Source organism: Brucella sp. LJL56, from assembly GCF_054871705.1.
Map to the genome: position 1 here is coordinate 55531 of NZ_JBTXLQ010000001.1, position 57671 is coordinate 113201.

Here is a 57671-nt window from a genome sequence, read left to right on the forward strand (position 1 = left end):
TGATCATCACAGGATAGCCGATGCTGCCAGCAATTTTGACGGCCTCGTCTGCATCCTCGATTAGCCCCATATGACCGGGAACCGTTGAAACACCGGCTTCGGCGGCAAGCTTCTTCGACGTGATCTTGTCGCCCATGGCCTCAATGGCATTCACTGGCGGGCCGATGAATGTGACATTCGCCGCCTTCAGAGCTTCAGCGAAGCGCGGATTTTCCGACAGAAAGCCATAGCCGGGATGCACGGCATCCGCTCCGGTTTCCTTGATCGCTGCGAGGATCTTGTCGATGACGATATAGGACTGATTGGAGGGCGCTGGTCCGATGTGGACTGCTTCGTCGGCCATTTTGACATGCAGGGCGTTGCGGTCGGCGTCGGAATAGACCGCCACGGTTGCGATGCCCATTTTCTTCGCCGTCTTGATGACCCGGCATGCGATTTCGCCGCGATTGGCAATGAGAATTTTCTTGATCATGTGCGTTTACTCAAATGAACCGGATCATTGCCACGGCATGATCCCGAAAAGTGGGAACCGGTTTTCGGATAAGATCATGCGAAACTAAAGCGGAATGGTGTCGTGCTTCTTCCACGGCGTGCTTTGGCTCTTGTTGCGCAGGCTGGCAAAAGCGCGGGCAATGCGGCGACGTGAGGAATGCGGCATGATGACTTCATCGATAAATCCGCGTTCAGCGGCCACGAACGGATTGGCGAAACGCTCCTCATACTCCTTCGTGCGCGCGGCGATTTTCTCAACGTCGCTCAGTTCGGAACGATAGAGAATTTCCGTTGCACCCTTGGCGCCCATGACGGCGATTTCCGCCGTCGGCCACGCATAATTGATGTCAGCACCGATATGTTTCGAAGCCATCACGTCATAGGCCCCGCCATAGGCCTTGCGCGTGATGAGCGTGACCATGGGAACAGTTGCCTGGCTGTAAGCGAAGAGCAGCTTTGCGCCGTGCTTGATGACGCCGCCATATTCCTGTGCCGTGCCTGGCAGGAAGCCCGGTACATCCACCAGGGTCAGAAGAGGAATATTGAAGGCATCGCAAAAGCGAACGAAGCGGGCAGCCTTGCGCGATGAATCGATATCGAGGCAACCGGCAAGCACCATGGGCTGATTTGCAACCACACCGATGGTCTGTCCGTCCATACGGATGAAACCAGTGATGATGTTTTTCGCAAAAGCTTCCTGAATCTCAAAGAAATCACTTTCATCGGCCAGTGCATGGATAAGCTCCTTCATGTCGTAGGGCTTGGTGGCACTATCCGGGATCAGCGTGTCGAGCCGCATTTCAAGCCGGGCCGGATCATCAAATACAGGGCGAACGGGTGGCTTTTCGCGATTGTTGAGCGGCAGGAAGTCGAACAGAATGCGGACCTGTTCCAGTGCTTCAATATCGTTCTCATAAGCGCCGTCGGCGACCGATGATTTTCTGGTGTGAGTCGATGCACCGCCCAGTTCTTCAGCGGTGACAATCTCGTTGGTGACGGTTTTCACCACATCCGGGCCGGTCACGAACATATAGGAGCTGTCTCGCACCATGAAGATGAAGTCGGTCATGGCAGGCGAGTAGACCGCGCCGCCCGCGCAGGGGCCCAGGATGACCGAGATCTGCGGCACTACACCGGATGCGTCGGCGTTGCGCTTGAACACATCGGCATAGCCCGCAAGCGAAGCGACGCCTTCCTGAATGCGGGCGCCACCGGAATCATTGAGGCCAATGACCGGCGCGCCGTTTTTCATGGCCATATCCATGATCTTGCAGATTTTCTGCGCGTGCGTTTCGGACAGTGAGCCGCCCAGGACAGTAAAATCCTGGCTGAACACATAGACCTGGCGGCCATTGATCGTGCCCCAGCCTGTTACTACACCATCACCGGCGACTTTTTGCTTTTCCATGCCGAAATCGGTGCAGCGATGAGTGACGTACATGTCGAACTCCTCGAACGATCCTTCGTCGAGAAGCACTTCGATCCTTTCGCGGGCAGTAAGCTTACCCTTCGCATGTTGGGCATCGATACGGCGCTGACCACCGCCAATGCGGGCTTCCGCACGGCGGGCTTCGAGCTGTTCAAGAAGTTCCTGCATAAAGTCCCCATTTTTTGGGCGGCCTTTGGAAGGCGAGTTATGAAACTGAAAAGATAGTCTTTTTCTCCTTCCTGCTTAAAATCGGAAGGCGTTCTGGAAAAGCTTGAAAAGGTGCGATTGTGTAAGATATAAATTTGCAAATAGCGAAATGCGAATTTGCAAAAATGGCACCCAGAAAACTTTATATCGGCAGAAAAATCCGCGAAATACGCGAGCAGCATAAGGCAACCCAGTCAGGTTTCGCTGAACGCCTTGGTATTTCAACGAGTTATCTCAATCAAATTGAGAATAATCAGCGACCTGTTTCTGCTGCGGTCTTGCTGGCGCTGGCTGAAAACTATCAGATCGATATAGGTGCCATTTCGCTCGGCGATGACGACCGGTTGCTTTCAGCGGTTTCAGAGGCGTTGGCCGATCCTGTTTTCGACAACTACAAGCCGAACTTGCAGGAACTGAAGCTCATTACGCAAAATGCGCCGGGTCTGGCTCATGCACTGATTGCCTGTCATCAAGCCTATCGTCGTAACAGTGAGCAGCTTGCCAGTCTGGACAACCAATTGGGCCGCGCTCCATCCACTGCCGAGCCTGCGCCTTACGAGGAAGTTCGCGACTTTTTTCATTTTATCGACAATTACGTACATGAGATTGATATTGCGGCAGAAAAGCTCGCTAGCAAACTGGATATTCCGGGGAGAGACATCGGCGTGGCCTTGCCGCAATATATGGAGGAGCGTCACCGGGTGCGTGTTGCACGCGCTGGACCCGAGGAGGCAATTCTGCGCCGGTTTGATCCTGTTGCGCGAGTACTATATCTCAATCCTTATTCACCAGCTTCAACCCGTAATTTCCAGATCGCGTTCCAGATCGCTGAATTGGAAATGGAAGAACTCGTGAGCACGATTGCCAGGCGGGCAGATTTTCGGTCTGCTGAAGCCGTCGAAATCTGTAAAATTGGTCTGCGCAACTATTTTGCCGGGGCGCTGGTGCTGCCCTATCAAACATTTCTCTCTGCTGCGAAGGAACTGCGCCACGACCTGGAACTATTGGCATCACGTTTCGGCGCGAGTCTGGAGCAGATCGCGCATCGCCTCAGCACGTTGCAGCGTTCCGGCCAGCGAGGTGTGCCGGTGTTCTTTGCGCGCATAGACCGGGCTGGAAATATCACGAAGCGGCACAGCGCCGCCAAGCTGCAATTTGCCCGCTTTGGGGCTGCGTGCCCCCTGTGGAATGTGCATCAGGCATTCGAAACACCGGGGCGGATCATTCGACAGCTTGCTGAAACACCGGATGGAGCACGTTACCTTTGCATTGCGACAGAACTGACCAAGAGCGAAGGGGGGTTCAACGCGCCCCAGCGTCGCTATGCCATCGCTCTTGGTTGTGAAGTGGCCTATGCGAAGGATTTTGTCTATGCGGATGGGCTCGACATCGCTGTGCGCTCTGCCTTCGACCCGATCGGTGTTTCCTGTCGTATTTGCGAGCGTGCTGAATGCGTGCAACGGGCCGTTCCGCCGCTTAAAAGCAGATTGGCGGTCGATCACGACCGCCGCGGAATTTTGCCATATAGGTTGCTCTAAAGATCAGAAGCCAGCATGTTCCTTGAGGAACTCCGCTTCCTCATGGGTCGTATTACGCCCCAGCACGTTGTTGCGATGGGGGAAGCGCCCAAAGCGTTCGATGATATCGTGATGCTGACGGGCGAAGCCGAGCGAGAACTCGTCACCGAGTTTTTCATAGAGGTCGACACAGCGCTTCTGATCGCCCAGATGTTCGCTATGCATGAACGGCAGATAGAAGAACTGGCGCTGTTCTGGCGACAGCTTCCGGTCGAAATCATGATCGAGTGCCTGCGCCGCCACATCACGGGCTAATCCGTCGCTTTCGAAAGAGCGGGGCGAGCCACGGAACATATTGCGCGGAAACTGGTCGAACAGAATGGTGAGCGCAAGCGCGCTTTCTGGTTGCTGTTTCCAGTATTCCAGCTTGTCAGCGCGAGCATCTTCATAAACCGCCAGAAACTTCTCACGGATTTCAGCGTCGATCTCGTCGCTTTTGGTGAACCAATTGTCCCGCATCTTGGGCGAAAACCAGAAATCGAGAACGTTCTTGGATTCGATAGCCATGTCAGGCCTCCTCTGGTTTTATTGTGCTGGCTGGTTTGTACCTTCCGGCTGCGGGCAGGGCGGTTCGCCCTTGAAATTGCGCGACATACAGGCGAATCGATCAAAGCTCTTGCCTGTGTCCATAGCGGCCTTGCCAGCTCCCCCGCACCCGGCAAGAACGGCCAGAGAAATCAGAATAGCGAAATTTTTCATGGGGGTCCTTTCAGGCGCCATGTTATCTACTTCTATAATAAGGATCGCAATCTCCAGCCGCAACCGCCCGGCAGCGATCAACTAACCTCTGCCGCGATAGTTAGGCACACCCTGTTCCGGTATCCAGACATTTTGCGGTGCTGCTCCGGTTTGGAAGAAAACGTCGATGGGAATGCCGCCGCGCGGATACCAATAACCGCCGATCCTGAGCCATTCCGGCTCCAGTAACTCTACAAGGCGCTTGCCGATGGTCACCGTACAATCTTCATGGAACGCGCCGTGATTGCGGAAGGAAAAAAGGAACAGTTTCAGGGATTTGCTTTCCACCAGCCATTGAGCGGGAACGTAGTCGATCACCAGATGCGCGAAATCGGGCTGCCCTGTCATCGGGCAGAGCGAGGTGAATTCAGGCGCGGTGAAGCGAACACAGTAAAGTGTTCCAGCTTGCGGATTTGCAACCCGTTCAAGGATGGCCCCATCCGGAGCGTGCGGTATCGAAGTGTTGGAGCCGAGCTGCTTTAGGTCGGAATATATTGTCTTTTCAGACATTTGCGTGCCTTTGTTTCAAGCCACGGTGCAGTCTTGTAGCGCATTATCGCGCTTGTCCTTGTTTTGTCCGGGTAGGCTGCGACCGGTGGCAAATTGCCAGTGACGGGGAGCTAGCAGACCATGCCTTTCTCGTAAAGAGCGTAAACAAAAGCCCGCGCATTGAGCGCGGGCACAAACTCCGGAAGGTTCTTGCTGTCTAGCGTCGGTCGGAAATGGCGCAGCCGATAGCAACGCCGATAAGAATACCAAGGATCCCCGCAGTCCCGAAAAGTGTCGTGGCCGTGCCCGGATTTTCACGAACGGTTTCGGCAACCACCTGGCCGCGTTCACGCACGGCCTGAGCAGCATGACGGAAACGACCGGACGCATCATCCATGGCATCTTCCGCACGTTCCCTCAATTCGCTGGAATTTGACGCCAGCGATTTTGAAAGACGCTTCAGTTCGGTGCGCATATCGGCGATCTGCTTTTCGAGAGCCTGCTGGATGTCGTTTGTGATCTTTTCGTCGGCCATTTGAAGTCTCCGTTGAATTGATAACGATAAAACGAGTGAAAACGCGTTCGGTTCCATGCCGTGACAATGCGGTTAACAAACATGGTAAACCGCTCGTAAACCATTTTAATTTAATCTTTTCGAATACAAGAACGATCTGGAGCGGGGCCAGAATGTATATCGAAAAAGATGCGCTTGTCGGGGGCTGCGAGCCGGTCGCTGCGCGCATTGTCCGTGCAGCCCACTTGGCGCGTCAATGTATTGACCAGCTTCAGCCGGGTCATGTTCACGCACAAGCGGAAGCTGCTTTGACGCTCCTGCTCGATGATCCTTCTCCGAAGGTTCGTATGGCGATAGCTGACGTGCTTTCGACCAGCGTGCATTCGCCTCTGCATATTATAACCGTGCTTGCCGCTGACCAGCCGGAAGTAGCGGGATATATTCTTGCGCGTTCGACGCTGCTGAGCGATGCCGATCTGATCGATCGTGTGGCGTACGGTGCCCCCTCGATGCAGGTTCTCGTTGCGGCCCGTCCTCATGTTTCGCTCGCAGTCGCTGCAGCAATTGCAGAAGTCGGAGATAGTGAGGCAGTCGCGGAAATGCTGCTTAACAGTTGCGCCCGTATCGCTTCGGTTTCGTTTCGACGCATGAGTGAACGCTGTGGGCATGACGCTCTCGTGCGGGAGGCTTTGCTGGCTCATCCGCATCTTCCCGCAGAATGTCGTCATCTTTTGGCAGTGAAAGTCGGTGAGGTTTTGCAATCTCTCCCGCTGGTGAAATTGCTGCTGGGGGAACGCCGCGCCAATAAGGTAGTAAGTGATGCGACGGCTCGCGCATCGATGCAACTGGCAGAAAACTGTTCACATGAGGAGCTGCCGGCACTGGTCGAACATTTGCGTCTGCGTGGCGAAATAACGACCAGTTTTGTTATCCGTGCTGTTGCCGGAGGTCGTGTAGATTTTTTTGCGAGCCTGATCGGTGCACTTTCCGACCTTGATGATGCCCGGATTTGCGCGATTATTTCCGGCGGACGTCCGGCGGCTCTTGCGGCATTGTTGCGCTCTGCCGGATTAAGCGATGCCACGCACACGCCCCTGATTGTTGCCATCGAAGCCTGGCGGGCCGTTGCGGCCGGTCGAAAGCGGATGGGCGCTGCTGAAATATCGGCTCTTATGTGTGAGGCTGTTGGGCGCGGCCGATTTGCTGCCGCCAATGATGATCTGGCGGCATTATTGCGTTCGATCCATCTGGAATTCATGCGGGAAACGGCCAGGGATAGACTGCAATCTATTCCCGCAGCCTGATCAGTTTTGCTGCCGAAAAGGGCGGATAAGGCTGAGACTGTAGCCGACTGCAATGCCGAATGCAGCTCCGGCAGCCTTGAAAACAAAGTCTATGAATTCGCCGTGACGTCCTGGCGCTAGACGTTGCATCAATTCAAAAAGCGCAGCGCAGCCGACCGTTAGCAGAAGTACTCCCATCCAGTGGCGAGGATAGGCGAGGGCAAATAAGGCTCCCACCAGAAAAAAGGCAACAAAGCGCTCCAGATCTGCAGGTTCACCTGTTATTGGACGGAACTTTATCGGGCTGATCGTTACCGCAAGGATGGCCAGAAGTATCGTCCAGGCGCCAATGCGCAAAATTCGCTTCATGAGAGCGCCTTTATTCGTCCGTGTATTCGCCAGGTGGCTCGTCTCGCTTGGGGTCACCACAACGCTGGTACATTCGGTCGGTTATTGATGTTTTAATCTGGTTGCCGAATGGCAATTCATAATGGGAAATGACATCGACGCCCATACACCATTTAACGTCGTGAGGCGACAGGCCATAATTGGTTTCGAAAAAACCCAACGCGTAATTCATGCCCTCATCGCATTGGTCCGTCTTGCAGAAATTGCCGTCTCTGGCGAGCTGACGAATCGAGCCTTCTCCGATCTTGACCACGATTGGTTCAACGGCAAAAGGTGCAGCACCTATCACCGCGATAACCACAAGACCGATTAAAGTAAATTTTATAGAGCGCCGCATGAATCGCCGTTTGTAAATGGTTCCGCAAGTTCATAACGCATGAGCGGCAATATCATGGCAAGTCGTAATCAACGGCAAACCAACTGAAATGCGGGGTTCTCTGGTCAATGCTCTTCGGAAAAGCATTTATCGCGTCTGCTGATACGTGAAGCCGGTGATCCCATTTTCTGACCATATTGTAGCTAGGTGTATTTTAGTTTGTTCGGTTTAATGTTGACTTTTACGTAAATGCAGGACCACAACGTTAAGCTCTAAAACTAATTCGGTGTAGAGCCCGGTCCGCTCGATACAAGGCAGGAATGTTGTGGTGCGCGAATATTATACGATTACAGAGCTGACACGCGAGTTCGGTATTTCAACTCGTACTTTGCGCTTCTACGAAGATGAAGGCTTGATTGCTCCTGTGAGACGCGGTCGCACGCGATTGTTTCGCCCTGCCGACCGTCATCTCCTGAAGCAGATACTGCGCGGCAAGAGGCTCGGATTTTCCATCGCCGAAATTCACGAGATCATCCAGATGTATCGCGAGCCGCCCGGCGAGACCGGACAGTTGAAGTTGCTCATGAAGCGCATCGAAGAAAAACGTGGCGATCTTCGTCAGAAGCGGCGCGATATTGATGAAACGCTCGGCGAACTCGATCAAATCGAAGAATCCTGCATCGAGCGTCTTGCCGAACTCGGCGTCAATACCTGATCAGTTTTACTGAGCGTCAGGCACCGGAGAGCATATCTGTGCGATATCCTGGACCGTACTGTTGTTCTCCTGGTCGATTTTGCCGCTGAAAACATCGTCGAACAGTTTAGCCTTGTCCAGTTCGGTTACGACGCAGCCGCAGAACTGCTGACATAGCTGTTCGCCGCCATTCTGCAGGCATGCGGCCACGCAGGATTGTGTGAAAGCTTCACGCGGGGCTGGCTGTGCCGGAGGCATCAGTTGCGAGAACACATAAACGAGCGCGATCAGCACGGGCTGATGAATGAGATAGAAAGCTAGGCTATGCCTACCGATAAATGTCAGCGGCTTTTCAAGAAACTGGGGTTTGACCCCGCCAGCCAATAGCTGGAGCCAGCCAAAGCGCTGAAACATGCGAGCGGCAGCTATACCGACGAGAACTGCTCCGAACCACGGAAACAGGGGCACGTAGTCATTCGAGCGCGGCATCACGGTCGAAAGGCCGACCCAGCTTAATGCAGGATGGTTGAAAATATCGGCGCGGGCATAGAGCGGAGCGCTGATGACAAATGCTGCAACGGCCAATGTTTTAACTGCGGGCAGGCGCAGGAAAAGAAGGCCGAGCACACTTGCCAGGGCGATCTGGTGAAGGATACCGAAGAAGATAAAACTATCCGGTGACATATACCACGTGACGGCTGAGATTGCGGCTGCAGCGACAACGATCTGCGCCAGCCGTTTCGCCATGGACTTCCAGCGAATGCCGTTGCCATGCGCCAGGACGAGGCTGAAGCCGACGAGAAACAGAAAGCTTGACGCGATACAGCGGGCGAAAAGCTTCCATCCACCGTGGGCGGTCGTGGCGGGAGCCATATAGCCGAAGAACTCAAGGTCCCAGCCGAAATGATAGATCGCCATGGAAATCAGTGCGACCCCACGCGCAATGTCAATGCGCTCGAGGCGAATACGGGACGAAAGTACAGTCTCCTGAGGCGTGATGTTAGACATGGTTCCTTCCGGCTGGATAGCAACGTCCGGCGTTGTTCGATTCCAGACAAATCTCTAACACAGCCTTTTGCAACACTATAGTATGTGGGCGCACACGGATTCGTGCTGGCATGGGTGCGGGCAGGGTGCCTCATATTGGAGAGCTTGGTTGTTTTATAGTCTTTCGAAGATTTTCTGGCTGTTCTTTCAACCTGTCACGATGATCTTCGTTCTCGTCCTCGTTGCTTTTCTCGCTATGTGGTGTCGCTTTCATCGATTCAGTATGAGCATGCTGGGGTTGTCGATGATCATTTTGTTTTTTGCGGCCTTTACGACACTCGGCGCCGTCCTGCTCGCTCCATTGGAGGACCGTTTCGCAAAGCCGGATGAAATGCCGCCACGCGTGGACGGAATAGTCGTTCTTGGCGGCTATATGAACGGTGAGATCAATGCAGGGCGCAAAGGTTTCGAGTTGAACAGTGCTGCTGACCGCATTTTTGAAGCAATGCGGCTGGCAAGGCTATATCCGAATGCTAAAGTTATTGTCTCCGGTGGTGAAGGCGCCTTTTTTGAAGAATCCGCCAAAGATGCAGACAGCACACAGAAGATGTTGATTGATCTCGGCTTTTCCGGTGAGCGCTACATTTATGAGAACAAGTCCCGCAACACTGTGGAGAATGCGGTTTTCTCGAAGGAACTGGCCCAGCCGAAGCCGGGGGAAACCTGGCTTCTGGTCACTTCGGCATATCATATGCCTCGATCCGTTGGTTGTTTTCGCAAGGCTGACTTCAATGTTGTCGCGTGGCCGGTAGATTATAAAACGCGCGCCAGCGAACGTTTTGCTCTCTATCTTGAATCACCAAACGAAGCGCTGTCGCGGTTCAGTTTGGCCATGCGTGAATGGGTTGGGCTCATCGCTTATTGGCTGGCGGGCAAGACAGATATGCTTCTGCCTCAACCCTGATGCCGCATTTCTGCCGTCACTTTAAAGCTTTTATTAAGGTTATCTATCGGTAACTTATTGATAAATAAGGTATTCTGGAATGGCGTGTTAGACTTGGAAAATCTGTCGCCGCAATTCGGCCGTTTTTCGTCGTTGTGTTCTGGTAATCACGAAGCTATATGGTTGGTAACAGCGTTGTGAAGGACGCTGTGTGAAAGAGTTGCACAACAAGGTTGCCAAAATTTCCATGGACGAAACCGTTCAAAAATCCTGCTGGGGCGTTACGCTTTGGGCAGTCGTTGGTCTCGCTGCTGTCATTCTCATGGCCTATCTGTTCTCCGTTTAGAAGTTAAACGGAGTTACGTATTCCGGAAAATTGATGCCGCATTTCGGCATTCCGTTTGCGTTGTTCCTTTCCTACATTATCTAATAGGGATACGCGGTTTGCGCGTTAGCGACTTTTTGCCGATTTTTGTCTAGAATAGACGATTGGGCAAATCGCGGGCGGTGCTGCGATCAGGAAACAATCAGCCGCATGACGGGCTGTAGAAGGTGTGGAATGTTTCTGTCGGTTTTCGATCTTTACAAGATTGGCATTGGGCCTTCCAGTTCGCATACGATGGGCCCGATGACGGCTGCGCGCATGTTTCTTAACGAAGTAATCGGTGGAAATTGGCCGAGGCCAGCGCATTCGAAAATTCATCGTTTGAAAGCAAGCCTGCATGGCTCGCTGGCTTATACCGGCGTTGGACATGCGACAGATCGAGCCGTTATTCTGGGGCTCTGCGGTTATCTGCCCGATACGATCGACCCTGACATCATGGATGTCGAAGTCGAGAAGGTCTTTACCGAGAAGAAGGTGAACCCTGATGGGCATCCAGCCTATCATTTCGACCCGAAGGTCGATCTCGTACTGGATCGGAAGACGCCTTTGCCGGGCCATGCCAACGGCATGGCTTTCTCCGCTTTCGATGTCGATGACAACCTCCTGCTGCGTCGGGCATATTTCTCCATCGGCGGTGGCTTCGTCGTGACCGAAGAAGAGTTGAGCCGCGTGCAGCGCAGCGGCGCGAAGCAGGACGACAAGGCCGACGTGCCGTTTCCGTTCCGCAACGCTGCTGAAATGCTTGAAATGGCCCATGATAGCGGGCTGTCGATTGCAGAAATGAAGCGGGCCAATGAAGAAAAACATATGGTACGCGGTGATCTGGATAGCGGTCTTGATCGCATTTGGGGAGCCATGCGCGGCTGTATCGAACGCGGACTGAGCCGTGATGGTATCATGCCCGGCGGTTTGGGCGTTCGCCGTCGCGCGCGGCAGCTTCACGATAAGCTTCAGGACGACTGGCGCAACAATCGCAGCAACCCGCTTCTCGCGAACGACTGGCTGTCTGTCTACGCCATGGCCGTCAATGAGGAAAATGCGTCCGGCGGCAGGGTTGTGACCGCACCGACGAATGGCGCTGCAGGCGTGGTGCCTGCAGTTCTACGCTATTATCTGCATTTTCATGATGATGCCGATCAGAAAGGCATCCGCGATTTCCTCCTGACATCTGCTGCTATTGGTGGTGTCATCAAGCACAATGCATCAATTTCGGGCGCCGAGGTCGGCTGTCAGGGCGAAGTGGGGTCAGCATCCGCTATGGCTGCTGCCGGACTCGCTGCTGTTCTGGGCGGTTCGCCGGAACAGATTGAGAATGCCGCCGAAATTGCTCTGGAACACCATCTTGGCATGACGTGTGACCCGGTTGCCGGGCTTGTGCAGGTGCCGTGTATCGAGCGTAATGCACTCGGTGCTGTGAAGGCGGTCACCGCGGCATCACTGGCTGTGAAGGGCGACGGCAAGCATTTTGTGCCGCTTGACGCTTGTATCGAGACGATGCGCCAGACCGGTCACGATATGAGCGAGCGCTACAAGGAGACCAGTCAGGGCGGTCTTGCCGTGAACGTCGTCGCCTGTTGATTCGCAATTCTGGACAGAATGCCATTCTTCAGGCTTGAAGCTTACATTCGTCTTGGCTAAATCACCATCATGGCTCTCAATCTCGTCAAACTTTGCGTCGGCTGCGACAGTATCGAAGATCTCGCAGCGTGGATCGATTTCCGTCTGGCGGAACAGCGCGCCGCCGGTCTGGTGCCGGAGCAATTTCATACAACGAGAATGGTGCCGAAACGAATCGATGAACTGCTGGAAGGCGGCTCGCTCTACTGGGTTATCAAGGGCAACGTCCAATGCCGCCAGCGTTTACTGGATGTCCGTCCGTTCACGGATAACGAGGGTATCAACCGCTGTCACCTTGTTCTGGAGCCCAAGGTTATTCCGACCGAGTGGCAGCCACGTCGTGCCTTTCAGGGATGGCGCTATCTGAAAGAAAATGAAGTGCCGCGTGATGAGGCGGCCGGAAAAACGGGCAGGGCTGCCTTGCCGGCGGAATTGCGTCAGGAACTGGCTGCGCTGGGCCTGCTTTGAAGACGAGGTATTCATTAGAGCACGTTTCGAACTAATTGAATCAGATCGGCCGTCTGAATACCTGTTTTAACGCGCATCCCATCCGAAAACTGTTTCATACTTTTCGGGATGCGCTCAAAAAAAGCCCGCCGGATAATCGGCAGGCCTTTTATACTTCATAAATCAGTTGATCAGCTTTCTATCGTCAGGCGTACAGAAACTCTGTCAAAATTGACCGGCAAGGTCATACGCATGGATGCCCGTGGCTGCACCAGTCGCTTGTTGCGTGCAGCATGGCAGACGAGCAATCCGACCAAATCTTTGGTCTGAAAGCCGCCGCCGCGTCGCGTATCGGCAATTCGCAGCGCAGCCTGTTTCAGCCCTTGCACCGAGAACAATGTACCGAACGCTGAAGTCTTACCTTCGTCGTGTGTCCAGTCAGCACTTTTGAAAGGCGGCTGACCGTAAGTTTCTCTTATATTTGACATCTCGAAACCCTCTACGCACTACAAATTCGGGTTTGAAGCTGGCAACGAGGGGGCAAAGCCCCTCGCGATCGATTAGTTCGCGACTGCATAGCAGCCGAAATTTTTCTTTTTCAGCGATGTGCATGCATCCCATGCAGCCTGCTTGGAAGAGAAGCCAACAAAGCGTGCGCGGTAGAAAGTTGCGCTGCCCTTGTTGAACGTCTCGGTATAGGGGGAGGCTGTGCGCAAGGTGCCGCCTGCTGTTGCAGAAGCCTTGGCCAGCATGTCCCGTGCCTGGCCTTCGCTCGGCAAAGAGCCGATCTGGATTGCCCAGCCGCCGGTAGCAGGTGCGGAAGCAGTTGTGACCGGATCGACATCCTGCGCTTGCGCTGACGGGACAGCGGCCTTCGGGGTTGGGCGAATAGCGGCCTGTGCGGCAAGAGCAGCCGGACGCGCGGTTGGTGCTGCAAGTGCCAGAACCTGTGGCTGGTCGCTGTCGCCTTCACCGTTTTCGTTGTTGATGACATCTTCCACAGCGGCAACCTGACGGGTTACTGGAACCGGTGCATTCTTGGACTTGGGAAGATCTATCGAAGCAACAACCTGCGGTGCGTCGTTACGCATTGCGACCAGCGGTGCAGCGTTACGGCTACGCTTTGCCATAGGGAGATACTTGCGGATGAGCTGAGCCATATGGGCATCGCGGCTTGCACCGGTATTGCCACCCATGACGACAGCTACGAGCCTGCGACCATCCAGGCTGACTGAGGAGGCCAGATTGTAGCCAGATGCGTTGGTGTAGCCGGTCTTGATGCCGTCCACGCCTTCAACGCGGCCGAGCAAACGATTGTGACCATTGATGGTTTGTCCGCGGAAAACGAAACTACGACGTGAGAAATAGGAGAATTCATTCGGGAAATGCTGGCGAAGCGCAATGCTGAGGATTGCCATGTCGCGTGCTGTGGTGTGCTGCGCCATATTAGGCAAGCCGGATGCGTTGCGGAATGTCGTGTTGCGCATGCCCAGGCGACGTGCCTTCGATGTCATCATCTGGGCGAAACGTTCTTCGGAGCCACCGAGATATTCACCTACAGCGGTTGCTACGTCGTTCGCCGATTTCGTGATCATTGCAAGCGCGGCATCTTCAGCGCGAATGCTCTGGCCCGGACGGAATCCGATTTTTGTAGGCGGACGTGCGGCAGCATAAGAGGACACCGGGATACGTGTGTCCTTGTTCATACGGCCGGCCTGCATTGCCTCGAACAGCATGTACAGGGTCATCATTTTCGTGAGAGAGGCAGGGTAACGCTGGGCATCTGCATTAGAGGCAAAAAGTGTCTTGCCGGTATTCGCATCGATTACGATAGCTGCATATCTATCGCTTGCCGCTATCGCCGGTATCGTTGTCGAAGCTGTAGAACACCCCGTTACAACTGCAAGGAGAAGGGTGGCTTGCGCCGCTCTTTTCAAGGCGTATGCGACTTTACTAAATGCGGTACGCACGATGATGACCTACCTGTATCCCGGATTTTTTAAACTGCGGCACAAAAGGCACACAGCGTCTAATTCGGTGATCCTACTGCCATCAGCGTTACCAATCCGTTTATGGTAACTGCGTTGTTCATAAATTTCGAAAAAAAAATTGAAATGGCCGTGGTGTCGTAGCCGATCAAAGTACGATCGTTTCGATCACTCACGCAGATGTGTCATTCAAATGTGGCTTCAGCATTGGTGAAAGGAAGTTGTGTCCGCAAACAAAAAAACTCGCTTGCGCGAGTTTAGTTTTGCTGCAGCCTTGTCTGGGTGGAAGGGGGCGAGACAGCTCTTTGAAATTAGTAGGCTTTAAAAGAAAATTCCCAATATTATTCGAAATTCATTTATTAATTTTTTGCTTATGGATCAAATCTAGTATTTTTTTCGCATAGCCGAAATAGCAATTTTTATTCCGCTGTCTATAGGGTGGAATTTTTTATGTCCAATTATTCTAGTTTATATTTATGGAGACTGAGTTTCCCTGGCTATTTTACATAGCGTTGTCGCGCCACGGCCTATCGTTCGGACAATACGATATAACTGTGTCAAGCCTCGTTATTGCAATAAGTCCCGGTTGCAAGTGCCAATGAAGGGCTTAAAATCACCACATGACGACCTACATAATAGGGCAAGTTGGGTCAGGCAGATGGGCATCCGGGTAATAGGTTTCATGAGGCACTTCGATATAGTCATGCAAAGCAAGACTGACGGCGGAAATGGTCCGGAAAACGGCACCGTCGTGGTCACGCGTACACAGCCGAAGACCAAGAAGCCCAGCCTTTATCGTGTCCTGCTCCTCAACGACGACTACACACCCATGGAGTTCGTCGTTCATGTCCTGCAGCGGTTCTTCCAGAAGAACCAGGATGATGCCACGCGCATCATGTTGCATGTTCACAATCATGGGGTCGGCGAGTGCGGCGTATTTACATACGAAGTCGCCGAAACCAAAGTCAGCCAGGTCATGGATTTCGCCCGCCAAAACCAGCATCCGCTGCAATGCGTGATGGAGAAAAAGTGAGGTCATATGCCATCGTTCTCCCCAAGCCTTGAAAGGGCCCTGCATCAAGCCCTCACAATAGCAAACGAGCGGCATCACGAATATGCGACGCTCGAACATCTTTTGCTTGCCTTGATCGACGATCAGGATGCGGGCGCAGTGATGCGTGCCTGCAGCGTCGACCTGGAGCATCTCAAACGTATCGTTACCGATTATATTGATCGCGAACTTGATAACCTTGTTACAGGTTATGATGAAGATTCTAAACCAACCGCCGCTTTCCAGCGCGTCATTCAGCGCGCGGTCATTCATGTACAGTCGTCGAACCGTGAGGAAGTGACCGGTGCCAATGTGCTGGTCGCCATCTTTGCGGAACGGGAAAGCCATGCTGCCTATTTCCTCCAGGAACAGCAGATGACCCGTTACGATGCCGTGAACTATATCTCGCACGGTATTTCAAAACGCCCGCAAAACAGCGAAACCCGCCCACCGCGTGGCGCAGAGAGCGCAAGCGAAGAACGCACCAGCACGGAACAGGAAGAAAGCACCAAGAAGAAGCAGGACGCGCTGTCTGCCTATTGCGTCAATCTGAATGAAAAGGCAAAAGCCGGACGCATCGATCCGCTGATCGGGCGTGACAGCGAAATCAGCCGTACTATTCAGGTGCTTTGCCGCCGTTCGAAGAACAACCCGCTTTATGTGGGTGACCCCGGCGTTGGCAAGACCGCCATTGCCGAAGGGCTTGCCAAGCGGATCGTCGAAGGACAAGTGCCGGAGGCTCTCGCTGATGCGACTATCTTTTCGCTCGACATGGGCACGCTTCTGGCGGGCACGCGCTATCGCGGTGACTTCGAAGAACGTCTGAAGCAGGTCGTCAAGGAACTCGAAGAGTATCCGGGCGCGGTTCTGTTCATCGACGAGATTCATACCGTCATCGGCGCTGGCGCTACTTCGGGTGGTGCAATGGATGCATCGAACCTGTTGAAGCCCGCGCTTTCATCAGGTGCGATCCGTTGCATCGGATCGACGACCTATAAGGAATATCGTCAGTTCTTCGAGAAGGACCGTGCCTTGGTGCGCCGTTTCCAGAAGATTGATGTCAACGAGCCTTCGATCCCGGATGCGATTGAAATCATGAAGGGGCTGAAGCCTTATTTCGAGGATTTCCATAAGGTCAAATACACAGTCGATGCAATCAAGACGGCGGTGGAATTGTCTGCGCGTTATATTTCGGACCGCAAGTTGCCTGACAAGGCAATTGATGTGATTGACGAAACCGGTGCCAGCCAGATGCTGTTACCGGAGAACAAGCGCAAGAAGACCATCGGTGTAAAGGAAATCGAGGCGACAATCGCAACGATGGCCCGTATCCCGCCCAAGTCGGTATCGAAGGATGACGAACAGGTTCTGTCGCATCTGGATGCTGAATTGAAGCGTGTTGTCTATGGTCAGGATCTGGCGATAGAAGCGCTGTCGGCCTCGATCAAACTCGCTCGTGCTGGCTTGCGTGAACCGGACAAGCCAATCGGCTCCTACCTGTTCTCCGGCCCGACCGGCGTCGGTAAAACGGAAGTGGCTAAACAGTTGGCGAGCTCGCTCGGTGTGGAACTTCTGCGTTTCGATATGTCGGAATATATGGAGCGTCATACCGTATCGCGACTCATCGGTGCGCCTCCCGGCTATGTCGGCTTCGATCAGGGTGGCCTTCTGACAGATGGTGTGGATCAGCATCCGCATTGCGTGCTGCTGCTCGATGAAATCGAGAAGGCTCATCCGGATCTGTTCAACATTCTGTTGCAGGTGATGGATCACGGTTCGCTGACCGATCACAACGGTAAGAAGATCGATTTCCGCAATGTGATTTTGATCATGACCACCAATGCCGGTGCGTCGGATATGGCAAGGGCGGCAATCGGCTTCGGTTCGACCCGGCGTGAAGGCGACGATATGGAAGCGATCAACCGGCTGTTCACGCCGGAGTTCCGCAACCGTCTCGATGCAATCATTCCGTTCGGTCCGCTGCCCGTTCCTGTCATTCATCAGGTCGTGCAGAAGTTTGTGCTTCAGCTTGAGGCACAGCTTGCTGAACGGGGTGTGACCTTTGAACTGACCGAGGGCGCAATCGCCTGGCTTGCGGACAAGGGCTATGACGAGCGCATGGGTGCACGTCCGCTTGCACGTGTTATCCAGGAGCACATCAAGAAGCCATTGGCCGATGAAGTGCTGTTTGGAAAGCTCAAGCATGGCGGCACAGTCCGTGTGGACGTCGTGACCAAGCCGGACGGAAAAACCGATCTTTCGCTTGAAAGTGTAGCTGATAAGCCGGTAAGCCCGAAGAAGGACATTCCGGCTGAAAAGAAGCTGCCGCAGCGCAAAAAGGCTGCGCCAAAGAAGGCCGAGAAAGAAAAGGTGCTGGCAGGCAAAGTTGAGCCAGTATCCAAAACCTCCTCAAAGGTTTCGCCCGCAAAATCGTCGGTGCCGAAAGTGCCACGCAAAAAATAATGAGCAATCGGAACGGCCCTCTCTGAGGGCCGTTTTGTTTTGAGCACGAGACTGGCGTGAACGAAAACTGAGGTTTTCCGAGTTGAGCGGTAAAAACCGGGTGCAACTTGCTCGGACCTTGCTCTAACGTGGCTCCATGCCACCGATTCATTCCGATCATCCCGAAAAAAATCTGGAAGATCATCGTCACATACGATGGTTCTTGCGCGGTTGTACGCGCATTTGCAGTATTCCGGCCCTTTTGCTGATGAGCTCGTTCATCGGCTTCGCGGGATTGGCGATCGAAAGCGGCATTACCGTTGTTCAGGCAGTCTTCATGACGCTGACCATCTGGGCGCTTCCGGCAAAGGTCGTTCTGATCGGCGCGATCAGCGCAGGTGTGGCTTTGCCTGCCACAGCTCTCGCCGTGGGGCTTTCCTCTGTGCGTCTGATGCCGATGGTGGTCGCACTGCTTCCCGAGTTGCAGGGACCGAAAACGCGGAAACTGACGCTTGCGGTTCTGTGTCATTTCGTTGCCGTCACTGCCTGGGTCATGGCTATGGAAGAGCTGTGCAAAATCCCGCGTGATATGCGTACCAGCTATTTTGCTGGGGTCGGTATGGTTCTGGTGGGAACCAATGCGATCGTTGTCGCCATCGTCTATTCGTTATCGACGTCTTTTCCGCCAATTGTTTTCGCTGCACTTTTCATGCTGACGCCGATGTACTTTCTGACTTCGCTCTGGCGTTCAGCCCGAGAGCGGGCAGGGCAGGTTGCGATGATTTCCGGGATCGTTCTGTTCCCCATATTTCATCATTTGGCTCCAGGATATGACCTGCTGATTACCGGAGTTTTCGGCGGGCTGATAGCTTTCGGTTTTCACCGGATCCGTCGTGTATCGGTGGGAGCAGCCAAATGAACTGGGATAGTTTTTCGAACTGGTGGTGGCCTTTTCTTTTTATTTTGCTGGCCGGCGCACTTCCAACCTATCTCTTTCGCGTGATGGGGGTGCTGGTCGGCGGGCGTATACGAGAGGATTCGGAGTTTCTTGTTCTCGTGCGCTGCGTTGCAACGGCTCTGGTTGCGGGTGTTATCGCGCAGCTTATTCTCTATCCAAACGGCGAGCTGGCCAATTCCCCTGTCTGGCTGCGTGCCGGATCAGCGGTAGCAGGATTTGCCGCTTTTCTCATTGCCGGCAAGCGACTGCTCGTCGGTGTACTGGTTGCGGAAATCCTGCTGGTAATCGGCCTGCTTACACTTTGAAAGTGCGAGTCATATCAGAGTGCTGCACGAATCTTCTCAGCGTTTGCTGAAAGAACTGCGGCGTCTTCCATCTGTCCGGTATGAGGCTTGAGCGCCACGCCTTCAAAGCGCGGGATCACATGGAAATGCAGATGATAGACGGTCTGGCCGGATGCCGGTTCGTTGAACTGCATCACGGTTACACCATCGGCATTGAATGCCGTTTTCACGGCCTGCGCGATTTTCTGTACTACTTGAACAGCGTTCGCGAGGGTTTCCGGTTTGGCGTCAAGGAGATTGCGGGAAGGTGCCTTTGGCACAACCAATGTATGGCCTGTGCCTTGCGGCATCACATCCATGAAAGCAACGACATCATCCGTTTCGTAAACACGGGTGGACGGGATTTCCCCGCGCAGAATTTTGGCGAAGATATTGTTGTCGTCATAGGTGGCGGACATGCGATTCTCTCCAATGCGAAATGTTTGGCAGGATCAGACCGTATCAAGTCGCGTTAGGCAAGGTCGATGGGGTCAATCATCCCTGAAGGGTGAATGTTCTTCCAGGGCGCTCTGAATTTGTTCGACCTCACGGCGCTCATGATCGAGATAGTCGCGCACGGCGTTTCGAAAGCCCTCATGGACAATATAATGCGCCGAATGAGTCGTGACGGGCACATAACCGCGAGCGATTTTATGTTCACCCTGTGCGCCGGCTTCAACGACGCTAAGCTTACGATCGATGGCAAAATCGATTGCCTGATGATAGCAAACCTCGAAATGCAGATAGGGGTGGTCCTCGATGCAGCCCCAGTGACGGCCGAAAAGCGTGTTACCTCCAATGAAATTGATTGCACCGGCAATGTAGTGCCCGTTGCGCTTGGCCATAACGAGTAATATGTCTTCCGCCATGCTTTCGCCGATCAGCGAAAAGAACTGCCTGTTCAGATAAGGCCGTCCCCATTTGCGGCCGCCTGTATCCATATAAAACGCAAAGAAATCATCCCATACTGCTTCCGTGAGATCACTGCCGGTCAGCCAGTCGATTTCAATGCCATCCGACAAAGCTTCGCGCCGTTCTTTTTTCAGCGTCTTGCGCTTTCGCGACACAAGTTCATTCAGAAAATCATCATAGCTTCTAAAGTTATTATTTTTAAAGTGAAACTGCTGATCTGTACGATGGAGAAAGCCCGCGCGCTCCAGTGCGAAAATTTCATCGGGCAGCGCAAATGTTACATGCGCAGACGAAACCCCGGTTTGATCTGCCAGTTCACGCAGCCCACCAGCCAACGCCAAGCGAACTGCCTCGCTTTCATAGGCGGCATGGTTGAGTAAACGTGGCCCGGTGGCCGGTGTGAAAGGTACTGCTGCCTGAAATTTTGGATAGTATCGACCACCGGCGCGCTCGAAGGCGTCAGCCCATCCATGGTCAAAGACATATTCTCCCTGGCTATGCCCCTTGAGATAGTTCGGCACAGCTCCGATGAGACGGCCCTGGTCATCCTCAAGACGCAAATGACGCGGAAGCCAGCCAGCTTTCTGTGAAACTGAGCCGGATTTTTCCAGAGCCAACAGAAAGTCGCGGGTAATGAAGGGATTGTAATTTATGCCCTGCCGGGATGCCCCGACAAGACTGTTCCATTCGTTTGCCGTGAATTCGCTGATATTCTCAACGACACGGAGAACGAAGCTTTGTTCATTCTGCGGATCTTCGTCGTTCACCGCTATTCCTTTGCCGTTATCGCGCACAGTTTGCGGCGCTCGGCGTGTTGTCGTCAAGCCACGAGGGCGCGCGGATCAAAGCCTTCGAACGTGATCTGGTCGACATTGAGATCGCTATGCTTTTGCATTTCACGATCCCGGACAGTCCAACTGATCACTGGCATCTGCAACTTACTCCGAACGAAAGTAACGAACGGATTCGGCAGGTGATGCACGTTATAGGATACGAAGGAAATGCCGTGCGCCAGCATAGAGAAATGTCTCTCAAAATCCTCCGTGCGCGTACCTTCGGCGGTGAGACCACCGGGAATACCCGATGCATCTGTCGAAAACCGGCGAATTAGATGGTGGTCGAAAGACATGATTGCGGCTTCGCCCTTATAGGACGCCAGTTCTTTGGCAACTGCGGCAACCAGACCGTCATCTTTGCCTTCGATGCCCTTCAACTCGATAACCAGGGGAACACGGCCATTGACCAGATCAAGCATCTGTCGAAACGCCGGCACGTGATCGGCAGTGCCGCCGATCTTTAGCGCGGTAGCTTCCGCCAGTGTTAAATCGCTGATGTAGCCTTCGCGACCGGCAAGGCGCTTCAGTTCATCGTCGTGAAAGACGACAACACCGCCGTCGCGGGTGAGATGAACATCACATTCGATCGCGAAACCCGCTTTGACCGCTGCTTCGAACGCTGAAAGGGTGTTCTCCCAGCGCTCTTTATTGAGATCGTGCAGTCCGCGATGGGCAACGGGACGTTTTTTGATCCAGTCGATGGAAGTCATGTCAGGCAACCTCGATGATTGCTTCTATTTCGACAGGTGCGTTGAGCGGCAGGCTCGCAACACCAACAGCCGAGCGGGCATGTTTGCCAGCATCGCCGAGAACCGCCACGAGGAGATCGGAAGCGCCATTGGCCACAAGGTGCTGTTCCACAAAATCAGGCGTGGAGGCTACGAATGCGGTAATCTTCACAATGCGCTTGATGCGGCCAAGGTCGCCAAGAGCAGCCTTTGCCTGGGCAAGGATGTTGACAGCGCAGGCGCGCGCCGCAGCTTGTCCATGCGCTACCGTCAGCTCATCACCGATCTGACCCGTATGCACAAGCTTGCCGCCTTCCAGCGGAAGCTGGCCAGATGTGAGAAGCAAAGAACCGCTCTGCGCAAAAGGGACGTAGTTGGCGGCGGGTGCTGCTGCTTCCGGAATGGATATACCCAGATTTTTAAGGCGGCTGTCGATTGTCTCGGTCATTGCATTAATCCTTGCTTGCAAAGGTACTTCACGATCTACCTATAGGCAGAATCGGTGAAGCTTTTGGGAAGGGTGCGTTTTTTGCCTCGCTTCCGCCACGAGTTTTTTTATCATGCTCGTCAACTCATCGGGAGATTCATGTATGCGTTTTTTCAAGAGTGCGGTTGCGGCGAGCGGAGCGGCTGCTTGTGTATGGGCCGGCTTCGCTGGCGTCGCCCATGCGGCCTCGACGGTAACGTTGGTTCCTCATCGCGCAGTCTATGATCTGACGTTGGACCGGGCCGATGAAAAATCGGGAATCAGCGGTTTAACCGGTCGTATGGTCTACGAGTTCAACGGTTCGGCTTGCGAAGGCTACACAACCAATTTTCGCTTCGTCACGCGGATCGATATGGAAGAGCAGCCACAGCGGGTGACTGATCAGCAGACAACGACTTTTGAAGGCGCGGACGGAAAAAACTTCCGCTTTGTCAACAAGACCTTCGTAGACAAGGAGCTGGTCAAGGAAGTACGTGGTGATGCTAAGCTCGAGGGCGGGAAGACGGTTGTTGAGCTGAGCAAGCCGAAGGAAAACAAGCTGGATCTTAAGGGAACACAGTTTCCGACCGGCCATATGGAAGAGCTGATCGGAAAAGCGGAAGCTGGACAGAAATTCTATCAGACGTCGCTTTTCGATGCCTCTGAAGATGCTGACCGGGTGGTTGCTACCACAGTGGTTGTCGGTAAGGAGCAGGCCCTACCGGATGATGAGACCAAGGTTATGGGTAAATTTTCCAAGGATCAGGTCTGGCCGGTGACGATTGCCTATTTCGATGACAAGGAAAAGCAGGACGGCTTGCCGATCTACCGTATCAATTTCAAGCTCTATCGCAATGGCATTACCCGCGACCTTACAATGGACTACGGGGATTTTTCCATGCGCGGAAAACTGGTGAAGCTTGATGTCTACGATGGGGCAAAGCAGGCCGCATCCTGTAAATAGCACGTTGACCGGCGTGTTCGTTTGTCTGTTCAGTGCTATATTGTGCAGATGACTTGCAATTTGCGGCGCGATCAGTTAACAGCGCGCCTATTCCACACACGGGATTGGGCTTTTGCAGGGAGAAATCCTGCCTCAGCCTCCGGTGGCGAGCAATCGCCTCAGCCCGTGGAGGTTCAACCGGAAAAGGAAAATACAGATGGCATTGCCTGAATTCAGCATGCGTCAGCTTTTGGAAGCTGGTGTTCACTTCGGTCACCAGACCCACCGCTGGAACCCAAAGATGGCTCCATACATCTATGGCGACCGCAACAATATCCACATTCTCGATCTGTCCCAGACTGTTCCGCTGCTGCACAACGCGCTGAAGGTCGTTTCGGACACGGTTGCTCGCGGCGGTCGCGTTCTGTTCGTTGGCACGAAGCGTCAGGCTTCGGACATCATCGCCGATGCTGCCAACCGTTCGGCACAGTACTACGTCAATGCACGCTGGCTCGGCGGCATGATGACCAACTGGAAGACGATCTCCAACTCGATCCAGCGTTTGCGCAAGCTCGACGAACTGCTGGCTGGCGAAGCTCAGGGCTTCACCAAAAAGGAACGCCTGAACCTCGAGCGCGAGCGTGAAAAGCTTGACCGTGCCCTTGGCGGTATCAAGGACATGGGTTCGGTTCCGGACCTGATGTTCATTATCGACACCAACAAGGAAGCGATTGCTATTCAGGAAGCCAAGCGTCTTGGTATTCCGGTTGTCGCAGTGATCGATTCGAACTGCGATCCTGACCAGATCGACTACCGGATCCCAGGCAACGACGACGCTGCACGCGCTATCGCTCTTTATTGCGACCTGATTGCTCGCGCTGCTCTCGACGGCATTGCGCGCCAGCAGGGTGCAATGGGTATCGACGTCGGCGCACAGGCTGAAGCTCCGGTTGAGCCTGCCCTCGAAGCTCCGGCTGAAGGCGCTTAATCAGCGTTTGATTTCATCCATCCGTCATATCGGTGATAGGGCGGGTGGATAATCTCGTTTCATCCCGGTGCGGGATTGTGATTCCTGAAGTGCAATGCTCAGGTCAGATTACGATCCGGAAACCAAGCGCCGGTTAAAAGTTGGCACACCCACCCGGTGTGCCTTCGCTTTCATGAAAGGCGACATCATGAGCATTTCCGCATCTCTCGTCAAAGAACTCCGCGACCTCACCGGCGCCGGCATGATGGACTGCAAGGCCGCGCTTGCTGAAACCAATGGCGATATCGACGCAGCCGTTGACTGGCTACGCGCCAAGGGCATCGCAAAGGCCGACAAGAAGGCTGGCCGTACGGCTGCCGAAGGTCTGGTTGGCGTTGCATCTTCGGGCAACAAGGCTGTTGTCGTTGAAGTCAACTCCGAAACTGACTTCGTTGCCCGCAACGAGGCTTTCCAGGATCTGGTCCGCAATATCGCTCAGGCGGCTCTGTCGACCGACGGTTCGACTGAAGCAGTGGCCAATGCCGATATCGACGGCAAGACGGTTACGCAGGCTGCCAAGGACGCAGTTGCAACCATCGGCGAAAACATCGGTTTCCGCCGTTCGGCAGCACTCAGCGTTTCGCAGGGCGTTGTTGCGACCTACATCCACAATGGTGTTGCTGATGGCCTTGGCAAGCTCGGCGTTCTCGTTGCAATCGAAACCGCTGGCGATTCGGAAGCTGCAAACGCATTCGGTCGCCAGGTCGCCATGCACGTTGCTGCAATCAACCCGCTGGCTCTGACCGCCGAAGACGTTGATCCGGCTGCTGCCGAGCGCGAAAAGGCGATCTTCATCGAGCAGGCTCGTGAGTCTGGCAAACCGGACAACATCATCGAAAAGATGATCGAAGGCCGTATGCGTAAGTTCTACGAGGAAGTTGTTCTTCTTTCGCAGGCGTTCGTCATCAATCCGGACCTGACGGTTGCAGCGGCCCTCAAGGAAGCTGAAAAGACCATCGGTGCTCCGGCCAAGATCGTCGGCTTTGCCCGCATCGCTCTCGGCGAAGGCATCGAGAAGGAAGAGACCGATTTCGCTGCTGAAGTGGCTGCTGCTGCCAAGAGCTAAATGACTCTGTTTTTCAGCGCATCTTGTCCCGAAAACCGGTTTCCACTTTTCGGAATGCGCTGATTGCCTGAAAAGACTTTTGATTATGAAGGGCATCGCGTGACAACGCGGTGCCCTTCGTGTATCGGAACCCGAACACAACCAGTTGATCACAATCTGCGGAGAGCATCCAATGTCCGGTAAGCCCGCCTACAAACGCGTCCTTTTGAAAGCCTCGGGCGAGGCATTGATGGGCAGTCAGGGCTTTGGCATCGATGTTTCCGTCGCGGATCGTATTGCAAACGATATCAAGCAGGCGCGGTCGCTCGGCGTTGAAGTTGGTGTGGTGATTGGTGGCGGCAATATTTTCCGCGGCGTCGCTGTGGCCTCAAAAGGCGGAGACCGCGTCACTGGCGATCACATGGGAATGCTGGCTACAGTCATTAATTCGCTGGCACTTCGCACCTCCCTGCACAAGATCGATGTTGATTCCGTCGTACTTTCGGCCATAGCCATGCCGGAAATCTGTGAGAGCTTCTCGCAGAGAAAGGCCACGGCCTATATGGATGAAGGCAAGGTCGTAATTTTTGCTGGCGGCACTGGAAATCCTTTCTTCACGACAGATTCGGCAGCGGCTCTCCGCGCTGCGGAAATTGAAGCCGATGCTCTTTTGAAGGGCACACAGGTGGATGGAATCTACTCTGCGGACCCGAAAAAGGATCCTAATGCAACGCGTTTCGATCATTTGACTCACAAAGAAGTTCTCGACCGCGGGCTCGCGGTCATGGATACAGCCGCTGTTGCCCTTGCGCGCGAGAACAACATTCCGATAATAGTCTATTCCATCCATGAAAACGGCGGCTTGGCCGAAATTCTGCAAGGCAAGGGACGCTGCACGATCGTTTCCGATAATTGATCGACCTTTGCTGCGTAATGAAGGAGAAAATGTATGAGTGATGCTTTCGACATCAACGACCTGAAACGCCGCATGGAAGGCGCAGTCAATTCTTTGAAGCACGATCTGAATGGTCTTCGTACCGGCCGTGCTTCCGCCAGCCTGCTTGAGCCTATCACCATCGAAGCCTACGGCGCCACGATGCCGATCAATCAGGTTGCCAATATCACCGTTCCCGAATCGCGTATGCTTTCGGTTTCCGTCTGGGACAAGAGCATGGTAGGCGCCGTAGAACGCGCCATCCGTGATTCCGGTCTGGGCCTCAATCCGATCACAGACGGTATGACGCTTCGCATTCCGCTGCCGGAACTGAATGAACAGCGCCGCAAGGAACTGGTCAAGATCGCACATCAATATGCTGAACAAGGCCGTATTGCTGCTCGTCATGTCCGTCGCGACGGTATGGACACGCTGAAAAAGCTGGAGAAGGACGGCGACATCAGTCAGGATGACAGCCGGGTACAGTCTGAAAAAGTGCAGAAGCTGACCGACGAAACCATTGCAGAGATGGACAAGGTTGTTGCAGTGAAAGAAGGGGAGATCATGCAGGTTTAGGCCTTGCATGATTTTCATTGAGGGAGAGCTTCGCCATGTCCAATCCGCGCCACATCGCCATTATCATGGATGGCAATGGCCGTTGGGCGAAGGCACGCAATTTGCCGCGCAGCGCCGGACACAGGGCAGGCGTGGAAGCTCTTCGTGAGACGGTACGGGCAGCCGGGGACCGTGGCCTCGGCTACCTTACATTGTTTGCATTTTCTTCAGAAAACTGGTCTCGCCCCAGCGGGGAGGTGAACGACCTTCTGGGTTTGCTGAAGATTTTCATCCGTCGTGATCTTGCAGAACTGCATCGCAACAATGTGCGGGTCAGCATTATCGGCGAACGCGATGATCTTGCCGCCGATATTCGCGCCCTATTGATCGAAGCGGAGACGCTTACGCATCGCAATACCGGCCTTAACCTGATCATAGCCTTCAACTACGGTTCCCGCGACGAGATCGTTCGCGCCGTGCGAAGCTTGGCGCGCGATGTTGCTGCCGGGCTACTTGATCCAGCCTCAATTTCCAGTGAACTGGTTTCTGCAAATCTCGATACTGCCGGGATACCCGATCCAGATCTCATCATCCGCACAAGCGGTGAAATGCGCCTGTCGAACTTTCTGCTCTGGCAAGCTGCATATTCAGAGTTTCTGTTCCTGTCCATTCATTGGCCAGATTTCCGCTCGTCCGACCTTGATGCGGCGTATGAGGCTTTTCGCCAGCGTGAGCGTCGGTTCGGTGGTGTTGAAACGCGCGCCGGGCTGGAGGAACTTGAAAACGAAATCGCATGCCCTTCGACCAAGGGGGCGGCAGTCTAAGGTGGCTCCCGAGGGGCAGCACCATTGAAAATGCTCTAGTATGGCATAAGCCAGCCCGTCGAAAGGTCTCAATGTCCAATCTGCAAACCCGTATCATTACTGCCATTGTCCTCGGTGCAGCCGCCTTATGGCTGACATGGGTCGGCGGTTTGGGTTTCACATTGTTTTCGATTGCGATTGGATTGGCTATGTTCCACGAGTGGACGAGCTTGACCGAATCGAAACAGACATCGTTTTCGCGTCTGTTTGGCTGGGGATGGCTGGTATTTACCAGCATCCTGCTCGTAATGGACCGGAGCGCATTGCTGACAATTGGCGTTCTGCTCGTGGGCACCCTCATTCTTTTGGTCACACAATGGCGGGCTGGGCGAGGCTGGCCAGCGGCTGGACTTTTCTATGCCGGTTTCTCTGCCGTTTCCCTCTCGCTCCTGCGCGGTGACGAGCCGTTCGGCTTCACTGCGATTGTTTTCCTCTTCGCCGTTGTCTGGTCCACCGATATTGCAGCTTACTTCAATGGTCGGGCGTTGGGTGGACCAAAACTGGCACCGCGCTTTTCACCGAATAAAACCTGGTCCGGCGCCATCGGTGGTGCCGCTGCTGCGGTGGCCGGCGGCATTCTGGTTGCGTCTCTTGTGGCTGCGCCGGGTAGCTGGCTCGTACCGCTGCTCGCACTGTTGCTGTCTATTGTTTCGCAGATCGGCGACCTTGCAGAATCATGGGTGAAGCGCCAGTTCGGCGCAAAGGATTCCGGACGTCTTCTGCCGGGGCACGGCGGTGTTCTGGATCGCGTTGATGGGCTTGTGGCTGCTGCCGCACTTTTGTACCTGTTTGGTGCGATTTTTGCCGAGCCAGATGTGCCGTCCGCGATTTTTTTCAGTTTCTAAGAATGCAACGAACGAGTTTAGGGGTAGTTCAAAATCCATTCAGCTCTTCGTGGCTCGATAGCACTTTGTAAGGAGTAGTGATTTGCAGGAGGCGTTGGCCTTTTTTCTGGGTGGCGAAAGCCTGCTTGTCGGGACCATCATTCCATTTCTCTTTGTTCTGACCGTTGTGGTTTTTGTCCATGAAATGGGCCATTACCTGGTTGCGCGCTGGTGCGGCATTGGTTCTCAGGCTTTTTCTATCGGCTTTGGACCTGAGTTGATCGGTTTCACGGACAAGCACGGAACACGGTGGAAGATTTCTGCGATTCCGCTTGGTGGTTACGTCAAGTTTATCGGTGATGAGAGCGCCACAAGTTCTCCTGTCGATGTCGATAGCGCAAAACTGAGTGAAGATGAGCAGCAAAGGGCATTTCATACTCAACCTGTTTGGAAGCGCGCGGCGACCGTCTTTGCGGGACCTGCTTTCAACATCATTCTGACGGTCATTATCTTTAGCGTCTTCTTTGCACTTTATGGGCGACAGATTTCCGATCCACTTATCGCTGGCGTTCAGCCAGATAGCCCGGCAGCAGAAGCAGGGTTTGAAGCTGGAGATCGTTTTATCAGCGTTGATGGCGAAAAGATCACAACTTTTTCTGACGTACAGCGTATCGTATCGGGACGAGCAGGAGACAAGCTGAATTTCACCGTCGAACGTAATGGCAAGATGGTGGATCTGCAGGCTGTTCCGGCAATTGTCGAGCGAACCGACCCGCTTGGAAACAAGATCAAGCTAGGCGCTATCGGTGTGGAAACCACTGAAGCTGTCGGTAATTTTCGCCGGATTGAATATGGTCCTCTCGAATCAGTGGGGCAAGCTGTCATGGAGACAGGCTATATTATCAGCCGCACGGGGGAGTTTTTCCAGCGTTTCGCGGTAGGGCGCGAGGATAAATGCCAGCTTGGTGGTCCGGTCAAGATCGCCAACATGGCGGGCAAGGCGGCAAGTCAGGGTTTTGATTGGCTCATTCAACTGATGGCGATGTTATCTGTCGGCATAGGGCTTTTGAACCTGTTTCCGCTGCCTCCACTGGATGGTGGTCATCTGGTTTTCTATGCAGTCGAGGCCATAAAAGGTAGTCCGGTGTCTGCTGCGGCGCAGGAAATTTTCTACCGTGCGGGGTTCCTTCTTGTTATGGGATTTATGGGGTTCGTACTTTTCAACGACCTGTTTGCCTGCTAGATGACTCTCCGGCTGGCTCAGGTGGTGATCTTGGGGATCGGTGCAGGCTGGAGGGCTCCAGTCAGCTAACCGCTATGATACGTACCTTCGTCGATGAGGATCGGGGAAGGTGTTAAACAGAAGTGAAAATTGGGAGTGACTGCTAGAAAAGCTAAGCGATTTGTTTACCATAACGCTTGAATCGCGTGGCGCGGATGCCACGCTGGTTGCTTAAGTAAACAGAATTTAACCGTGACGCTTGCTTGTATGGAAAAACCGGGTATGACGGTTGTATCTGTACGTGCTTTTCTGGGTTAATCGCCCCGGGGACAGAAAAAACGAAGGTTCGGAAAGCCTATGACGGCAAGTTCTAAATTCTTTGGCGCCGCATCTGCGCTCGCCATGTCAGTGGCTCTTGTGGCTTCGGGTACTGCTGCACTCTCGCTGGCTTCGGTCAATGTTGCCGAGGCTGCTGTCGTTAGCCGTATCGAGGTGCGCGGTAATACACGCGTCGACGCACAGTCCATCCGTGACAACATTGAGATTCGTCCGGGCAAGGCTTTCACCAGCGCCGATATTGATGCTGCGGTGAAGCGTCTGTTCGCGATGGGTCTGTTCTCGGATGTTCGCATCAATCAGTCCGGCAATACGCTCGTCGTGAATGTTTCCGAGCGTTCGGTCGTCAACAATGTCCTTTTCCAGGGCAACAAGAAGATCAAGGATCCTGATCTCGCTCGCGCGGTTCAGCTCAAGGCTCGTTCGCCTTATGAAGCTGCAACGATGGAAGCTGACGTTGAAGCTATCAAGGGAGCTTACGCACATATCGGGCGCAGTGATGCGACTGTGAATGCGCGTACTGTCGATCTTGGTCAGGGACGTGTAAACGTCGTCTATGAAATCAACGAAGGCTCGCGCACGAAGATTGCAAACGTCGATTTCGTCGGCAATCAGGCATTTGGCTCCCGTCGTCTGCGTGATGTAATCTCGACCAAGCGCTCGAACCCACTTTCGTGGCTGACGCGTAACGACGTGTATGACGAAGGTCGTCTTCAGGCCGACGAGGAAACGCTCCGTCGTTTCTATTACAATCGCGGCTATGCGGATTTCCGCGTCATCTCATCGAATGCGGTTCTCGATCCTTCGACCAACGAATACACGATCACCATCACGGTTGATGAAGGTCAGCGCTATACGTTCGGCAATGTAAGTGTCGAAAGCAACGTTGAAGGCGTTGACGGGCAGGCTCTGGATCATCTGGTCAAGACTCGTTCGGGTAAGCCTTACAGCGCCAAGGAAATCGAAGATTCGGTGCTCGCGGTTACCGAAAATGTTGCTGGTAGTGGCTATGCCTTTGCAAAGGTCGAGCCGCGTGGTGATCGCGATTTCGATAATCACACGATCTCGGTCGTTTATAGTGTTGACGAAGGCCCGCGCGCTTACATCCAGCGTATTGAAATCCGCGGCAACGACAAGACCCGTGACTTCGTGATTCGCCGTGAATTCGACATGAACGAAGGCGATGCTTTCAATCAGGTTATGGTGCAGCGTGCGAAGCGTCGTCTCGAGGCACTTGATTTCTTCCAGACGGTCAATATTTCCACTGCGCCCGGTTCCGAGCCGGATCAGGTTATTCTGGTTGTTGATGTCGTCGAAAAGTCGACCGGCGAGTTCTCGATCGGTGGTGGTTATACGACCGGTGGCGAATCGCCGGGTGCTCAGGTTGAAGCTGCTATCACCGAGCGTAACTTCCTCGGACGTGGCCAGTATATTCGTATCAGTGCGGGCGCCGGTCAGGACGACATGCGCAATTACGGTCTGTCGTTCACCGAGCCATATTTCCTCGGTTACCGCCTCTCTGCTGGCTTTGACGTTTTCCGTCGTACGTACCGCGTAAATGACGATTACGACGTCGAGCAAACCGGTGGTACGATCCGTTTCGGTCTGCCGATCACGGACAACTTCTCCGCAGGTATCGCGTATAACCTCGTACAGGAAAAGTATGACCTGTTCCGCGCGGACCGGGATAATTTTTATGCCCCTGCTTTGCTTGAGGCGGCTGAAAATAGCCCGTGGATTCGTTCTTCGATCAGCTATTCGCTGACCTACAACTCCATTGATGACATGAAGAACCCGCATGACGGTCTTTATGGCAAGTTCACGCAGGAGTTTGCCGGTCTCGGTGGTGATGCGAAGTACATCAAGACAACCGCCAAGGCTAACTACTACAAGACGCTTTCTCAGGAAGCCGATATCGTCGGTATGCTGGGTGTTGGTGGCGGTTATATCCATGAATTTGGAAATGACGGCGTTCGCATCTTCGATTTGTTCAAGAACAATTCGGATATCATTCGCGGCTTTAAGTTTAACGGCATCGGCCCTTATCAGGACTCTGATAGCGGTAGACGCTATTGGCTGGGCGGTACGACCTATTTCAACGGTACGGCTGAAGTTCAGTTCCCGATGCCGCTCGTTCCGGAAAGCCTTGGTATCCGTGGCGCTCTGTTCGCAGATGCGGCAACGCTTTACGGTAACAATACCGACGGTGCTCTCGGCGACGACAAGAAGCTTCGCGCTTCGGCAGGTGTAAGCTTGATGTGGGCTTCTCCGTTCGGTCCGCTGCGCTTTGACTATGCGTTCCCGATCGCGAAGGCTGATACCGACAAGGTTCAGAACTTCAACTTCGGTGTCTCGACCAAGTTCTAATAGATTTGCCTTTTCCTGGGGTGTAACAACCCCGGGAAAGAAAGTGTTTTGATGGCAGATCCTGTTTTTTTCGCGCCTTCGCGTGAACTCACGATTGGCGATATTGCAGATTTTACCGGTGCAAGACTTCGTGACCCGAAGCTTGCGCCGCGTTCTGTTGCGCGTCTTTCTTCGTTGAAGGATGCATCTGACGGTTCACTTGCTTTCGTCGAGGGCAAGAAGAACGCCGACGGCCTCTCCTCGATCAATGCTGCAGGTGTTCTCTGCACGGAAGCTCTTGTAGATAGTGTGCCGTCGCATATAGCGGCACTGGTTACCCGTAATCCGCAACGGGATTTTGCATCTGTTGGTCGAATGCTGTTTCCAGCATCTGTCAGACCGGTTAGCTGGTTTGGAGAAACGGGTGTTTCTGCAGCGGCGATTATTCATCCATCCGCACATATCGAAGATGGCGCAACCATCGAAGCCGGAGCGGTGATCGGGAAGGGTGTGACCGTTGGCTCCGGTACGTTGGTTGCCTCAACAGCCGTCATTGGCGAGGGTAGCCAGATCGGTCGCAACAGCTATATTGCACCAGGTGTAACCGTTCAGTGTGCTTTCATAGGCAACCAGGTTTCGCTTCATCCAGGTGTTCGAATAGGACAGGATGGCTTCGGCTACGTTCCTGGCCCTGCCGGTTTGGAAAAGGTTCCCCAGCTTGGTCGGGTCATCATTCAGGACAATGTCGAGATTGGTGCTAATACCACGATTGATCGTGGTTCGTTGAATGACACCGTCATCGGTGAAGGAACGAAGATCGATAATCTTGTTCAAATCGCACATAACGTGCGATTTGGTCGTTTCTGTATTGTCGCGGCGCATTGCGGCATTTCCGGCAGTTGTGTCATTGGCGACCAGACCATGTTAGGTGGGCGCGTGGGGCTTGCCGATCATTTGATTATCGGCTCGCGCGTTCAGGTTGCCGCAGCGAGCGGCGTTATGAATGACATACCCGATGGGGAACGCTGGGGTGGTATTCCTGCGCGGCCTATCAAGCAGTGGTTCCGCGATATTGCGAACATCCGCAGCATCGGGCAATCGAGAAAGGAACAATCCTCTGATGAGTGATGCAAATCAGACAAAGCTGGAAGCAGCAGATATCCAGGATCTTCTGGCAGTGTTGCCGCATCGCTATCCGTTTTTGCTGATCGACAGGATTATCGACATTGACGGTGATGTCTCTGCAACCGGCATCAAGAATGTGACGATCAACGAGCCGCATTTCTCGGGACACTTCCCCGAAAAGCCGATCATGCCGGGTGTACTGATCGTTGAAGCCATGGCGCAGACAGCAGGTGCCATTTCGCTGCTTCAACGTAAGACCGGACGCCCCGGCGTGGTCTATTTCATGACCATAGACAATGCGAAATTCCGTCGCCCGGTTATCCCGGGAGATCGGCTTCTGCTGCATGTAAAGAAGATCAAGCAACGTGCAAATATCTCGAAATATGAATGCATCGCGGAAGTTGATGGTGTAAAGGTTGCGGAAGCTGAAGTCGCTGCAATGATCAGCACAGCCGAAGAAAGCCAGTGAGCATATCGATGAAAGAAACATTCATTCACCCCACCGCTCTTGTGGAGCAGGGTGTGGAACTGGGGCAGGGTGTGTCTGTCGGTCCCTTCTGTCACATTCAGTCTGGCGCCGTCATCGGCGACAATTCGGAATTGATGAGCCACGTAGTGGTAACCGGTGCAACAACGCTCGGCGCAGGCGGAAAGGTTTATCCCCATGCTGTTCTGGGGTGCGACCCGCAGAACAATAAGCATAAGGGCGGCCCTACCAAGCTGAATATTGGTGTAAACTGCCTTATCCGTGAAGGCGTGACCATGCACAAAGGGTCAGACAGCGCGCGGGGTTACACTTCCGTCGGTGACAACTGTTCGTTTCTTGCTTATGCGCACGTAGCACACGACTGTGATATTGGCGATTACGTTACATTTTCCAACAACGTGATGATCGGCGGTCACACGACAATCGGGCATCATGCCATTCTCGGCGGCGGGGCAGCGATACATCAGTTTGTGCGCATTGGACATCACGCTTTCGTTGGCGGTATGGCCGCTGTTGTAAGCGATCTTATCCCTTATGGCATGGCGATTGGTGTGCACGCTCATCTTGGCGGATTGAATATCGTCGGCATGAAGCGCTCGGGTATGGAACGCAAGGAGATCCATAATCTCCGCCATGCAGTCCGGATGCTGTTCGACCGCACGAAGCCAATTCGGGAGCGTGCCAAGGACGTTCTGACTACGATACCAGACTCTCCGGCTGTCATTGACATGATCGATTTCATTAATGTCGATACCAAGCGGGCCTACTGTACGCCTCCGCTTGATGCGGTCCATGGTGCGGCCGGGCATGACAGTAACGAAGATTGAGAAAATATCGCGTCTCGCAGATGATGCGGGACGCGTTGCGATTATCGCTGGCAATGGCCTGCTGCCGATCAATGTGGCCAGCGTTCTCGCGGCCGCAGGAAAATCGCCTTTCCTTGTGCCGTTGCGAGGAGAAGCCGATCCTACACTTTATAAATATGAACATCAGGAAATTTCGATCGTTGAGTTTGCAAAACTCGTGCGGTCCATGAAGGATGCCGGTGTGGATCGGGTTGTCCTTGCTGGAGGGGTGACAAGCAGGCCCCATGTCAGCGATCTGAAGTTCGACTGGCCCACTTTACGTGCGGTGCCTTACGTTTTGCGCGCACTGGGGCAAGGCGACGATGCCCTGTTGCGCGCGTTCATAGGCCTGCTGGAATCCTTTGGCTTCAAAGTTGTCGGAGCTCATGAGGTCGTCCCGGATTTGCTTTCCCCGTCACCGGCTCAAGTCCTGACTCGAAAAGTACCAGACGCCCGAGAACGTCATAATCTTGAACTTGCGATGGAATCTGCGCTTCGTCTGGGTGATCTTGATGTCGGGCAGGGTGCGATTGCAATTGGTGGTCGTGTCGTTGCTCTCGAAGGGGCGGAAGGCACCGATCAGATGATAGAGCGTGTACGCGAGTTGCGTGTAGCCGGTCGTATCCCTCGGCGGGGCGGCGTTCTCGTCAAGATGGCGAAACCGCAACAGGACGAGAGGGCGGATCTTCCGACCATTGGAATCTCGACAATAGATAAAGCCGTGCAGGCGGGTTTGTCAGGAATAGCGGTTGAGGCGGGTAGAACATTCATTCTAGGCTTCGGCGAGACCATCGCTGCAGCAAACGACAAAGGCCTTTTTATCGAAACGGTCAGTCGCGAGAGAAAGGATATCAAGAAGTGAGCACGACCAGCCGGCCATTGAAAATAGCAATCGTGGCCGGTGAAGAATCCGGTGACCTTCTTGGCGCGGATCTGATTGATGCGTTGCGGACCCAAACGGACCGTCTGGTCGATATTGTAGGGGTCGGAGGTGATCACCTCGCAGCTCGTGGAATGAAATCCTTTTTTGATCCACACGAGATTGCACTTATGGGACTGGGCGCAATTCTTAAAAATTTGCCGGGGCTGATGTTGCGTATCGGGCAGACGGCGCGGCGCATTGTTGCAGAGAAGCCGGATTGCGTACTCCTGATCGACAGTCCCGAGTTTACACATCGTGTTGCCAGAAAGATCAGAGCCGCGAATCCGTCAATTCCTATTGTGAAGTATATAGCGCCGAGTGTTTGGGCCTGGCGTCCGCAGCGTGCCCGGGCGATGAAGGCCTATTTCGATCATGTGTTGACTATTCTTCCGTTTGAAGTCGAGGTTATGCAACGCTTGAGCGGACCGAGTGCCACTTATGTCGGGCACCGCCTTTCCAGCTATGAACCGATATTGCATACGCGGGCTGCGCAGAAAGCTCTGGAAGCACAACGGACTGTTGGAACCCGGAAAACGTTGCTTGTTTTGCCAGGCTCGCGTCGGACTGAAATCCAGATGCTCATGGAGCCGTTCGGACAGGCTGTTGGCGAACTTGCGGCACGTGTCGAGAAACTCGACGTTGTTCTGCCAACACTGCCCCGTATTGAGGAAATGGTGCGGGATCTTTCTAAGAACTGGGCTATCAAGCCGCTCATTGTGCTGGGTGACGAAGAAAAGTGGAAGGCGTTTTCCCGCGCCGATGCGGCGCTCGCGGCTTCGGGAACTGTCTCGCTGGAGCTGGCCCTCTCGCGCATTCCTAGTGTGCTTTCCTATAAGGCGGACTGGTTCGCACGTAAATTTCTGATGCCTAAGATCACGATCTGGAGCGCAGCCTTGCCGAATATCATTGCCGACGAGCCAGTCGTTCCCGAATATTTTAACGAGTTTGTTCGTCCGGGAATGCTCGCCCGCAACCTTGAGCGGCTGATGCGTCCTGGGTCGGCACGTCAAGCGCAACTGGACGGTTTTGATAGGGTCGCTTCGATCATGTCAACCGAGCGCCCGTCTGGTGAGATCGGAGCGCAGGTCATTCTGGAACTGGCAAACAATTCCAGGAGCTGATGTTCAGATTCAGACAAGACATGAAAAACCCCGGCTACCAAAGGTAACCGGGGTTTTCTTGTAGGTCGGATACTTATTTGCGCTTTGCGAGCGGCACGTAATCGCGTTCGGGAGCGCCGGTATAGAGCTGGCGCGGACGGCCGATCTTCTGCTGCGGATCTTCGATCATTTCCTTCCACTGTGCGACCCAGCCGACGGTGCGGGCGAGAGCAAAGAGAACCGTGAACATTTCGGTCGGGAAGCCGAGAGCCTTCAGCGTGATGCCGGAGTAGAAGTCGATATTCGGATAAAGCTTCTTCTCAATGAAGTATTCGTCCGTCAGGGCGATCTTTTCGAGTTCCATCGCAACGTCGAGCAATGGATCGTCCTTGATACCGAGTTCGCCCAGAACTTCATGGCAGGTCTTCTGCATGATCTTGGCGCGTGGATCATAGTTTTTGTAGACGCGGTGACCAAAACCCATCAGACGGAACGGATCATTCTTGTCTTTTGCACGGGCGATGAATTCTGGAATACGGTCAACGGAACCGATTTCAGCCAGCATGTTGAGTGCAGCTTCATTTGCGCCACCATGGGCCGGACCCCAGAGGCAGGCAACGCCGGCAGCGATACATGCAAATGGATTGGCGCCAGAAGAACCGGCGAGACGCACGGTTGAGGTCGAGGCGTTCTGCTCGTGATCTGCATGAAGGATGAAGATACGGTCCATCGCGCGTGCCAGAACCGGATTGACCTTGTAATCTTCGCACGGAACGGCAAAGCACATGTGCAGGAAGTTCGATGCGAAATCGAGATCGTTCTGCGGATACATGAACGGCTGGCCGATATGGTACTTGTAGGCCATAGCGGCGAGCGTCGGAACCTTGGCGATCAGACGGATCGAAGCGACCATACGCTGATGCGGATCGGTGATGTCGGTCGAGTCATGATAGAAGGCTGACATTGCACCAACGCAACCGACCATCACAGCCATCGGATGGGCATCGCGACGGAAGCCCGTAAAGAACTTCGTCATCTGCTCGTGGATCATCGTGTGGCGCGTCACACGATAGTCGAAGTCAGACTTCTGGGTTGCCGTCGGCAATTCGCCGTAGAGAAGCAGATAGCAGGTTTCCAGAAAATCACCGTGTTCGGCGAGCTGATCGATCGGGTAGCCGCGATAGAGCAGCGTGCCTTCATCGCCATCAATGTAAGTGATCTTGGATTCGCACGATGCAGTGGATGTGAAGCCCGGATCGTAGGTGAACATCTGGGAATTCTTGTAGAGTGGACCGATATCAACGACGTCTGGTCCGACAGTGCCTTGTCGCACAGGCAGGTCGAATGTTTTGCCTTCTAGTGTAAAGCTGGCTGTCCTATCTGACATCGTGTTTCCTTTCATGTCCACTTTGCCGCCCGCACGACGGCAGAATTGTAATCGTCGTTATAATTTGTCTTTTATCTTTTGGCATAGTCCCCGGCCTGCGGGGACCATCAGCGTTTCACGCATTATCCTAACGATTTTGCCCGTCAAACTATCCCAAACGGTTCGTGATGCAATGCGTAATTTGAACTATTTACGCCGGTTTTGTCACGTCAGCGTGAATGTTCCCACCTTAACCGATTTGATCGCGAATACGTCCAAGTGACTCTTCGCGTCCAAGGACGAAAAGCACGTCGAACACGCCCGGAGAGGTGGCGCGACCAGTCAATGCTGCACGTAGGGGCTGTGCAATCTTGCCCAGTTTCAGCCCGGTTTTCTCTGCGTGAGTCCGTACGACGGCATCAAGCGATTCAGCGGTCCACTCTCCAGCTTCTTCCAAATCCGGGAGCACGGATTTAAGGACGGAGCGGCCTTCCTCGTTCAGGAGCGAAGCTGCCTTCTCATCAAGGTCGAGCGGACGGGCTGCAAAGATAAACTTCGATCCGTCGGCCAGTTCCACCAGAGTTTTGGCACGATCCTTCAAGCCAGGCATGGCCGCAAGCAATTGTGCGCTTCGCTTGTCGTCCAGAGCGTCTGCAATTTCCTTACCACCTTCGATTTCCGGCAGAACGGTGACGAGCGCGTCGTAAAGCGCTTTATCATCGCTGGCACGCATATAGAGGCCGTTAATTGCCTCAAGCTTTTGAAAGTCGAAGCGGGCTGCGCCCTTATTGATATCTTTGACGTCGAACCACTCGATCATTTGCTCGGTCGACATGACTTCGTCATCACCGTGACTCCAACCGAGGCGCACGAGATAGTTGCGCAGGGCTGCGGGCAAATAGCCCATTGCACGGTAAGCATCGACACCCAGGGCGCCATGACGCTTGGAGAGTTTTGCGCCATCGGCACCATGAATGAGGGGGATATGCGACATTTGCGGTACGTCCCACCCCATCGCATCATAGATTACGGTCTGTCGCGCGGCGTTGGTAAGATGATCGTCGCCGCGAATGATGTGCGTCACACCCATATCGTGATCGTCGACCACAACCGCATGCATATAAGTCGGCGTACCGTCGGAACGCAGAATAATGAAATCATCGAGATCCTTGTTCGGGAAACGCACGTCGCCCTGCACAGCATCCCGAACGAGGGTTTCGCCTTCCTGCGGAGCTTTGATCCGGACGACGGGCTTCACGCCTGCAGGCGCTTCAGACGGATCGCGATCACGCCAGCGACCATCATAGCGCGGCGGGCGGCCTTCCGCCCGTGCTTTCTCGCGCATTTCTTCCAGTTCTTCTGGCGTTGTATAGCAATAATATGCCTTCCCAAGAGCGACGAGTTCTTCCGCTACTTCACGATGGCGAGGTGCGCGTTCAAACTGTGAGATGGCGTCGCCGTCCCAATCCAGACCTAACCAGGTCAGCCCATCGAGAATGGCAGCGGTCGCGGCGTCTGTGGAACGTTCCCGGTCGGTGTCTTCGATGCGCAGCAACATCTTGCCGCCATTGTGCTTGGCGTAGAGCCAGTTGAACAAGGCAGTGCGCGCACCACCGATGTGCAAATACCCCGTGGGCGAGGGGGCAAAACGGGTAACGACCGGTTTCGACATGATAGCTCCACTATGTCATGCGCCTTTTGAGAGTAGCGGCGAATGCCGAGACACTGGCGCAAACTTGAATTCTAACGCCTGCGGGAGAAACTCCGGCAGGCAATCGGGGTTCGTGATGCGAACCCACTCGATTTCGGCTGCGGTTCATGTAGCATAGGCAGCAATGTGCGCAAGGGTTTCACATCCCTTTCGTGCTGATGTGCCGTCGTTCTTTCGGGGTATTTCGGCGGTTTGGGCTAACTTTTGCGGTCAGGCGGGGGCATGACAGGCATCAGGGAAGCGAGCAATGCTAACGAGCGGGCGCTTGTCAGAAGCATGCCCGATGGTCTGTTGCGTGCTTTGTTGCCAGAGGCTTGGCCCCAGAATGAAACAGAACCTCCGGCAAATCCGGAATTGGTCAAGCCGCCTGTGCTCAGCCGGCGTGAGCGTCTACTCTCCATTCTCTTCGTTGCAACTGATCAGGTCAGGGCAGCAATTGAAACTGAAGCCGGGCGAGGCGTATTTTTTCTCTTATTGCCAGTTTTCGCCGGTGTTGGCGCAATCATCTATTTTACGCTCTCATTCGAACCTGCGTGGACACCACTTCTATCCATGCTTGCGATCGCCGTCGGTTTGCGAATTGCAACGCGAAGGCACCATGTCGCTACGCAAGGCACAACGTTGGCCATCGCTTTGATAGCCGGTCTTGTGGTCGGCAAATGGGAGACGGAGCGTCGTGCAACGCCGATGCTGGGCTCCGATGTAGCGACACGTGTGACGGGACGGGTTATTGCGCTGGAGTATCAGGATAACGAAAGCTGGCGGATAACGCTTGATGTGCTCCAGACCGAACGCCCCAAACTCCGTTTTCCGCCCAAGCGCATCCGCGTCAATGCAAGGGACATTCCTGCATCGACGGTGATCGGCGGCGGACTGACGGGTTTTGTCCGATTGCGAACCCCTTCAGGCCCGGTTCGCCCCGGCAACTATGATTTCTCGTTTCACGCTTATTTCAATGGGATTGGCGCCAATGGTTTCTTTCTCGGAACACCCAAAGTGGCGACGGTTTCTCCGCCAGATGAACTGACTGCGGAAATTTCCCAGTGGATTGCCATGTTGCGTGTTCGGGTGTCTGAACGAATCGAGGAAGTGATAGGTGGGGAGGATGGCAGTGTCGCCTCGGCACTCGTAGCAGGCACGCGGGCCGGGATTAGTGAGCAGACGAATGAAGATCTGCGCAAAGCGGGGCTTGCGCATATTCTGTCGATCTCCGGCTTGCATATGGCGCTTGCAGCCGGAGTCGTCATGCTGACGTTGCGCTCTCTTTTCGCTCTTTTTCCGGCCTTTAGCGTGCGGCATCCCGTGAAGAAGTATGCGGCATTTCTCTCCCTGCTAAGCTGTACTTTCTATCTTGCGATGTCGGGTGCGGATGTGGCCGCACAACGAAGCTATGTAATGATCGCGGTTATGCTTGGTGCATTGCTGGTGGACCGTGCTGCGATCAGTATGCGTAATCTGGCGATTGCGGCCATAGCTATGATTGCAATCTCGCCGCATGAAATATTGGGGCCGAGTTTTCAAATGTCTTTTTCGGCTACGGCCGCGTTGATTGCAGGTTTTGCCTGGTGGAGCCAGCGCAACGTGATCGGGCAGGTTGGAGCGGGAAAGCGTGGGAAGACCACCTATGGTTTCGCTGGAAAAGTCCTGAAGCCTATCACGGCTGCGGCTGGTACCTCGCTCATTGCCGGACTGGCGAGCGGGATTTTTGCAGCTTATCATTTCAACAACACAGCGCCGTTCGGTTTGGTAGGAAATGTCCTCGCTGAGCCCGTAATAGCTCTTCTCGTAATGCCGTTTGCTGTCTTCGGCCTTGTGTTGATGCCATTGCAACTGGACTGGGTGCCTTTGCAGATCGTGGGCTGGGGTATCTTCGCTGTCAGACACATTGCCTCTTTTGTTGCGGCGTGGTCCCCCGATGGCAATCCCGGCGCCATGCCTGCACTCACTCTCGTTTTCTGGACCATTGCGCTTGTTCTGGCTGTTGTTTTGTCGACTAGACTGAAGGTGTTGGCGCTGCCCTTCATCGTTCTTGGGTTCGCTGCTTTCGTCAGGGAACCTTTTCCCGACATCGTGGTATCAGAAGATGCCAAACTGGTTGGAGTCCGACTGGCTGATGGGAGATTTGCAGTCAATCGGAGCCGTCCGTCGCAATTTACAGTCGATAATTGGAAAACAGCATATCTGGTCGAAGAATTCATTGCACCGCCATCGGGCAAAAACAGAAAACGAACGGATTCGGATGGGTTCGAATGTGAAGATGGATTGTGCACGATCAACTTGCGCGATGGCCACACACTGGCCTACACAGCAGATATCGCGATGCAAGAGATCGCCTGCAACATTGGCGATGTGGTCATTCTCGCTGTTCCTGGCAAGGAATCTTCGTGCGGGCGCTCAACAACTCTGAGCATCAGTAAACGCGATCTGGCGCTAAAGGGATCTGTGGAGATAAGACTCGGAAAAGCAGCAGAACAAAACCGAACTCCTCAGGCCTTATCCTTAATTTCACCCAAAACAACGAAAGCTGAGGCGGCATCGCCAACATCTGAGCTGCAACAGGACAGCCGGATAACATTTGCTGTCGATACACCGAGCCGTCCCTGGCATTTGCATCGCATCCATTCACGTCCGGCACGCGGTTTAGCGGAACGCGAGTACAAACCAAAATCCCGCTCTGCCCAAAATGCAGCGAGCTGTTCATCAGACGCCAATGATGATGCAAATCGCTGCGAATAATCCTGGAAGGCTCCCGGCTAAAAGGGAACTTTGGATACGCTCTATCTCTTTGCTTTACGCATTTTCCAGCGCAAAGCCGTTTCTCTTTTTGCCGGAAACATCTTAATAGCGGCGGATCAGGCCAACAAGCTTACCTTGAACCCGTACTCGGTCAGGGCCGAAGATTCGTGTCTCATAGGCAGGGTTGGCTGCTTCGAGCGCGATGGATGCACCCTTACGACGAAAGCGCTTCAATGTGGCTTCTTCGTCATCGACGAGAGCGACGACGATTTCACCAGGATTTGCGGATTCGCCACGCTTGATGATGACTGTGTCTCCATCGAAAATTCCGGCATCGATCATTGAATCGCCTCTGACCTCGAGAGCGTAATGCTCACCCGCACCAATCATTTCTGGCGGAAGGTTGAGGGAATGGGTCTGATTCTGGATGGCTGAAATCGGCACACCAGCAGCAATTCGCCCCATGACCGGCACGGAAACAGTTGCAGACGTGTCGTCATTCGTGGCCACAGGGGCAGGGCGCAACGGTGGAGGCGGCGGCGCTTTGCCAAGGCTACCTTCGATAACGCTAGGAGCGAACTTCTTTTGTGCATTGAGCCCTGGAGCAATAGAATCCGGCAGGCGCAGGACCTCAAGCGCACGTGCTCGGTTCGGCAAACGACGAATGAAGCCACGTTCCTCCAGAGCGGTGATCAGACGATGGATACCCGATTTTGAAGCCAGATCGAGCGCTTCCTTCATTTCATCGAAAGACGGGGGAATGCCCGTTTCTTTTAGACGTTCATGAATGAACAGCAGAAGCTCGTGCTGTTTACGGGTTAACATGCGCGACACCCTCCCGGCCAAGAATCGAGAAAAACAAAACCAGAACGAACACTATATGTTCCAGTCTTGTTCTGCAATGGTTTTAAAATCATTAACGCTTGAGCCGAGAGCGAACGGAATGCCATGCTTGCAGAGCTTTATTTGCAAGTCAGGGCAATGTGAAGTTTAAATAATATATAATTTACAATAGATTATATGTTGTTCTTCATGCATTATCGAGGTCGAAAGTTGTGTCAAATCTATAGCATGAGGACACGGCAATCGTCGCCGACCGCAGCCTCTGGGGCGTTCTCATCCCTGATGAGAAGTGCTTTCGAGCCGACGAGAGCCGAAAGCATAGACGAATCCTGGATTGGAAATGGCTTTGCTATCAGAGTTCCATCCGGGGTTGATTCGATTGTAGCTCGGATATAATCGCGGCGGTGGTCATTCGCAGGTAGGGTCGCGTCCAGCTTTGCGGGCCGGATATCGGCATCGAGGCTGGTTCCGGCAAGCTTGGCGACAAGCGGACGGAGAAAGACAAGGCTACAGACGAGGCTCGAAACGGGATTGCCTGGCAAGCCTATAACATGCACAATTTTGCTGTTCACACTGATGCGTCCGTACATCAGGGGTTTGCCCGGCCTCATGGCTATCTTCCAAAAATCGAGATTGACGCCCAATTTCTGAAGCGCGCCATGCACAAAATCCCGATCACCGACGGACGCGCCGCCAATCGTCACCAGAATGTCGATGCCACTTTGCAGGCTGTCTGCTATAGCCTGTTCGATCTTGGCAGGATCGTCCGGAATAATCCCCTTATCTTCAGGGCTGCCGCCCGCTCGCCTTATGATTTCAGCGATTCCGACGCTGTTTGACGCAACAATCTGGTCTTTTCCGGGTGTTTCACCCGGCGCGACAAGCTCATCACCGGTCGCGACGATTGCCACCTTGGGTTTTTGGAATACGTCGATTTTCGCGTGTCCGCTTGCAGCGGCGAGCGACAGGGCAGCGGCATCCAGCTCACGTCCGCTCGAAATGACGATATTACCAGGCGAAAAGTCGAGCCCCGCGCGGCGTATATGCCGTCCCGGCTCTATTCCTTCGTGAACAGTGAGCCGGTTACCCGAACGCTCGGTATGTTCCTGAATGACAATTGTGTCTGTGCCTTTGGGCAATGGCGCGCCGGTGAAAATGCGAACCGCCTGTCCGATCCCCAATTTGCCCTCGAAGCGATTGCCCGCCGCCGATTCACCGATGATGTCGAAAACGACTGGATAAGAGATGTTGTCCGGTGCGATCAGGGCGTAACCATCCATTGCCGACCCGTCGAAAGGCGGCTGGAGAAAATGCGCCAGCACAGGTGTTGCAACCACGCGCCCGCCCGCATCGGACAAGGTGACTTGCTCTTTGCCGTGCGGTTCCGCAGATTTCAGGATGCGGGCCAGTGCTTCATCGACCGGGAGAAGGGACATGGTGTTTCCTCTCGAACTGAATTGTGGACCCGTTTAGAGCATAAAGCCTGTCTGGAAGAATTGATCCAGAACAAGGTTCAGCGATTATGCCGTCCAGTCACCTGATTTGCCGCCGCTTTTTTCGGTAACGCGGATGCCGCCGATCTCCATATGTTTGTCGACGGCTTTGGCCATGTCATAGATGGTAAGACACGTTACGGAAACGGCAGCGAGGGCTTCCATTTCCACGCCAGTGCGTCCTTTGAGCTTGGCGAGTGCGCGAACGCGCAAACCGGGTAGTGCCTGATCCGGTTCGATTTCGACAGCGACTTTGGTCAGCATAAGCGGATGGCAGAGGGGAATCAGGTCGGCGGTCTTTTTTGCCGCCATGATGCCTGCTAGACGCGCAGCGCCAATGACGTCACCCTTCGCGGCATTGCCTTCCAGAATGATCGCCAGCGTTTCCGGCTTCATTCTGACCGATCCTTCGGCTGTGGCTTGGCGTTCAGTTTCATCCTTGGCCCCAACATCCACCATATTGGCAGCACCGGTCTGGTCGATATGGGTGAGCTTGGACGTCATTGGTCAGGCCTTGTCGGTCAGGAGTTCACGGGTGGCCGCCGCGACATCTTCCCGGCGCATCAGGCTCTCGCCGATGAGGAAGGTCCCGATTCCGGATTTTTCCAAACGCAGGCAATCTTCGTGTGTGAATATGCCGCTTTCACCAACCAGAACACGATCGGAAGGTGCCATTCTCGACAGGCGTTCCGACACGGCGAGATCAACCTCAAACGTACGCAAATTGCGATTGTTGACGCCGAGCAGACGCGACGAAAGCTTCAGTGCGCGTTCCATCTCGGTTTCGTCGTGAACTTCGATGAGTGCATCCATGCCAAGATCGAACGCGGTTTCTTCCAACGCCTTTGCCAGATCGTCATCGACGCTAGCAAGAATGATCAGAATGCAGTCCGCACCCCAGCTACGCGCTTCATGCACTTGGTATGTATCGAACAGAAAGTCCTTGCGCAGGGCTGGGAGACTGCAAGCGTTACGCGCTGCTGTCAGAAATTCCGGTGCTCCCTGAAAGGATGGCGTATCAGTCAGTACGGAAAGACAAGCGGCACCGCCGGCCTCGTAGGCTTTTGCAAGTGCTGGCGGATCGAAATGAGGGCGGATGAGGCCCTTCGAAGGGCTTGCCTTCTTGATCTCGGCGATCAGTGCAAATTCACCAGCAGCGCGTTTGGCCTCCAGCGCGCTGAGGAAACCGCGCGGCGCTTCCTGATCCTGTGCACGCGCCTTGAGATCGGCGACGGTGCGTTCGGCCTTGGCCGCAGAGATTTCTTCGCGCTTGTATGCCTCGATCTTGCGCAGAATGTCGGTGGACATGACTTAATCCTTTCCGTCAGGCAGCTTTGTCGTTCGAAACGGCAATCACCTTCTGCAAGACAGCAAGTGCTGCACCGCTGTCGATGGATTGCGCTGCGAGAGCGATGCCTTCTTTCAGATCCTTCGCTTTGCCTGCAATGATGAGTGCTGCACCTGAATTGAGCAGGACGATGTCTCGATAGGCATTTTTACTGCCTTCAAGCACGCCGAGCAAAGCCTTGGCATTCAGCGAAGCCTCGCCACCCTTCAGTTCTGCCGGATCGCAACGACGGAGTCCAACTTCTTCCGGCGTGATTTCAAAAGTACGGATTTGACCATTTTCAAGAGCGGCAACTTGTGTCGTTCCAGCGGTGGTCATTTCATCAAGCCCGTCGCCGTAAACTACCCAGGCTGCTTCGGAGCCTAGTTCCTTGAGCACTTCAGCCAACGGTACGAGCCATTGCGGAGCAAACACGCCAACAAGCTGACGTTTGACACTGGCCGGATTGGAAAGAGGGCCAAGGAGATTGAAGATAGTGCGTGTTCCGAGTTCGACGCGGGAGGGACCAACATGGCGCATGGCGGAGTGGTGCATCGGTGCAAACATGAAACCGAGGCCGGCTTCGGTGATGCTGCGGCCGATGATGCTCGCGTCGGCCTCGATATTGATGCCGAGAGCAGCTAGCGCATCGGCGGCACCGGAACGTGAGGAGAGGGCGCGGTTGCCATGCTTGGCGACAGGAACACCAGCACCAGCGACAACAAACGCCGAGCAGCTTGAGACATTGTAGGAACCCGACTGGTCACCACCGGTTCCGACAATATCGATTGCGTCGGCAGGAGCTGAAACTGCCAGCATCCGCGAGCGCATGGACGCAACCGCACCGGCAATTTCTGGTACCGTTTCACCGCGCACACGCAATGCCATCAACAGCCCGCCGATCTGCGACGGAGTTGCTTGTCCCGACATCATTATATCGAAGGCGGTCCTGGAATCCTCAAGCGAAAGCGGCTCGCCTGATGCGGCTTTCGCGATATAGGGTTTTAGATCAGCCATTTTTGATGCCCACCGTCCTTAAAACGCCAGAGCGTTGTTGATGACGGCCTGATTTATCTTCACAGGGTACTGCTTCTGTAGTTCGCCGACGAGCTGTTCGAGAACATCGTCCGATAGCGATGTGGCCAGATACTTCTGCTGCTGTTCCGGAATAGCTTCCGGGCCAGCTCCTGCGGGTTCGGTTACTTCAACAACCTTGAACAGAATCTGGGCGTCGTCCGAAGGTGCTGCAGCGCTCCCGGTGAAACCATCTGCTCCACGGAAAATCTGAGCCGCTGCGGCCGTTCCGATATCGGCATCGTTGGTCGTACGGACAACACCACGCTTGGTCTGTTTCTCAACCCCCATTTCGGAGGCAATCGTGTTGAGTGTCGCACCGCCATCGAGGCGCTTCTTCAGGTCTTCCACCCGCTGGTTGAGGCGCTTGACAGCTTCCTCGCCCTTCCATGCCGCTACAACCTTGTCCTTGACCTCGTCGAGCGTACGTTCACGTGCCGGAGTTACGCCATCGATCTGGTACCAGAGATAGCCGATATTACCCATGGTCAGGGCATCGTTTTCAAAACCCTGATCGGCTTGGAAAGCAGCAGAAAGCAATGCTTCGGAATTTGGTAGTTGAACGGGATTGCCGGAAGGATCGTTACCCTCGGCATCAACGGCTTCCACGGTAACGGATTTGAGGCTCAGTTTCTTTGCCACATCAGACATGGATGCGCCGTCGGAACGATCCTGTTCGTAGGAATCATGAATGCCGCTGATGCTGCTTGCCGCGATATTATTTGCAAGCGTGGTGCGAATTTCACCTTCAACTTCAGCCAGCGGCTTCACATGGGCCGGTTCAATCTGCGTCACGCGCAGGATAACAGGGCCAAAACTACCCTTGACGACCTGGCTCACGCCATTTTCTGAAAGTGCAAAAGCTGCATCGGCAACCGCTTGATCGGGAATAGCGGATTTTTCAAACGAACCAAGTTTCAAGTCGTCTTCTGTTTTGCCTTGTTCCTTGCCGATATCGACAAAGCTGGTTCCAGCGGCGATTTTCTGCTGGGCGGCTTCAGCCGCTGTATCGTCAGCAAAGCTTAGCTGCTCGATGGTGCGCTTTTCGATTGTGCTGAAGCGGTCCTTGTTCTTTTCGTAATATTCGTTGATTTCATCCTGCGTGACGGCAGACGGATCGGCAATGTCCGTCGGTTCCAGCTTCACATAGGTTATCTTCCGGTATTCCGGCGCCTTGTACTCGTCCTTATGCGCGTCAAAATAGGTCTTGAGCGCATCATCGGACGGGGCCGGGACGGTATCGGCTTTTTCAGCCTGAATGGTCACATAATCAACGCTGCGGGTTTCACCCTGATAAAGGGCCAGCGCCTTCAAGGCCGCATTCGGGAGCTTGATGCCATCGGTGGCGGCTTCCACGATCTGCTGGCGGCGGGCGACTTTCGCGCGATTGTCGAGGTAGTCCTGCGCGCGAATGCCGGATTGACGAAGCACTGCATCGAACTGCGCGCGATTGAAGTTGCCGCTTGCGTCATGGAAAGCGGGATCTTCGCCTGTCAGCCGTGCAATTCCGTCCTTGGAAAGGCCGAGTTGCATGTTACGCGCACCTTCGTCCAGAACTACACCTGCTGCGAGCTGTGCGAGTACCTGATTTTCGACGCCGAGCGCCTGCGCCTGTTCGCGCGTCAGACGCTGGCGAAACTGCTGCGACAGACGCATCATCTGTTGTTCGTAGGCGAAACGATAGTCGGTGGCACTCACTTCGGAATCGCCTGCGGTCAAAGCGGCGGTGCCTGTCAGGCCGCCGCGAAAGACATCGGAGATGCCCCAAATCGCAAAGCTCAGTACAAGCAGGCCAAGCAGAAGTTTGGCGACCCAGGATTGAGCGGCGGAACGCAGGCTGTCGAGCATTGGAAACCCTTCAAGAATAAATCGAAGCTCGGCTTTTATAGATAGAGCCAGTCAGGGGATAACCTCAAGCCAGCCCTATATGCAAGGTCTCATTGCATATAGGCACTCAAGAACATTTGCATTGCGGCACGAATACGCTTAGTCAGTGGCAAATTTTGGCGCTGGCCGCTTTCAAGAGGCGATCGCGCCTTCTGTTTTGAACAGGCGAGGAGAATGAAATGACTCCGGGAATCCGTCCGCTGGTTGCTGGCAACTGGAAGATGAATGGCACGGGAGAAACCCTGACCGAATTGCGTGCGATTGCTGCCGGTCTGAGCTCCGATCTTGGCCGCAAGCTTGATGCAGTTATCTGCGTACCTGCGACACTTCTTTCTCGCGCAGCGGAAACGCTCGAAGGTGAAACTGTCGGTCTCGGTGGCCAGGATGCTCACCATAAAGTGTCTGGTGCGCATACGGGCGATGTTTCTGCGGAAATGCTTAAAGAAGCAGGCGCCACGCATGTGATTATCGGTCACTCCGAGCGTCGGACCGACCATCATGAAAGCAATGAGGTTGTTCTCGCCAAAATCGAAGCCGCATGGGCAGCCGGACTGATTGCAATCGTTTGCGTCGGCGAGACTGCCGATGAGCGCAAAGCGGAGCGTACGCTTGACGTGATCGGCAAACAGCTTGCCAGTTCTTTGCCAGATGGTGTGAATGCCGAGAACACGATCATTGCTTATGAACCTGTTTGGGCAATTGGCACGGGGTTGACGCCGACGGTGCAGGACGTTCGCGCCGCACATGCTTTCATGCGCGAGCAAATGATCGAGCGTTTCGGCGCGAAAGGCGCGCATCTTCGACTACTCTACGGCGGGTCAGTCAAACCTTCCAATGCAATCGAATTGCTCGGCGTTGCAGATGTTGATGGCGCACTTGTCGGTGGGGCAAGCTTGAAGGCTAGTGATTTTCTCGCCATATGCGAAACCTATCGTAATTTGTAACTGGCACATTACGTCTGTCTATCTTGGTCTCGGGGCTTGGATTATCGGACAATAGCGTGTAAAGAGCCGCTCTAGTTTTAGGGATATAAAGACCGTAACCCATGCAGACCGTAATCATTGTCATTCACTTGTTGATCGTGCTGGCGCTTGTCGGCGTTGTGCTTATCCAGCGTTCGGAAGGCGGCGGCCTTGGTATTGGCGGTGGTTCGGGGTTCATGACGGCTCGCGGTGCAGCGAACGCGCTGACCCGCACGACAGCCATTCTTGCGATCGGTTTCTTCGCAACCTCGCTTATTCTGGGTATCATGGCGCGCTACGGTGAAAAGCCGACCGATATCCTCAATCGTATCCCAGCGGCAACCGGTAGCCAGACTGCTCCTGCAGGCGGCAACGGCGGCATTCTGAACCAGTTGGGCGGTGAGTCTTCGCGTCCTGACGCCAATCAGACGACGCCTACGACGCCAGGTGTGGTGGCTCCGGTAACACAGCCCGACGCTACCCAGCCGCAGGCTCCGGTCGTTCCGGAAACACCAGCCAACCCGGTTCCAAGCTCGCAGTAAAAAACCGAGCAATATGAACACAATGCGAAACCGGCCCTTGAGGCTGGTTTTCTTTTTGTTAACCATGGCACTCCAAAGTGTTGCAGCTAGGCAATAGGCTGCCGCGAATCGCATTGCAGAATGATGACGGCGAATTGAGAACCGGATCGCTTTGCAGTAAGGAGGACGAAAGTCCGGTCGCAATTGATGCGGCGGATGTTTCTCCCTCGTGCTTGAGTTTTCGGGAACCGAACATGTTTTCACGCCGTATTCTGATGGCCGGTATTGCAAGTCTTTGTTTTGGAGCGACTGCTCCGGCATTTGCAACTTCGCCGGTTAGCGCTGAAGCGCAGCTTAATGAAGCTGCCGCATCCGTTCAGCAGGTTGCTCTTTCAAGCGATGCCAAGGCCAACCCTGAAAAGCCGAAAAAGAAAAAGGTTTCCAAGAGCGGCAACACGGTAAAAGCCAATAAGTACAGTATCGATCCAAAGTTTCGGGCGCAGGAAGTAGCCTTCACCGGCTATAAGCCGGGCACCATCGTGATCGATCCGAAACAGCGTTTCCTCTATCTCGTTGAAACTTCGTCGACCGCTCGCCGTTATGGCATTGCGGTGGGCAAGCAGGGATTGGAATTTAAGGGCACCGGAACAATCAATGCGAAGCGCGAATGGCCGCGCTGGATTCCTACAAAGGAAATGATCGAACGAGATCCGGCTCATTATGGTCGTTTCAAGAACGGCATGGATGGCGGTCCGGGCAACCCGCTTGGCTCCCGCGCCCTTTACTTGTTCCAGGGGAACAAGGACACCTACATCCGTATTCACGGTACCGTTCAGCCTTGGACCATCGGTAGCTCAGCTTCCAATGGCTGCTTCCGCATGATCAATGAGGATGTGATGGATCTCTACGAGCGCGTCGGTCTCGGCACTGAAGTGGTTGTTCTCTGATCTGTAAATGACTATCTGAATGTGGTCGGGCTTACGGGCTCGACCTATTCTTTTGCGTCAGTCGCTATTCTGGCTAGTGGAAGCTGTGGATTTCGAGCTTCGACATGGCTTTATCTGAATAGGGGCGCTAGAGAATGCAGACGTATTCGCTCCGGAGTTTCTGGCTCCGGTTTTTCTTTGAGTAACCACGATTGCCGCCTGACTTCGGTGAAAAACACTGCCGGGGTGCATTTTTTTGTGGCGGAATCAATCAAGAAAGTCTAACGAGATAAGCCCATGGCGCGATATGTATTCATCACAGGCGGCGTGGTTTCTTCCCTCGGAAAAGGCATAGCCGCTGCAGCACTGGCTGCACTCCTTCAGGCACGCGGTTACCGCGTGCGTATCCGTAAACTCGACCCTTATCTGAATGTCGATCCCGGCACGATGTCGCCTTACCAACATGGTGAGGTGTTCGTCACTGACGACGGTGCAGAGACAGATCTTGATCTGGGCCATTACGAGCGGTTCACCGGTCGTCCTGCCAATCAGCAGGACAATATCACCACCGGTCGCATCTACCGTAATATCATTGAAAAGGAACGCCGCGGCGATTATCTCGGTGCGACGGTTCAGGTCATTCCGCATGTGACCGACGAGATCAAGAACTTCGTCCTTGAAGGCAACGAAGACTATGATTTTGTTCTCTGCGAAATCGGTGGCACGGTTGGCGATATTGAAGCTATGCCGTTCCTCGAAGCGATCCGTCAGCTTGGCAACGAACTGCCACGCGGAACTGCGGTTTATATCCATCTGACCTTGATGCCTTATATTCCGGCCGCTGGCGAGTTGAAGACCAAGCCGACCCAGCATTCGGTCAAGGAACTGCGCTCTATTGGTATTGCTCCAGATATTCTTCTGGTCCGCGCTGATCGCGAGATTCCTGAATCAGAACGTCGCAAGCTGTCGCTGTTCTGTAATGTCCGCGAAAGTGCGGTCATTCAGGCGCTCGATGTGGCCACGATCTATGATGTGCCGATTGCCTACCACAAGGAAGGCCTTGATTCGGAAGTCCTGTCGGCATTCGGTATCGATCCGGCTCCAAAGCCGCGTATGGATCGCTGGGAAGAGGTGTCCAACCGTCTCCACAATCCGGAAGGCGAAGTGACCATTGCCATCGTCGGCAAGTATACCGGTCTCAAGGATGCCTATAAGTCGCTGATCGAGGCGCTTTACCACGGTGGCCTTGCCAACAAGGTGAAGGTCAATCTCGACTGGATCGAGGCGGAAGTCTTCGAAAGTGAAGACCCGGCTCCATATCTGGAAAAGGTTCATGGCATTCTGGTGCCGGGCGGCTTTGGCGAACGTGGTGCGGAAGGCAAGATCCTTGCAGCGAAATTCGCTCGCGAACGCAAGGTTCCTTACTTTGGTATCTGCTTCGGCATGCAGATGGCTTGCATTGAAGCTGCTCGTAATCTCGTCGGCATAGAAAATGCGTCATCGACCGAGTTCGGCCCAACCAAGGAGCCGGTTGTCGGTCTCATGACGGAGTGGCTGAAGGGCAATATGCTCGAGAAGCGCGCTTCGGCTGGTGATCTTGGTGGCACGATGCGCCTTGGCGCGTATGAAGCAGCATTGGCACCAGGTTCAAAGATCGCGGAGATCTATGGCTCGACGGATATTTCGGAACGTCATCGTCATCGCTACGAAGTCAATATCGACTACAAGGATCGTCTGGAAGCAGCCGGATTGAACTTTGCGGGCATGTCACCGGATGGCGTTCTTCCGGAAACGGTTGAATATCCTGACCATCCTTGGTTCATCGGCGTTCAGTACCATCCGGAATTGAAGTCTCGACCATTCGAACCGCATCCACTTTTCGCTTCCTTCATCGAAGCGGCGATCGAGCAGAGCCGTCTGGTTTAAAACTACAACGCGCCTTTCGGGGCGCGTTTTCATTTGGGCTTTCAGGCTGTGGTCTTGTTTTCGACCCAGCTTTACGCCAGATAAGGTGCCTGCAAGGCATTCAATACCGAGGTCCACGTCATGGCGACTGCCAATTCATCCGTAAAAATCGGAAACGTTACTTTTTCAAACAGTGCGCCGTTTGCCCTGATAGCGGGTCCGTGCCAGATGGAAACGCGTGAACACGCTTTCGATATGGCGGGTCGTCTCAAGGAGATGACCGATAAGCTCGGCATTGGTCTCGTCTACAAGTCCAGCTTCGACAAGGCCAATCGCACATCCTTGAAGGCCGAGCGCGGCATCGGCCTCGAAAAGGCAATGGAAGTTTTCGCCGATCTCAAGAAGGAGTTCGGCTTTCCGGTGCTGACGGACATCCATACCGAAGAGCAGTGTGCCGAAGTTGCGCATGTGGTCGATGTCCTGCAAATCCCGGCATTCCTCTGCCGCCAGACCGATCTGCTGATCGCTGCCGCAAAGACGGGACGTGTCGTGAACGTCAAGAAGGGACAGTTTCTGGCGCCGTGGGATATGAAGAATGTTCTTTCCAAGATTACGGAAAGCGGCAATCCGAATGTGCTTGCGACCGAACGCGGTGCTTCTTTCGGTTATAATACGCTTGTTTCAGATATGCGCTCTCTGCCGATTATGGCTGGTTTTGGTTCACCGGTCGTGTTCGATGCGACTCACTCCGTACAGCAGCCGGGCGGGCAGGGCGGTTCGACAGGAGGACAGCGTGAATTCGTTGAAACGCTGGCTCGGGCAGCAGTTGCCGTCGGTGTTGCGGGGCTCTTCATTGAAACGCATCAGGACCCGGATAACGCACCGTCTGATGGTCCGAATATGGTGCCGGTGGATAAAATGCCCGCGCTTCTCGAAAAGCTCATGGCTTTTGATCGTATCGCAAAAGGGCTTTAAACAGTTCTCGGAGAATTTAAAAAGGCGGGGGATTTTCCTCCGCCTTTTGTTTCGCTAAGGCTTAAAAACTGGCCGGTGCATAATCTTTTCTGAAATGTCTGCAAACTTTCAGGATTATGCGCTAAGAAATGGCCGCATCGGATTTGTTAAGCGCCTCGCGGATATGGCGGGGCAATCTATAGGGAAGGACTGGTTCCTATGACTGCAATCATCGACATCGTCGGCCGCGAAATTCTCGACAGCCGCGGCAACCCGACCGTCGAAGTAGACGTCGTGCTTGAGGATGGCTCTTTCGGACGCGCTGCCGTTCCGTCCGGCGCATCGACTGGCGCACATGAAGCTGTAGAGCTGCGCGACGGTGGCAGCCGCTATCTTGGCAAGGGTGTTGAAAAGGCTGTTGAAGCTGTTAATGGCAAGATTTTTGACGCTATTGCAGGCATGGACGCGGAAAGCCAGCTGCTTATCGACCAGACGATGATCGAGCTCGATGGTTCGGCCAACAAGGGCAATCTCGGCGCCAACGCGATTCTGGGCGTCTCGCTTGCTGTCGCCAAGGCTGCGGCCCAGGCGACCGGTCTTCCGCTCTACCGCTACGTCGGTGGCGCAAATGCCCATGTTCTGCCGGTTCCCATGATGAACATCATTAATGGCGGCGCACATGCCGACAATCCGATCGATTTCCAGGAGTTCATGATTCTGCCGGTCGGCGCTTCATCCGTTCGTGAAGCCGTTCGTTACGGTTCGGAAGTTTTCCATACGCTCAAGAAGCGCCTCAAGGATGCCGGTCACAACACCAATGTCGGTGATGAAGGCGGTTTCGCTCCGAACCTGAAAAATGCCCAGGCTGCACTCGATTTCATTATGGAATCGATTGAGAAAGCCGGTTTCAAGCCTGGTGAAGATATCGCCCTTGGCCTCGATTGCGCCGCGACCGAGTTCTTCAAGGACGGCAATTACGTCTATGAGGGTGAACGCAAGACGCGCGATCCAAAGGCTCAGGCCAAGTATCTTGCCAAGCTCGCCAGCGACTATCCTATTGTCACCATCGAAGACGGTATGGCTGAAGACGACTGGGAAGGCTGGAAGTATCTGACCGATCTTATTGGCAACAAGTGCCAGCTTGTCGGCGACGATCTGTTTGTCACCAACTCGGCCCGCCTGCGCGACGGTATCCGCATGGGCGTTGCCAATTCGATTCTCGTCAAGGTTAATCAGATCGGATCGCTGTCGGAAACGCTCGACGCTGTCGAGACTGCTCACAAGGCTGGCTATACCGCTGTCATGTCGCATCGTTCAGGTGAAACGGAGGATTCGACGATTGCCGATCTCGCCGTTGCCACCAACTGCGGCCAGATCAAGACCGGCTCGTTGGCCCGTTCCGACCGTACGGCCAAGTACAATCAGCTTATCCGCATCGAGGAAGAACTCGGCAAGCAGGCCCGTTATGCAGGCCGCAGCGCACTGAAGTTCCTCTAATTTTTCTGAGAATCATAAAAGGCGGGCTTAGGGCCCGCCTTTTTTCGTTTCAGCACTATATGAACCCAGATATTCGGCATTTGACCCAATGTAATTATATTGATATCAATGTTATTACATTGGTGTTCGAACTGATGAGGGAGCGGCTTAAACGCAACTGACGAAGCCGTGGGCGGATTTATCAACGGGAGAGAGAAAATGGCTTATATCGAAGGATTTGTTGTCGCCGTCCCCAAGGCGAACAAGGAAGTCTATCGCAAGCATGCCGCTGAAGCCGCTGTATTATTCAAGGAGTTTGGTGTGACGCGCATGGTCGAGGCATGGGGGGATGATGTGCCGGACGGCAAGGTTACCGATTTTCGACGTGCAGTTAAGGCAGAGGACGACGAGGAGGTTGTGTTCTCCTGGTTCGAATATCCCGACAAGGCGACGCGCGACGCTGCAAATAGCAAGATGATGAGTGATCCGCGCATGAAGGCAATGGGTGACCAGATGCCATTTGATGGCAAGCGCATGATCATGGGCGGGTTTTCCACTATTGTTGATGTTTGATTGAACTTTTTGTTCCGCTTGCAAAATCAAGTGTTCATCTGTCTGCCATTGTAGTTGACCGGCTATGGCGTACCTTGGAGCGCCGATCTGATTGAAGCAGATCGGCGCTCTAATTGTTTGTCCGAACGTGGATCTTATCAGAAAACCGTTTCACACTTTCCTGGATGCGCGCTAGGAGTTCATCTCGCTAGGGGGCGTTCATGAAATCTTACCTGATTAATCTCGACAGGAGCCGTGATCGGCTCGCCTTTATGACGGAGCAGTTTCGCAGGCTGGGATGTGACTTTGTGCGTGTAGCCGCCGTCGATGCGCGCATGCTCACTCCTGAGCTGGCTCAGGATACATTGGCCTCCAATCAAAAATGGCCACACCCTCTGACGCCAGCCGAAATAGGCTGTTTTCTTTCCCATAGAAAATGTATCGAACGCATTGCGCAGGGTGAGGAAAACTATGCTGCAGTCTTCGAGGATGATGTCGTTTTCGGTCGGGGTGCGGACAAGCTGTTTGCCTCGATCAACTGGATACCCGTCGATGCGGATATCGTTAAAATTGAGACACATGAAAAGACAGTGCTTCTCGGGCCACATCTAACTTGTACCGATACGGATTTTACGGTTGCTCGGCTGCGAAGTCGGCACCTTCTCTCGGCTGGCTATATTATGTCAAAGTCGGCCGCGCAGCGTATGCTCGCCTTTATGGAAAAGCCTTCGGCACCTCTGGACCATTTTCTGTTTGATTCCGAGTTTGGTCCTTTCTCTAATTTTGTAGTTTATCAGACTTACCCGGCGCTGTGCCGTCAGGTCGGTCTGGAAAGTACAATTGGCGGGAATCGCAAGCATGCAAAAATCCGCCCTGCATTGATGCGGCTTTTGGTTCGGGAAACTGTCAGAATCTATAAACGCTTACGTCTCGTTATCATTGGTACTTGCGTAAACATGGGAGCTAGAAAGCGTTGGACGCCGATTCCCTTTGAGGCTGAGAATGAGATCGATTGAATAGCTTGCGAGCCAAAGTGTTTGCGGCAGCACGGAAAAATCAGGGTTACACGCTCCCGACATCTGTTCTTGGTAAATCTCTGTTAAGCAAAATAATGCTTGATGGTGGAATTCGGAT

General features: G+C 54.0%; 57 protein-coding genes (1 of these 57 running past the window's edge). 34 read left to right on the top strand and 23 right to left on the bottom strand.

The annotated features are described in order from the left end of the window. On the bottom strand, positions 1-472 hold the 5' end (the start) of the coding sequence (locus ACYSN1_RS00315) for an acetyl-CoA carboxylase biotin carboxylase subunit (RefSeq protein WP_461723931.1). Its footprint begins 1532 nt before the window's first position; 472 of the gene's 2004 nt are visible here — the first part of the coding sequence; the start codon lies at positions 470-472; its stop codon lies off the left edge, out of view. A gap of 84 nt (positions 473-556) precedes the next feature. Beyond that, positions 557-2089: an acyl-CoA carboxylase subunit beta gene (locus ACYSN1_RS00320; RefSeq protein ID WP_461723932.1), complete on the bottom strand. Its 1533-nt coding sequence runs from the start codon at positions 2087-2089 to the stop codon at positions 557-559. Between the two features lie 164 nt (positions 2090-2253). On the opposite strand from ACYSN1_RS00320, the gene ACYSN1_RS00325 reads away from it, so the two are divergent. After that, a complete protein-coding gene (locus tag ACYSN1_RS00325; RefSeq protein WP_461723933.1) occupies positions 2254-3666 on the top strand; it encodes a helix-turn-helix domain-containing protein in 1413 nt (470 codons plus the stop codon). Positions 3667-3669: 3 nt separating this feature from the next. Here ACYSN1_RS00325 and ACYSN1_RS00330 read toward each other — a convergent pair whose 3' ends face one another. From ACYSN1_RS00330 to ACYSN1_RS00345, 4 genes are all read right to left on the bottom strand, one after another. Next, the gene (locus ACYSN1_RS00330; protein WP_461723934.1) at positions 3670-4212 is read right to left on the bottom strand and encodes a DUF924 family protein; all 543 of its coding nucleotides are present in this window, start codon (positions 4210-4212) and stop codon (positions 3670-3672) included. Between the two features lie 18 nt (positions 4213-4230). Further along, complete coding sequence (locus ACYSN1_RS00335; protein WP_168436463.1) at positions 4231-4404, bottom strand: hypothetical protein; 174 nt, start codon at positions 4402-4404, stop codon at positions 4231-4233. An 81-nt stretch (positions 4405-4485) separates the two neighbouring features. Continuing rightward, positions 4486-4953 (bottom strand): preQ(1) synthase, encoded by a 468-nt coding sequence (queF, locus tag ACYSN1_RS00340; RefSeq protein WP_461723935.1) that lies wholly within the window; start codon positions 4951-4953, stop codon positions 4486-4488. 196 nt (positions 4954-5149) lie between these two features. Then, positions 5150-5467, bottom strand: a complete 318-nt coding sequence (locus ACYSN1_RS00345) for an ElaB/YgaM/YqjD family protein (RefSeq protein WP_461723936.1) — start codon at positions 5465-5467, stop codon at positions 5150-5152. Between the two features lie 152 nt (positions 5468-5619). Between ACYSN1_RS00345 and ACYSN1_RS00350 the strand changes: the two genes are divergently transcribed. Then, on the top strand, positions 5620-6750 hold the full coding sequence (locus ACYSN1_RS00350; RefSeq protein WP_461723937.1) for a DUF2336 domain-containing protein: 1131 nt from the start codon (positions 5620-5622) through the stop codon (positions 6748-6750). Here ACYSN1_RS00350 and ACYSN1_RS00355 read toward each other — a convergent pair whose 3' ends face one another. Further along, positions 6751-7098: a VanZ family protein gene (locus ACYSN1_RS00355; RefSeq protein ID WP_461723938.1), complete on the bottom strand. Its 348-nt coding sequence runs from the start codon at positions 7096-7098 to the stop codon at positions 6751-6753. A gap of 10 nt (positions 7099-7108) precedes the next feature. Then, complete coding sequence (locus ACYSN1_RS00360; RefSeq protein WP_461723939.1) at positions 7109-7474, bottom strand: hypothetical protein; 366 nt, start codon at positions 7472-7474, stop codon at positions 7109-7111. A 307-nt stretch (positions 7475-7781) separates the two neighbouring features. Here ACYSN1_RS00360 and ACYSN1_RS00365 point away from each other — a divergent pair, with 307 nt between their 5' ends. Next, positions 7782-8168 carry a MerR family transcriptional regulator gene (locus ACYSN1_RS00365; protein ID WP_105542043.1) on the top strand — a complete coding sequence of 129 codons (387 nt, stop codon included), beginning with the start codon at positions 7782-7784 and terminating at the stop codon, positions 8166-8168. A gap of 6 nt (positions 8169-8174) precedes the next feature. Here the strand turns inward: ACYSN1_RS00365 and ACYSN1_RS00370 are convergent, their stop codons facing one another. After that, the gene (locus ACYSN1_RS00370) at positions 8175-9155 is read right to left on the bottom strand and encodes a heparan-alpha-glucosaminide N-acetyltransferase (RefSeq protein WP_461723940.1); all 981 of its coding nucleotides are present in this window, start codon (positions 9153-9155) and stop codon (positions 8175-8177) included. A 148-nt stretch (positions 9156-9303) separates the two neighbouring features. On the opposite strand from ACYSN1_RS00370, the gene ACYSN1_RS00375 reads away from it, so the two are divergent. From ACYSN1_RS00375 to ACYSN1_RS00390, 4 genes are all read left to right on the top strand, one after another. Next, the gene (locus ACYSN1_RS00375; protein ID WP_461723941.1) at positions 9304-10098 is read left to right on the top strand and encodes a YdcF family protein; all 795 of its coding nucleotides are present in this window, start codon (positions 9304-9306) and stop codon (positions 10096-10098) included. A gap of 190 nt (positions 10099-10288) precedes the next feature. Then, positions 10289-10423 carry a hypothetical protein gene (locus tag ACYSN1_RS00380; RefSeq protein ID WP_461725307.1) on the top strand — a complete coding sequence of 45 codons (135 nt, stop codon included), beginning with the start codon at positions 10289-10291 and terminating at the stop codon, positions 10421-10423. 213 nt (positions 10424-10636) lie between these two features. Then, the gene (locus ACYSN1_RS00385) at positions 10637-12040 is read left to right on the top strand and encodes an L-serine ammonia-lyase (RefSeq protein ID WP_461723942.1); all 1404 of its coding nucleotides are present in this window, start codon (positions 10637-10639) and stop codon (positions 12038-12040) included. A 69-nt stretch (positions 12041-12109) separates the two neighbouring features. Next, positions 12110-12547, top strand: coding sequence for a DUF1489 family protein (locus ACYSN1_RS00390; protein WP_461723943.1), 438 nt, complete (start codon positions 12110-12112; stop codon positions 12545-12547). A gap of 170 nt (positions 12548-12717) precedes the next feature. On the opposite strand, the gene ACYSN1_RS00395 is transcribed toward ACYSN1_RS00390, so the two are convergent. Both ACYSN1_RS00395 and ACYSN1_RS00400 read right to left on the bottom strand, forming a co-directional pair. Then, positions 12718-13014, bottom strand: coding sequence for a hypothetical protein (locus ACYSN1_RS00395; protein ID WP_461723944.1), 297 nt, complete (start codon positions 13012-13014; stop codon positions 12718-12720). Between the two features lie 72 nt (positions 13015-13086). Next, complete coding sequence (locus ACYSN1_RS00400; RefSeq protein WP_461723945.1) at positions 13087-14496, bottom strand: SPOR domain-containing protein; 1410 nt, start codon at positions 14494-14496, stop codon at positions 13087-13089. A gap of 700 nt (positions 14497-15196) precedes the next feature. On the opposite strand from ACYSN1_RS00400, the gene clpS reads away from it, so the two are divergent. From clpS to ACYSN1_RS00420, 4 genes are all read left to right on the top strand, one after another. Continuing rightward, positions 15197-15547, top strand: coding sequence for an ATP-dependent Clp protease adapter ClpS (clpS, locus tag ACYSN1_RS00405; RefSeq protein ID WP_461723946.1), 351 nt, complete (start codon positions 15197-15199; stop codon positions 15545-15547). Between the two features lie 6 nt (positions 15548-15553). Beyond that, entirely contained in the window at positions 15554-18028 is a 2475-nt protein-coding gene (clpA, locus tag ACYSN1_RS00410; RefSeq protein ID WP_461723947.1) for an ATP-dependent Clp protease ATP-binding subunit ClpA, read from the top strand. A gap of 247 nt (positions 18029-18275) precedes the next feature. Beyond that, complete coding sequence (locus ACYSN1_RS00415) at positions 18276-18926, top strand: AzlC family ABC transporter permease (RefSeq protein WP_461723948.1); 651 nt, start codon at positions 18276-18278, stop codon at positions 18924-18926. Beyond that, positions 18923-19270 carry an AzlD domain-containing protein gene (locus ACYSN1_RS00420; protein ID WP_461723949.1) on the top strand — a complete coding sequence of 116 codons (348 nt, stop codon included), beginning with the start codon at positions 18923-18925 and terminating at the stop codon, positions 19268-19270. Before ACYSN1_RS00415 ends, ACYSN1_RS00420 begins: the two co-directional genes overlap by 4 nt. Before the next feature lie 14 nt (positions 19271-19284). Here ACYSN1_RS00420 and ACYSN1_RS00425 read toward each other — a convergent pair whose 3' ends face one another. The 4 genes from ACYSN1_RS00425 to ACYSN1_RS00440 form a co-directional block, all read right to left on the bottom strand. Beyond that, a complete protein-coding gene (locus tag ACYSN1_RS00425; RefSeq protein ID WP_109987757.1) occupies positions 19285-19707 on the bottom strand; it encodes an HIT family protein in 423 nt (140 codons plus the stop codon). 72 nt (positions 19708-19779) lie between these two features. Further along, positions 19780-20967: a GNAT family N-acetyltransferase gene (locus ACYSN1_RS00430; RefSeq protein ID WP_461723950.1), complete on the bottom strand. Its 1188-nt coding sequence runs from the start codon at positions 20965-20967 to the stop codon at positions 19780-19782. 53 nt (positions 20968-21020) lie between these two features. Then, entirely contained in the window at positions 21021-21746 is a 726-nt protein-coding gene (locus ACYSN1_RS00435) for a glycerophosphodiester phosphodiesterase (protein ID WP_461723951.1), read from the bottom strand. Position 21747: 1 nt separating this feature from the next. Further along, on the bottom strand, positions 21748-22212 hold the full coding sequence (locus tag ACYSN1_RS00440) for a RidA family protein (RefSeq protein WP_140021407.1): 465 nt from the start codon (positions 22210-22212) through the stop codon (positions 21748-21750). A gap of 142 nt (positions 22213-22354) precedes the next feature. Between ACYSN1_RS00440 and eipB the strand changes: the two genes are divergently transcribed. From eipB to lpxB, 14 genes are all read left to right on the top strand, one after another. Beyond that, positions 22355-23194: a cell envelope integrity protein EipB gene (eipB, locus tag ACYSN1_RS00445; protein ID WP_461723952.1), complete on the top strand. Its 840-nt coding sequence runs from the start codon at positions 22355-22357 to the stop codon at positions 23192-23194. Positions 23195-23390: 196 nt separating this feature from the next. After that, entirely contained in the window at positions 23391-24161 is a 771-nt protein-coding gene (gene rpsB, locus ACYSN1_RS00450) for a 30S ribosomal protein S2 (protein WP_140021405.1), read from the top strand. 187 nt (positions 24162-24348) lie between these two features. Then, positions 24349-25266: a translation elongation factor Ts gene (tsf, locus tag ACYSN1_RS00455; RefSeq protein ID WP_461723953.1), complete on the top strand. Its 918-nt coding sequence runs from the start codon at positions 24349-24351 to the stop codon at positions 25264-25266. A 172-nt stretch (positions 25267-25438) separates the two neighbouring features. Further along, positions 25439-26161 carry a UMP kinase gene (gene pyrH, locus ACYSN1_RS00460; protein ID WP_140021403.1) on the top strand — a complete coding sequence of 241 codons (723 nt, stop codon included), beginning with the start codon at positions 25439-25441 and terminating at the stop codon, positions 26159-26161. 33 nt (positions 26162-26194) lie between these two features. Continuing rightward, entirely contained in the window at positions 26195-26755 is a 561-nt protein-coding gene (frr, locus tag ACYSN1_RS00465; protein WP_105542026.1) for a ribosome recycling factor, read from the top strand. 35 nt (positions 26756-26790) lie between these two features. Beyond that, positions 26791-27558, top strand: coding sequence for an isoprenyl transferase (locus ACYSN1_RS00470; protein WP_461723954.1), 768 nt, complete (start codon positions 26791-26793; stop codon positions 27556-27558). A gap of 71 nt (positions 27559-27629) precedes the next feature. Further along, a complete protein-coding gene (locus tag ACYSN1_RS00475) occupies positions 27630-28442 on the top strand; it encodes a phosphatidate cytidylyltransferase (protein ID WP_461723955.1) in 813 nt (270 codons plus the stop codon). An 82-nt stretch (positions 28443-28524) separates the two neighbouring features. Further along, the gene (rseP, locus tag ACYSN1_RS00480) at positions 28525-29664 is read left to right on the top strand and encodes an RIP metalloprotease RseP (protein WP_461723956.1); all 1140 of its coding nucleotides are present in this window, start codon (positions 28525-28527) and stop codon (positions 29662-29664) included. A 336-nt stretch (positions 29665-30000) separates the two neighbouring features. Continuing rightward, positions 30001-32346, top strand: coding sequence for an outer membrane protein assembly factor BamA (bamA, locus tag ACYSN1_RS00485; protein WP_461723957.1), 2346 nt, complete (start codon positions 30001-30003; stop codon positions 32344-32346). Between the two features lie 51 nt (positions 32347-32397). Continuing rightward, a complete protein-coding gene (gene lpxD / locus ACYSN1_RS00490) occupies positions 32398-33453 on the top strand; it encodes a UDP-3-O-(3-hydroxymyristoyl)glucosamine N-acyltransferase (protein WP_461723958.1) in 1056 nt (351 codons plus the stop codon). After that, positions 33446-33919 (top strand): 3-hydroxyacyl-ACP dehydratase FabZ, encoded by a 474-nt coding sequence (gene fabZ, locus ACYSN1_RS00495; RefSeq protein WP_461723959.1) that lies wholly within the window; start codon positions 33446-33448, stop codon positions 33917-33919. Before lpxD ends, fabZ begins: the two co-directional genes overlap by 8 nt. Before the next feature lie 8 nt (positions 33920-33927). Next, positions 33928-34764: an acyl-ACP--UDP-N-acetylglucosamine O-acyltransferase gene (lpxA, locus tag ACYSN1_RS00500; RefSeq protein WP_461723960.1), complete on the top strand. Its 837-nt coding sequence runs from the start codon at positions 33928-33930 to the stop codon at positions 34762-34764. Continuing rightward, positions 34745-35644 carry an LpxI family protein gene (locus ACYSN1_RS00505; RefSeq protein WP_461723961.1) on the top strand — a complete coding sequence of 300 codons (900 nt, stop codon included), beginning with the start codon at positions 34745-34747 and terminating at the stop codon, positions 35642-35644. Before lpxA ends, ACYSN1_RS00505 begins: the two co-directional genes overlap by 20 nt. Then, a complete protein-coding gene (lpxB, locus tag ACYSN1_RS00510) occupies positions 35641-36825 on the top strand; it encodes a lipid-A-disaccharide synthase (RefSeq protein ID WP_461723962.1) in 1185 nt (394 codons plus the stop codon). Before ACYSN1_RS00505 ends, lpxB begins: the two co-directional genes overlap by 4 nt. A 73-nt stretch (positions 36826-36898) precedes the next feature. On the opposite strand, the gene gltA is transcribed toward lpxB, so the two are convergent. Continuing rightward, positions 36899-38191, bottom strand: a complete 1293-nt coding sequence (gene gltA, locus ACYSN1_RS00515; RefSeq protein WP_461723963.1) for a citrate synthase — start codon at positions 38189-38191, stop codon at positions 36899-36901. 229 nt (positions 38192-38420) lie between these two features. Beyond that, positions 38421-39842: a glutamate--tRNA ligase gene (gene gltX / locus ACYSN1_RS00520; RefSeq protein ID WP_461723964.1), complete on the bottom strand. Its 1422-nt coding sequence runs from the start codon at positions 39840-39842 to the stop codon at positions 38421-38423. A 261-nt stretch (positions 39843-40103) separates the two neighbouring features. Here gltX and ACYSN1_RS00525 point away from each other — a divergent pair, with 261 nt between their 5' ends. Next, the gene (locus ACYSN1_RS00525) at positions 40104-42617 is read left to right on the top strand and encodes a ComEC/Rec2 family competence protein (RefSeq protein ID WP_461723965.1); all 2514 of its coding nucleotides are present in this window, start codon (positions 40104-40106) and stop codon (positions 42615-42617) included. Positions 42618-42719: 102 nt separating this feature from the next. On the opposite strand, the gene lexA is transcribed toward ACYSN1_RS00525, so the two are convergent. The 6 genes from lexA to ACYSN1_RS00555 all read right to left on the bottom strand — a co-directional run bounded on the left by lexA (position 42720) and on the right by ACYSN1_RS00555 (position 49202). After that, on the bottom strand, positions 42720-43442 hold the full coding sequence (lexA, locus tag ACYSN1_RS00530) for a transcriptional repressor LexA (protein ID WP_461723966.1): 723 nt from the start codon (positions 43440-43442) through the stop codon (positions 42720-42722). Between the two features lie 239 nt (positions 43443-43681). Next, positions 43682-44896, bottom strand: coding sequence for a molybdopterin molybdotransferase MoeA (locus ACYSN1_RS00535; protein WP_461723967.1), 1215 nt, complete (start codon positions 44894-44896; stop codon positions 43682-43684). Between the two features lie 84 nt (positions 44897-44980). Continuing rightward, on the bottom strand, positions 44981-45457 hold the full coding sequence (moaC, locus tag ACYSN1_RS00540; RefSeq protein WP_461723968.1) for a cyclic pyranopterin monophosphate synthase MoaC: 477 nt from the start codon (positions 45455-45457) through the stop codon (positions 44981-44983). A gap of 3 nt (positions 45458-45460) precedes the next feature. Beyond that, entirely contained in the window at positions 45461-46261 is an 801-nt protein-coding gene (gene trpC, locus ACYSN1_RS00545) for an indole-3-glycerol phosphate synthase TrpC (protein WP_461723969.1), read from the bottom strand. Between the two features lie 16 nt (positions 46262-46277). Next, positions 46278-47297 carry an anthranilate phosphoribosyltransferase gene (trpD, locus tag ACYSN1_RS00550; protein ID WP_461723970.1) on the bottom strand — a complete coding sequence of 340 codons (1020 nt, stop codon included), beginning with the start codon at positions 47295-47297 and terminating at the stop codon, positions 46278-46280. Positions 47298-47315: 18 nt separating this feature from the next. Next, positions 47316-49202: a peptidyl-prolyl cis-trans isomerase gene (locus tag ACYSN1_RS00555; RefSeq protein ID WP_461723971.1), complete on the bottom strand. Its 1887-nt coding sequence runs from the start codon at positions 49200-49202 to the stop codon at positions 47316-47318. A gap of 218 nt (positions 49203-49420) precedes the next feature. On the opposite strand from ACYSN1_RS00555, the gene tpiA reads away from it, so the two are divergent. The 8 genes from tpiA (at position 49421) to ACYSN1_RS00595 (ending at position 57553) form a co-directional block, all read left to right on the top strand. Further along, the gene (tpiA, locus tag ACYSN1_RS00560) at positions 49421-50185 is read left to right on the top strand and encodes a triose-phosphate isomerase (protein ID WP_461723972.1); all 765 of its coding nucleotides are present in this window, start codon (positions 49421-49423) and stop codon (positions 50183-50185) included. Positions 50186-50286: 101 nt separating this feature from the next. Further along, on the top strand, positions 50287-50745 hold the full coding sequence (gene secG, locus ACYSN1_RS00565; RefSeq protein WP_461723973.1) for a preprotein translocase subunit SecG: 459 nt from the start codon (positions 50287-50289) through the stop codon (positions 50743-50745). 233 nt (positions 50746-50978) lie between these two features. Continuing rightward, positions 50979-51671: a L,D-transpeptidase gene (locus ACYSN1_RS00570; protein ID WP_461723974.1), complete on the top strand. Its 693-nt coding sequence runs from the start codon at positions 50979-50981 to the stop codon at positions 51669-51671. Positions 51672-51947: 276 nt separating this feature from the next. Continuing rightward, positions 51948-53576 (top strand): CTP synthase, encoded by a 1629-nt coding sequence (locus tag ACYSN1_RS00575; protein WP_461723975.1) that lies wholly within the window; start codon positions 51948-51950, stop codon positions 53574-53576. Positions 53577-53696: 120 nt separating this feature from the next. Next, positions 53697-54530 (top strand): 3-deoxy-8-phosphooctulonate synthase, encoded by an 834-nt coding sequence (gene kdsA, locus ACYSN1_RS00580; RefSeq protein ID WP_461723976.1) that lies wholly within the window; start codon positions 53697-53699, stop codon positions 54528-54530. Positions 54531-54728: 198 nt separating this feature from the next. Then, positions 54729-56006, top strand: a complete 1278-nt coding sequence (gene eno, locus ACYSN1_RS00585) for a phosphopyruvate hydratase (RefSeq protein WP_176037393.1) — start codon at positions 54729-54731, stop codon at positions 56004-56006. A 198-nt stretch (positions 56007-56204) separates the two neighbouring features. Further along, positions 56205-56558 (top strand): DUF1428 domain-containing protein, encoded by a 354-nt coding sequence (locus ACYSN1_RS00590; protein WP_109987786.1) that lies wholly within the window; start codon positions 56205-56207, stop codon positions 56556-56558. A 200-nt stretch (positions 56559-56758) separates the two neighbouring features. Then, entirely contained in the window at positions 56759-57553 is a 795-nt protein-coding gene (locus ACYSN1_RS00595) for a glycosyltransferase family 25 protein (protein ID WP_461723977.1), read from the top strand. The last annotated feature ends 118 nt before the right edge of the window (positions 57554-57671 follow it).

Coding starts and splice junctions, on each gene's coding strand:
- ACYSN1_RS00320 (WP_461723932.1), bottom strand. CDS start 2,089: ATGCAGGAACTTCTTGAACAGCTCGAAGCCCGCCGTGCGGAAGCCCGC.
- ACYSN1_RS00325 (WP_461723933.1), top strand. CDS start 2,254: ATGGCACCCAGAAAACTTTATATCGGCAGAAAAATCCGCGAAATACGC.
- ACYSN1_RS00330 (WP_461723934.1), bottom strand. CDS start 4,212: ATGGCTATCGAATCCAAGAACGTTCTCGATTTCTGGTTTTCGCCCAAG.
- ACYSN1_RS00335 (WP_168436463.1), bottom strand. CDS start 4,404: ATGAAAAATTTCGCTATTCTGATTTCTCTGGCCGTTCTTGCCGGGTGC.
- queF (WP_461723935.1), bottom strand. CDS start 4,953: ATGTCTGAAAAGACAATATATTCCGACCTAAAGCAGCTCGGCTCCAAC.
- ACYSN1_RS00345 (WP_461723936.1), bottom strand. CDS start 5,467: ATGGCCGACGAAAAGATCACAAACGACATCCAGCAGGCTCTCGAAAAG.
- ACYSN1_RS00350 (WP_461723937.1), top strand. CDS start 5,620: ATGTATATCGAAAAAGATGCGCTTGTCGGGGGCTGCGAGCCGGTCGCT.
- ACYSN1_RS00355 (WP_461723938.1), bottom strand. CDS start 7,098: ATGAAGCGAATTTTGCGCATTGGCGCCTGGACGATACTTCTGGCCATC.
- ACYSN1_RS00360 (WP_461723939.1), bottom strand. CDS start 7,474: ATGCGGCGCTCTATAAAATTTACTTTAATCGGTCTTGTGGTTATCGCG.
- ACYSN1_RS00370 (WP_461723940.1), bottom strand. CDS start 9,155: ATGTCTAACATCACGCCTCAGGAGACTGTACTTTCGTCCCGTATTCGC.
- ACYSN1_RS00385 (WP_461723942.1), top strand. CDS start 10,637: ATGTTTCTGTCGGTTTTCGATCTTTACAAGATTGGCATTGGGCCTTCC.
- ACYSN1_RS00390 (WP_461723943.1), top strand. CDS start 12,110: ATGGCTCTCAATCTCGTCAAACTTTGCGTCGGCTGCGACAGTATCGAA.
- ACYSN1_RS00395 (WP_461723944.1), bottom strand. CDS start 13,014: ATGTCAAATATAAGAGAAACTTACGGTCAGCCGCCTTTCAAAAGTGCT.
- clpS (WP_461723946.1), top strand. CDS start 15,197: ATGAGGCACTTCGATATAGTCATGCAAAGCAAGACTGACGGCGGAAAT.
- clpA (WP_461723947.1), top strand. CDS start 15,554: ATGCCATCGTTCTCCCCAAGCCTTGAAAGGGCCCTGCATCAAGCCCTC.
- ACYSN1_RS00415 (WP_461723948.1), top strand. CDS start 18,276: ATGAGCTCGTTCATCGGCTTCGCGGGATTGGCGATCGAAAGCGGCATT.
- ACYSN1_RS00420 (WP_461723949.1), top strand. CDS start 18,923: ATGAACTGGGATAGTTTTTCGAACTGGTGGTGGCCTTTTCTTTTTATT.
- ACYSN1_RS00425 (WP_109987757.1), bottom strand. CDS start 19,707: ATGTCCGCCACCTATGACGACAACAATATCTTCGCCAAAATTCTGCGC.
- ACYSN1_RS00435 (WP_461723951.1), bottom strand. CDS start 21,746: ATGACTTCCATCGACTGGATCAAAAAACGTCCCGTTGCCCATCGCGGA.
- ACYSN1_RS00440 (WP_140021407.1), bottom strand. CDS start 22,212: ATGACCGAGACAATCGACAGCCGCCTTAAAAATCTGGGTATATCCATT.
- eipB (WP_461723952.1), top strand. CDS start 22,355: ATGCGTTTTTTCAAGAGTGCGGTTGCGGCGAGCGGAGCGGCTGCTTGT.
- rpsB (WP_140021405.1), top strand. CDS start 23,391: ATGGCATTGCCTGAATTCAGCATGCGTCAGCTTTTGGAAGCTGGTGTT.
- tsf (WP_461723953.1), top strand. CDS start 24,349: ATGAGCATTTCCGCATCTCTCGTCAAAGAACTCCGCGACCTCACCGGC.
- pyrH (WP_140021403.1), top strand. CDS start 25,439: ATGTCCGGTAAGCCCGCCTACAAACGCGTCCTTTTGAAAGCCTCGGGC.
- frr (WP_105542026.1), top strand. CDS start 26,195: ATGAGTGATGCTTTCGACATCAACGACCTGAAACGCCGCATGGAAGGC.
- ACYSN1_RS00470 (WP_461723954.1), top strand. CDS start 26,791: ATGTCCAATCCGCGCCACATCGCCATTATCATGGATGGCAATGGCCGT.
- ACYSN1_RS00475 (WP_461723955.1), top strand. CDS start 27,630: ATGTCCAATCTGCAAACCCGTATCATTACTGCCATTGTCCTCGGTGCA.
- bamA (WP_461723957.1), top strand. CDS start 30,001: ATGACGGCAAGTTCTAAATTCTTTGGCGCCGCATCTGCGCTCGCCATG.
- lpxD (WP_461723958.1), top strand. CDS start 32,398: ATGGCAGATCCTGTTTTTTTCGCGCCTTCGCGTGAACTCACGATTGGC.
- fabZ (WP_461723959.1), top strand. CDS start 33,446: ATGAGTGATGCAAATCAGACAAAGCTGGAAGCAGCAGATATCCAGGAT.
- lpxA (WP_461723960.1), top strand. CDS start 33,928: ATGAAAGAAACATTCATTCACCCCACCGCTCTTGTGGAGCAGGGTGTG.
- ACYSN1_RS00505 (WP_461723961.1), top strand. CDS start 34,745: ATGACAGTAACGAAGATTGAGAAAATATCGCGTCTCGCAGATGATGCG.
- gltA (WP_461723963.1), bottom strand. CDS start 38,191: ATGTCAGATAGGACAGCCAGCTTTACACTAGAAGGCAAAACATTCGAC.
- gltX (WP_461723964.1), bottom strand. CDS start 39,842: ATGTCGAAACCGGTCGTTACCCGTTTTGCCCCCTCGCCCACGGGGTAT.
- ACYSN1_RS00525 (WP_461723965.1), top strand. CDS start 40,104: ATGACAGGCATCAGGGAAGCGAGCAATGCTAACGAGCGGGCGCTTGTC.
- lexA (WP_461723966.1), bottom strand. CDS start 43,442: ATGTTAACCCGTAAACAGCACGAGCTTCTGCTGTTCATTCATGAACGT.
- ACYSN1_RS00535 (WP_461723967.1), bottom strand. CDS start 44,896: ATGTCCCTTCTCCCGGTCGATGAAGCACTGGCCCGCATCCTGAAATCT.
- moaC (WP_461723968.1), bottom strand. CDS start 45,457: ATGACGTCCAAGCTCACCCATATCGACCAGACCGGTGCTGCCAATATG.
- trpC (WP_461723969.1), bottom strand. CDS start 46,261: ATGTCCACCGACATTCTGCGCAAGATCGAGGCATACAAGCGCGAAGAA.
- trpD (WP_461723970.1), bottom strand. CDS start 47,297: ATGGCTGATCTAAAACCCTATATCGCGAAAGCCGCATCAGGCGAGCCG.
- ACYSN1_RS00555 (WP_461723971.1), bottom strand. CDS start 49,202: ATGCTCGACAGCCTGCGTTCCGCCGCTCAATCCTGGGTCGCCAAACTT.
- tpiA (WP_461723972.1), top strand. CDS start 49,421: ATGACTCCGGGAATCCGTCCGCTGGTTGCTGGCAACTGGAAGATGAAT.
- secG (WP_461723973.1), top strand. CDS start 50,287: ATGCAGACCGTAATCATTGTCATTCACTTGTTGATCGTGCTGGCGCTT.
- ACYSN1_RS00570 (WP_461723974.1), top strand. CDS start 50,979: ATGTTTTCACGCCGTATTCTGATGGCCGGTATTGCAAGTCTTTGTTTT.
- ACYSN1_RS00575 (WP_461723975.1), top strand. CDS start 51,948: ATGGCGCGATATGTATTCATCACAGGCGGCGTGGTTTCTTCCCTCGGA.
- kdsA (WP_461723976.1), top strand. CDS start 53,697: ATGGCGACTGCCAATTCATCCGTAAAAATCGGAAACGTTACTTTTTCA.
- eno (WP_176037393.1), top strand. CDS start 54,729: ATGACTGCAATCATCGACATCGTCGGCCGCGAAATTCTCGACAGCCGC.
- ACYSN1_RS00590 (WP_109987786.1), top strand. CDS start 56,205: ATGGCTTATATCGAAGGATTTGTTGTCGCCGTCCCCAAGGCGAACAAG.
- ACYSN1_RS00595 (WP_461723977.1), top strand. CDS start 56,759: ATGAAATCTTACCTGATTAATCTCGACAGGAGCCGTGATCGGCTCGCC.